Origin of the sequence: Peribacillus sp. Aquil_B1 (assembly GCF_022603275.1) — a bacterium.
Classification (GTDB): Bacteria; Bacillota; Bacilli; order Bacillales; family DSM-1321; genus Peribacillus.
This window is the reverse complement of record NZ_JAKXEE010000001.1, coordinates 739,213-796,883: the sequence shown is the minus strand read 5'-3', so window position 1 is coordinate 796,883 and position 57,671 is coordinate 739,213. Positions and strand designations below refer to the sequence as shown.

54 protein-coding genes, 1 pseudogene and 2 other annotated features (2 of these 57 only partly in view) are annotated in these 57,671 nt (G+C 44.0%); of the genes and pseudogenes, 10 read left to right on the top strand and 45 right to left on the bottom strand.

The features are described 5' to 3' along the window. Positions 1-256 carry the 3' portion of an SH3 domain-containing protein gene (locus MPH60_RS03925; RefSeq protein WP_241593329.1) on the top strand. It extends 1,514 nt beyond the left edge of the window, so only the last 256 of its 1,770 coding nucleotides appear in the window; its start codon lies beyond the left edge, outside the window; it ends in the stop codon at positions 254-256. 66 nt (positions 257-322) lie between these two features. Here the strand turns inward: MPH60_RS03925 and dtd are convergent, their stop codons facing one another. The 6 genes from dtd to MPH60_RS03895 all read right to left on the bottom strand — a co-directional run bounded on the left by dtd (position 323) and on the right by MPH60_RS03895 (position 9,084). Continuing rightward, entirely contained in the window at positions 323-766 is a 444-nt protein-coding gene (gene dtd, locus MPH60_RS03920; protein WP_241593340.1) for a D-aminoacyl-tRNA deacylase, read from the bottom strand. A gap of 15 nt (positions 767-781) precedes the next feature. Then, positions 782-2,980, bottom strand: a complete 2,199-nt coding sequence (locus MPH60_RS03915; protein ID WP_241593342.1) for a RelA/SpoT family protein — start codon at positions 2,978-2,980, stop codon at positions 782-784. A gap of 318 nt (positions 2,981-3,298) precedes the next feature. Then, the gene (locus MPH60_RS03910) at positions 3,299-3,811 is read right to left on the bottom strand and encodes an adenine phosphoribosyltransferase (protein ID WP_034308789.1); all 513 of its coding nucleotides are present in this window, start codon (positions 3,809-3,811) and stop codon (positions 3,299-3,301) included. Further along, a complete protein-coding gene (gene recJ / locus MPH60_RS03905; protein ID WP_241593344.1) occupies positions 3,802-6,177 on the bottom strand; it encodes a single-stranded-DNA-specific exonuclease RecJ in 2,376 nt (791 codons plus the stop codon). The genes MPH60_RS03910 and recJ overlap by 10 nt, the downstream gene beginning before the upstream one ends. Positions 6,178-6,321: 144 nt before the next feature. Beyond that, positions 6,322-8,583, bottom strand: coding sequence for a protein translocase subunit SecDF (gene secDF / locus MPH60_RS03900; RefSeq protein WP_241593347.1), 2,262 nt, complete (start codon positions 8,581-8,583; stop codon positions 6,322-6,324). Between the two features lie 195 nt (positions 8,584-8,778). After that, positions 8,779-9,084, bottom strand: a complete 306-nt coding sequence (locus MPH60_RS03895) for a post-transcriptional regulator (protein ID WP_137020410.1) — start codon at positions 9,082-9,084, stop codon at positions 8,779-8,781. A 170-nt stretch (positions 9,085-9,254) separates the two neighbouring features. Here MPH60_RS03895 and spoVB point away from each other — a divergent pair, with 170 nt between their 5' ends. After that, the gene (gene spoVB / locus MPH60_RS03890) at positions 9,255-10,817 is read left to right on the top strand and encodes a stage V sporulation protein B (protein ID WP_241593354.1); all 1,563 of its coding nucleotides are present in this window, start codon (positions 9,255-9,257) and stop codon (positions 10,815-10,817) included. Between the two features lie 28 nt (positions 10,818-10,845). Here spoVB and MPH60_RS03885 read toward each other — a convergent pair whose 3' ends face one another. Continuing rightward, entirely contained in the window at positions 10,846-11,502 is a 657-nt protein-coding gene (locus tag MPH60_RS03885) for a DUF421 domain-containing protein (protein WP_241593355.1), read from the bottom strand. 193 nt (positions 11,503-11,695) lie between these two features. Here MPH60_RS03885 and MPH60_RS03880 point away from each other — a divergent pair, with 193 nt between their 5' ends. Further along, on the top strand, positions 11,696-12,067 hold the full coding sequence (locus MPH60_RS03880; RefSeq protein WP_170971607.1) for a TIGR04086 family membrane protein: 372 nt from the start codon (positions 11,696-11,698) through the stop codon (positions 12,065-12,067). 46 nt (positions 12,068-12,113) lie between these two features. Here MPH60_RS03880 and yajC read toward each other — a convergent pair whose 3' ends face one another. From yajC to safA, 10 genes and pseudogenes are all read right to left on the bottom strand, one after another. Then, entirely contained in the window at positions 12,114-12,398 is a 285-nt protein-coding gene (yajC, locus tag MPH60_RS03875) for a preprotein translocase subunit YajC (protein ID WP_214773395.1), read from the bottom strand. A 43-nt stretch (positions 12,399-12,441) separates the two neighbouring features. Next, the gene (gene tgt / locus MPH60_RS03870; RefSeq protein WP_241593360.1) at positions 12,442-13,581 is read right to left on the bottom strand and encodes a tRNA guanosine(34) transglycosylase Tgt; all 1,140 of its coding nucleotides are present in this window, start codon (positions 13,579-13,581) and stop codon (positions 12,442-12,444) included. A 36-nt stretch (positions 13,582-13,617) separates the two neighbouring features. Further along, positions 13,618-14,646 (bottom strand): tRNA preQ1(34) S-adenosylmethionine ribosyltransferase-isomerase QueA, encoded by a 1,029-nt coding sequence (gene queA, locus MPH60_RS03865; RefSeq protein WP_241593362.1) that lies wholly within the window; start codon positions 14,644-14,646, stop codon positions 13,618-13,620. A gap of 38 nt (positions 14,647-14,684) precedes the next feature. Next, positions 14,685-14,891, bottom strand: coding sequence for a DUF2905 domain-containing protein (locus tag MPH60_RS03860; protein WP_241593364.1), 207 nt, complete (start codon positions 14,889-14,891; stop codon positions 14,685-14,687). Continuing rightward, positions 14,888-15,886: a Holliday junction branch migration DNA helicase RuvB gene (gene ruvB, locus MPH60_RS03855; RefSeq protein WP_241593365.1), complete on the bottom strand. Its 999-nt coding sequence runs from the start codon at positions 15,884-15,886 to the stop codon at positions 14,888-14,890. The genes MPH60_RS03860 and ruvB overlap by 4 nt, the downstream gene beginning before the upstream one ends. Before the next feature lie 11 nt (positions 15,887-15,897). Then, complete coding sequence (gene ruvA / locus MPH60_RS03850) at positions 15,898-16,512, bottom strand: Holliday junction branch migration protein RuvA (RefSeq protein WP_241593367.1); 615 nt, start codon at positions 16,510-16,512, stop codon at positions 15,898-15,900. Between the two features lie 323 nt (positions 16,513-16,835). Then, complete coding sequence (locus tag MPH60_RS03845) at positions 16,836-17,345, bottom strand: BofC C-terminal domain-containing protein (RefSeq protein WP_405389311.1); 510 nt, start codon at positions 17,343-17,345, stop codon at positions 16,836-16,838. A gap of 100 nt (positions 17,346-17,445) precedes the next feature. Beyond that, positions 17,446-18,045 carry a YhcN/YlaJ family sporulation lipoprotein gene (locus MPH60_RS03840; RefSeq protein WP_157831014.1) on the bottom strand — a complete coding sequence of 200 codons (600 nt, stop codon included), beginning with the start codon at positions 18,043-18,045 and terminating at the stop codon, positions 17,446-17,448. Positions 18,046-18,147: 102 nt separating this feature from the next. Next, entirely contained in the window at positions 18,148-19,095 is a 948-nt protein-coding gene (locus tag MPH60_RS03835; RefSeq protein WP_241593369.1) for a phosphotransferase, read from the bottom strand. A gap of 2,715 nt (positions 19,096-21,810) precedes the next feature. After that, positions 21,811-21,955: pseudogene (gene safA, locus MPH60_RS03830) on the bottom strand (SafA/ExsA family spore coat assembly protein); the annotation flags it as partial. Positions 21,956-22,341: 386 nt separating this feature from the next. Between safA and ypfJ the strand changes: the two are divergent. Beyond that, positions 22,342-23,187: a KPN_02809 family neutral zinc metallopeptidase gene (gene ypfJ / locus MPH60_RS03825; protein ID WP_241593378.1), complete on the top strand. Its 846-nt coding sequence runs from the start codon at positions 22,342-22,344 to the stop codon at positions 23,185-23,187. A 538-nt stretch (positions 23,188-23,725) separates the two neighbouring features. Here ypfJ and nadA read toward each other — a convergent pair. The 3 genes from nadA to nadB are packed head-to-tail and all read right to left on the bottom strand — an operon-like array spanning position 23,726 to position 27,244. Then, positions 23,726-24,832 carry a quinolinate synthase NadA gene (nadA, locus tag MPH60_RS03820; RefSeq protein WP_241593380.1) on the bottom strand — a complete coding sequence of 369 codons (1,107 nt, stop codon included), beginning with the start codon at positions 24,830-24,832 and terminating at the stop codon, positions 23,726-23,728. After that, positions 24,829-25,680 carry a carboxylating nicotinate-nucleotide diphosphorylase gene (nadC, locus tag MPH60_RS03815; RefSeq protein WP_241593382.1) on the bottom strand — a complete coding sequence of 284 codons (852 nt, stop codon included), beginning with the start codon at positions 25,678-25,680 and terminating at the stop codon, positions 24,829-24,831. The genes nadA and nadC overlap by 4 nt, the downstream gene beginning before the upstream one ends. Continuing rightward, on the bottom strand, positions 25,661-27,244 hold the full coding sequence (gene nadB / locus MPH60_RS03810) for an L-aspartate oxidase (protein WP_241593384.1): 1,584 nt from the start codon (positions 27,242-27,244) through the stop codon (positions 25,661-25,663). Before nadB ends, nadC begins: the two co-directional genes overlap by 20 nt. 82 nt (positions 27,245-27,326) lie before the next feature. Here nadB and MPH60_RS03805 point away from each other — a divergent pair, with 82 nt between their 5' ends. Both MPH60_RS03805 and MPH60_RS03800 read left to right on the top strand, forming a co-directional pair. Then, entirely contained in the window at positions 27,327-28,475 is a 1,149-nt protein-coding gene (locus MPH60_RS03805; protein WP_241593385.1) for an IscS subfamily cysteine desulfurase, read from the top strand. Between the two features lie 49 nt (positions 28,476-28,524). Next, positions 28,525-29,055 (top strand): transcription repressor NadR, encoded by a 531-nt coding sequence (locus MPH60_RS03800; RefSeq protein ID WP_241593388.1) that lies wholly within the window; start codon positions 28,525-28,527, stop codon positions 29,053-29,055. 59 nt (positions 29,056-29,114) lie between these two features. Here MPH60_RS03800 and MPH60_RS03795 read toward each other — a convergent pair whose 3' ends face one another. The 11 genes from MPH60_RS03795 to MPH60_RS03745 form a co-directional block, all read right to left on the bottom strand. After that, positions 29,115-29,903 carry a DUF6944 family repetitive protein gene (locus MPH60_RS03795; RefSeq protein WP_405389307.1) on the bottom strand — a complete coding sequence of 263 codons (789 nt, stop codon included), beginning with the start codon at positions 29,901-29,903 and terminating at the stop codon, positions 29,115-29,117. Positions 29,904-30,164: 261 nt separating this feature from the next. Next, entirely contained in the window at positions 30,165-31,040 is an 876-nt protein-coding gene (gene pheA / locus MPH60_RS03790) for a prephenate dehydratase (RefSeq protein ID WP_241593390.1), read from the bottom strand. Positions 31,041-31,455: 415 nt separating this feature from the next. Continuing rightward, complete coding sequence (locus MPH60_RS03785) at positions 31,456-31,905, bottom strand: ACT domain-containing protein (protein WP_034308837.1); 450 nt, start codon at positions 31,903-31,905, stop codon at positions 31,456-31,458. 40 nt (positions 31,906-31,945) lie between these two features. After that, on the bottom strand, positions 31,946-33,235 hold the full coding sequence (obgE, locus tag MPH60_RS03780) for a GTPase ObgE (protein WP_241593392.1): 1,290 nt from the start codon (positions 33,233-33,235) through the stop codon (positions 31,946-31,948). Positions 33,236-33,283: 48 nt separating this feature from the next. Continuing rightward, positions 33,284-33,823, bottom strand: coding sequence for a Spo0B domain-containing protein (locus MPH60_RS03775; RefSeq protein WP_241593394.1), 540 nt, complete (start codon positions 33,821-33,823; stop codon positions 33,284-33,286). 541 nt (positions 33,824-34,364) lie between these two features. Further along, the gene (gene rpmA, locus MPH60_RS03770; protein WP_048688955.1) at positions 34,365-34,655 is read right to left on the bottom strand and encodes a 50S ribosomal protein L27; all 291 of its coding nucleotides are present in this window, start codon (positions 34,653-34,655) and stop codon (positions 34,365-34,367) included. 12 nt (positions 34,656-34,667) lie between these two features. Next, positions 34,668-35,000: a ribosomal-processing cysteine protease Prp gene (locus MPH60_RS03765; RefSeq protein WP_101222784.1), complete on the bottom strand. Its 333-nt coding sequence runs from the start codon at positions 34,998-35,000 to the stop codon at positions 34,668-34,670. Between the two features lie 13 nt (positions 35,001-35,013). Further along, complete coding sequence (gene rplU / locus MPH60_RS03760; protein WP_034308849.1) at positions 35,014-35,322, bottom strand: 50S ribosomal protein L21; 309 nt, start codon at positions 35,320-35,322, stop codon at positions 35,014-35,016. Positions 35,323-35,335: 13 nt separating this feature from the next. Further along, positions 35,336-35,419: a sequence feature (ribosomal protein L21 leader region), on the bottom strand. Positions 35,420-35,494: 75 nt separating this feature from the next. Beyond that, positions 35,495-36,967, bottom strand: coding sequence for an Rne/Rng family ribonuclease (locus MPH60_RS03755; RefSeq protein WP_241593399.1), 1,473 nt, complete (start codon positions 36,965-36,967; stop codon positions 35,495-35,497). 42 nt (positions 36,968-37,009) lie between these two features. Further along, positions 37,010-37,876 carry a M50 family metallopeptidase gene (locus MPH60_RS03750; RefSeq protein ID WP_101222786.1) on the bottom strand — a complete coding sequence of 289 codons (867 nt, stop codon included), beginning with the start codon at positions 37,874-37,876 and terminating at the stop codon, positions 37,010-37,012. Next, on the bottom strand, positions 37,869-38,618 hold the full coding sequence (locus MPH60_RS03745; protein WP_241593395.1) for a M23 family metallopeptidase: 750 nt from the start codon (positions 38,616-38,618) through the stop codon (positions 37,869-37,871). Before MPH60_RS03745 ends, MPH60_RS03750 begins: the two co-directional genes overlap by 8 nt. A gap of 238 nt (positions 38,619-38,856) precedes the next feature. Between MPH60_RS03745 and MPH60_RS03740 the strand changes: the two genes are divergently transcribed. Further along, positions 38,857-39,300 (top strand): S1 domain-containing RNA-binding protein, encoded by a 444-nt coding sequence (locus MPH60_RS03740; protein ID WP_034308861.1) that lies wholly within the window; start codon positions 38,857-38,859, stop codon positions 39,298-39,300. 124 nt (positions 39,301-39,424) lie between these two features. Here the strand turns inward: MPH60_RS03740 and minD are convergent, their stop codons facing one another. From minD to MPH60_RS03690, 10 genes are all read right to left on the bottom strand, one after another. Further along, entirely contained in the window at positions 39,425-40,228 is an 804-nt protein-coding gene (gene minD, locus MPH60_RS03735; RefSeq protein ID WP_034308862.1) for a septum site-determining protein MinD, read from the bottom strand. A gap of 2 nt (positions 40,229-40,230) precedes the next feature. Continuing rightward, the gene (gene minC / locus MPH60_RS03730) at positions 40,231-40,914 is read right to left on the bottom strand and encodes a septum site-determining protein MinC (protein ID WP_241593794.1); all 684 of its coding nucleotides are present in this window, start codon (positions 40,912-40,914) and stop codon (positions 40,231-40,233) included. A gap of 116 nt (positions 40,915-41,030) precedes the next feature. Then, the gene (gene mreD / locus MPH60_RS03725; RefSeq protein ID WP_241593795.1) at positions 41,031-41,549 is read right to left on the bottom strand and encodes a rod shape-determining protein MreD; all 519 of its coding nucleotides are present in this window, start codon (positions 41,547-41,549) and stop codon (positions 41,031-41,033) included. After that, positions 41,546-42,418 carry a rod shape-determining protein MreC gene (gene mreC / locus MPH60_RS03720; protein ID WP_241593796.1) on the bottom strand — a complete coding sequence of 291 codons (873 nt, stop codon included), beginning with the start codon at positions 42,416-42,418 and terminating at the stop codon, positions 41,546-41,548. Before mreC ends, mreD begins: the two co-directional genes overlap by 4 nt. A 134-nt stretch (positions 42,419-42,552) precedes the next feature. After that, positions 42,553-43,572, bottom strand: coding sequence for a rod shape-determining protein (locus tag MPH60_RS03715; protein ID WP_034308871.1), 1,020 nt, complete (start codon positions 43,570-43,572; stop codon positions 42,553-42,555). A 148-nt stretch (positions 43,573-43,720) separates the two neighbouring features. Further along, positions 43,721-44,395, bottom strand: coding sequence for a RadC family protein (gene radC, locus MPH60_RS03710; protein WP_241593841.1), 675 nt, complete (start codon positions 44,393-44,395; stop codon positions 43,721-43,723). 58 nt (positions 44,396-44,453) lie between these two features. Then, positions 44,454-45,023: a Maf family protein gene (locus MPH60_RS03705; RefSeq protein WP_241593797.1), complete on the bottom strand. Its 570-nt coding sequence runs from the start codon at positions 45,021-45,023 to the stop codon at positions 44,454-44,456. Between the two features lie 190 nt (positions 45,024-45,213). Beyond that, on the bottom strand, positions 45,214-46,188 hold the full coding sequence (locus MPH60_RS03700) for a hypothetical protein (protein WP_241593798.1): 975 nt from the start codon (positions 46,186-46,188) through the stop codon (positions 45,214-45,216). Between the two features lie 301 nt (positions 46,189-46,489). Continuing rightward, entirely contained in the window at positions 46,490-47,242 is a 753-nt protein-coding gene (locus tag MPH60_RS03695; protein ID WP_241593799.1) for a prepilin peptidase, read from the bottom strand. A 381-nt stretch (positions 47,243-47,623) separates the two neighbouring features. Continuing rightward, entirely contained in the window at positions 47,624-48,913 is a 1,290-nt protein-coding gene (locus tag MPH60_RS03690) for a bifunctional folylpolyglutamate synthase/dihydrofolate synthase (protein WP_241593800.1), read from the bottom strand. Between the two features lie 98 nt (positions 48,914-49,011). Here MPH60_RS03690 and MPH60_RS03685 point away from each other — a divergent pair, with 98 nt between their 5' ends. Together MPH60_RS03685 and MPH60_RS03680 are read left to right on the top strand one after the other, a co-directional pair. After that, a complete protein-coding gene (locus MPH60_RS03685) occupies positions 49,012-49,953 on the top strand; it encodes an ATP-grasp domain-containing protein (protein WP_241593801.1) in 942 nt (313 codons plus the stop codon). Continuing rightward, a complete protein-coding gene (locus MPH60_RS03680) occupies positions 49,922-50,764 on the top strand; it encodes an ATP-grasp domain-containing protein (RefSeq protein ID WP_241593802.1) in 843 nt (280 codons plus the stop codon). Before MPH60_RS03685 ends, MPH60_RS03680 begins: the two co-directional genes overlap by 32 nt. 56 nt (positions 50,765-50,820) lie before the next feature. Here the strand turns inward: MPH60_RS03680 and MPH60_RS03675 are convergent, their stop codons facing one another. After that, the gene (locus MPH60_RS03675) at positions 50,821-53,472 is read right to left on the bottom strand and encodes a valine--tRNA ligase (RefSeq protein WP_241593803.1); all 2,652 of its coding nucleotides are present in this window, start codon (positions 53,470-53,472) and stop codon (positions 50,821-50,823) included. Positions 53,473-53,514: 42 nt separating this feature from the next. Beyond that, positions 53,515-53,744: a binding site (T-box leader), on the bottom strand. Positions 53,745-53,970: 226 nt separating this feature from the next. Here MPH60_RS03675 and MPH60_RS03670 point away from each other — a divergent pair. Then, complete coding sequence (locus tag MPH60_RS03670) at positions 53,971-54,162, top strand: hypothetical protein (RefSeq protein ID WP_101222799.1); 192 nt, start codon at positions 53,971-53,973, stop codon at positions 54,160-54,162. A 56-nt stretch (positions 54,163-54,218) separates the two neighbouring features. On the opposite strand, the gene ysxE is transcribed toward MPH60_RS03670, so the two are convergent. From ysxE to hemL, 3 genes are all read right to left on the bottom strand, one after another. Then, complete coding sequence (gene ysxE, locus MPH60_RS03665) at positions 54,219-55,289, bottom strand: spore coat protein YsxE (protein ID WP_241593804.1); 1,071 nt, start codon at positions 55,287-55,289, stop codon at positions 54,219-54,221. Between the two features lie 87 nt (positions 55,290-55,376). Further along, on the bottom strand, positions 55,377-56,807 hold the full coding sequence (gene spoVID, locus MPH60_RS03660) for a stage VI sporulation protein D (protein WP_241593805.1): 1,431 nt from the start codon (positions 56,805-56,807) through the stop codon (positions 55,377-55,379). A gap of 433 nt (positions 56,808-57,240) precedes the next feature. Continuing rightward, positions 57,241-57,671, bottom strand: the final stretch of a protein-coding gene (hemL, locus tag MPH60_RS03655; RefSeq protein ID WP_241593806.1) for a glutamate-1-semialdehyde 2,1-aminomutase. The gene runs 859 nt beyond the window's last position; the window shows 431 of its 1,290 coding nt (coding positions 860-1,290); its start codon lies off the right edge, out of view; the stop codon is at positions 57,241-57,243.

Below are 57,671 nucleotides of genomic sequence, written 5' to 3'. Positions count from 1 at the left end.
CACATACTACTATCATGATTACCAGCGTGCATTGGCGGCTACTCTGGCCAATTCACTCGGTTCAACCATGCAGGTGCCCAATCGTGGATCACGTTACGGGAATTTTCATGTTACCCGCGAAAATAAACGGGTAGCCACACTTATTGAACTAGGTTATTTAAGCAATCCAGTGGAAGAATTGACGTTAACATCGAATGAGTATCAAGAAAAAATCACATCTGCCATCTATAATGGATTGGCGCGGTATTTTAAATAAGAAGTAGAAAAGCCAGCTTCGCATCGAAGCTGGCTTTTCTACAAAAAAATAACCTGCCGCAGCAGGTTATTTTTTGCTTTCAAGTATAAGTGTAACGGGACCGTCATTAGTAAGCTGAACATCCATCATGGCACCAAATTGACCGGTTTCCGTATGGACGCCTTTCTTGCGGAGTTCCTCGTTAAATGCTTCATATATTTCATTCGCCTCTTCAGGACGGGCGGCGTCCATGAAGTTCGGTCGACGGCCTTTGCGGCTATCGCCGTATAAGGTGAATTGTGAAACTGATAAAATCGAACCTCCCACATCCAATAGTGAATGGTTCATCTTTTCATTTTCATCTTCAAATATTCTGAGATTTACAATCTTATCGGCCAAATAGGCGGCATCATCGATGGTATCCCCATGGGTGACGCCAACCAACAGGACGAGCCCGCTGTCGATTTGCCCGATGATTTGGTCTGCGACAACGACTTTTGCCGCTTTGGAACGTTGTAAAACAACACGCATGGCAATAAAAACTCCTTAGTTCATGATCCTTCTAACGGAATAAACATCTGAAATTTGTTTGATACGGTCGACGACCTTTTGTAAATGGGCAATGTTATGGATATAGATGGACATGTGAATGGTCGCCACCTTGTTCCTGTCGGATTTACCCGAGACTGCCGAAATGTTGGTCTTGGTTTCATTGACGGCCTGCAGTACTTCATTTAATAAGCCTCGACGGTCATAGCCGCTGATTTCAATTTCAACGATGTATTCCTTGCGTTCATTAATCGTACTTTCCCATTCAACCGGTACAAGGCGATGATCGGAATCCCCGCTATCCAGGTTCGGACAATCTTGTCTATGAACGGAAACTCCACGGCCTTTGGTTATATAACCAACGATTTCGTCTCCTGGCACTGGGTTGCAACAGCGTGATAAACGGATAAGCAGGTTATCAATCCCCGGTACCTGTACACCTGAGTCACGTTTTTTAGATGTATTGGAGAAGGTTTTCAGGTCGGCTACCGCTTCAGAAATATCCGCTTCTTGCTCGACCATTTTCTGTTTGCGCCATTTTTCGGTAAGGCGGTTAGCTACCTGAAGGGCAGTGATTCCATTATATCCGACTGCTGCATACATATCTTCTTCATTTAGGAAGTTGAATTTATCTGCAACACGCCTGATATTCTCGGCCGTCAGGATTTCCTTCAGGTCGAACTCCATATCCTTGATTTCCTTTTCAACAAGCTCTTTGCCTTTTTCGATATTTTCTTCCCGGCGCTGCTTCTTGAAAAATTGGCGGATCTTGTTTTTCGCCTGAGATGTTTGCGTTAGTTTAAGCCAATCCTGACTTGGACCATATGAATGCTTAGAAGTTAAGATTTCTATGATGTCGCCAGTTTTCAGTTTATAATCCAGCGGTACCATTTTCCCATTCACCTTGGCACCAATCGTTTTATTTCCGATTTCCGAGTGAATCCGGTAAGCGAAATCAATCGGGTTGGATCCTGATGGCAGTTCGATGACATCGCCTTTTGGTGTGAAAATGAATACCATATCAGAAAAAAGATCTATTTTAAGGGATTCCATGAATTCCTCTGCATTAGTAGCATCATCCTGGAATTCAAGAATTTCCCGGAACCATGTCAATTTTTCTTCCAGTGAAGGCTGTTCACCGACATCTTTTCCTTCTTTATAAGCCCAGTGCGCGGCAACCCCGAACTCGGCAATGCGATGCATATCGGAAGTACGGATCTGCACTTCCAGCGGGTCGCCTTTCGGACCGATCACCGTCGTATGGAGCGATTGATACATATTCGGCTTCGGCATCGCAATATAATCTTTGAATCGGCCAGGCATCGGCTTCCAGCATGTATGGATGATCCCTAAGACGGCATAGCAATCCTTAATGCTATTGACGACGATCCGAACCGCAAGCAAATCGTAAATTTCGCTGAACTGCTTATTCTGCAAAGCCATTTTACGATAAATGCTGTAAATATGTTTCGGTCTGCCGGAAAGGTCAGCCTTAATATTGACTTCCTCAACGTTTTTACGCACTTCATCTATGACTTCTTCCAGATACTTTTCACGTTCTGCACGCTTTTTCTTCATCAGGTTGACGATTCGGTAATACTGCTGGGGATTCAAATACCTTAGTGCAGTATCTTCAAGTTCCCATTTAATTGTACTGATACCAAGACGATGAGCAAGCGGTGCGAAAATTTCCAACGTCTCGTTCGAGATCCTTCTCTGCTTTTCCTGCGGCAGATGCTTCAATGTCCGCATATTATGAAGTCTGTCCGCAAGCTTGATCAAGATGACCCGTATATCCTGGGCCATCGCCACGAACATTTTCCGATGGTTTTCCGCCTGTTGCTCCTGCTGTGATTTATACTTGATTTTCCCTAACTTTGTCACGCCATCCACAAGCATGGCGACTTCAGGACTGAAATTTTCTTCAATATCCTTCAGAGTGATCTCCGTGTCTTCAACAACATCATGTAAAAAACCTGCCGCAATGGTTGCAGGGTCCATTTCAAGTTCAGCCAGAATGCCCGCCACTTGAATCGGATGAATAATATACGGCTCTCCCGATTTACGGAATTGTTCTCGGTGAGCATACTCTGCATACTTAAACGCTCTATGAATAAATTCAGCTTCTTCCGGCTGAAGATATAAGCTGGCCCGTTCTACAACCTGCTCGGCAGTCAATATTTGATCATTAGCCATTTAATCACCTTAACCCCACTTTAACTGCCACCGGATATGATCCGGATTGAGTATGATTGGTAGCACTTCCCTTTATTCTGCAAAACGTGACAATTTTTGCGAAAAAAAATAAATCCGCTTAAACGGATAAAAGTGCAAATAAACTTATTAGCAGAAAAACTCTTTATTATTACTATTATCGAAAAAAAAGGCAAGGATGTAAAGAGTTAAACGTGTATTTTATAAAGAATACTGCATTTTTTCACTGGAAATTCGACAAAATTCAGAAAAAAACGGGTAAAAACAGAAAGAGCACCCTGGTCAGAGTGCTCTTCTTTATTAAAAGCTCATTAATGTCAAGACATCATAGCCGTCTAATTTATCTTTTCCATCCAAGTCAGTCAATTCAATAAGGAATGCAATCCCGGCTACAATTCCGCCAAGCTGTTCAACCAATTTGATCGTCGCTTCGATTGTTCCCCCGGTAGCAAGTAAATCGTCCGTAATCAGTACACGCTGTCCCGGTTTGATGGCATCTTTATGGATTGTCAATACATCCTTGCCATATTCTAATCCATATTCGACTTTTATCGTTTCACGTGGAAGTTTTCCTTCTTTTCTCACTGGCGCAAAGCCCACTTCCAATGAGTATGCGACTGGACATCCGATAATGAATCCGCGCGCTTCCGGCCCGACCACCAAGTCGATATTCTTATCGCGAGCGTACTCGACGATTTGGTCTGTTGCGTATTTATAAGCTGCACCGTTATCCATTAATGTTGTAATATCTTTGAAGACAATACCCGGTTTTGGCCAGTCTTGCACAATTGTTACATATTGCTTTAAATCCATTGCTTTGTTTCCTCCTCAAGGTCTGTTGCCTCATGAACTAAATAATGATTGAACCAATCGAATAATTGCTGATAGGAAGAATAAACAAGCTCTTGTTCAAGCTCAAATTGCTCTTTCTTTCTTGTATACGATTCAGATTCACTGAGATCGCGTTTTTTCGCATTGGTTGTGAGCATAATTAACCCATTCTCTATTGTAACAAAATCAAGCTCAAAAAACACCTTAGAAATGAAATCCACCGTATCTCTTGACCAGCCGCGATATTTGGCTAGGTCATCACCATATCTTTTCACATCGAGCGGCCCCTTTTTGGCAAGGAAGGCATAAAACCATTTAAAATGATCTCTTGTTGGCATCGTACTTAGGAAATGGTCCTGTTCATGGGAAAAGTGAGCGTAGATACGTGAAGGCTGCTTATCGGCAATCACCCGTTTCAAATAATCCCTTGACGTCGGCATGTCCATGAATACCAAATGACCTTCGAAGCAGTCGAGCTGCTCTGCATCCAGTTCATTGTTGATAATAACGAGATCCGGATGGTTTTGTAAAAATGGATATCTGCTATAAATATCTTCCGAGAAAATGACGATCTTCCGGTTATGTGCAGGAATGTCGGCAAGCCACTTCTCTGCCTGTCCCTTGCCGCGGTAATCGAATAACTGCCAATGGTTTACCGAGACATCCTGGACAAAGATCTGGGGCTTTTTCATATTATTCCACTCATTGATGGAAAGCTCACCAATAACCGAGACCTCAGCGTGCGGAGCTATTTCATCGACAAAATGACCAAGACCGAAGCCCACACCGTCAAGTTTGTGATTTTCACCATCTTCCAGCTGGACCTTCAAGTGATTTTGGTTTGCACCTATTTTGCGGACACTTGAAAGCTGTACGGAATCTATCAATATCTTCGGCTTGGGATTCGTTACCCCAAATGGCGACAGCAAGCTCATTTCCTGAATCGTTTGAATGGAAACGTCAGCTAAAGTCGTAGCCCCGTCCAAGTTTGTAATCGGTGTAAAGTCCTCTTCATTCAGTTGTTCCTTCGCAATCAAATTCATGCGGTCCCTGAGCTCCTGGACATCTTCAATTTTCAATGTCATTCCAGCAGCCATCGGATGTCCGCCGAAATGAGGCAGCAGTTCACGGCAGGAGGAAAGACTTTGAAAAAGATCGAAACCGGCGATGCTCCGAGCAGAACCTTTTGCATATCCCTTTTCCCGGTCATAGCTCAATACAATCGTGGGCCGGTAAAAGCGTTCAACTAGTTTTGAGGCCACAATCCCCACGACTCCTGCGTTCCAGCCTTCCCTTCCGATGATGAGCACGCCATTGGACTCCGGCGGGAAGTTTTCCTCGACCTCAGCAATCGCTTCCGCCGCCATGGCTGCAACCATCTCCTGCCGCTCTTTATTGATATCATTGATTTCATTCGCAAGTTCCACTGCTTCTTCCAGGCTTTGTGACATCAATAAATCGACAGCGGGATCGGCATCTCCAAGGCGCCCGACAGCATTGATCCTCGGTGCCATCGCAAAGCCGATCGATTCTTCATTCAATGCTTCCTGCTGAACATTCGCCACTTTCATTAACGCAACGAGTCCCGGGCGGCGAGTCAAACGTAACTGCTCGATGCCTTTCGCAGCAATGAGGCGGTTTTCCCCTTGCAAAGGCACTAAATCCGCTATCGTGCCGATTGCCGCTATTTCAAGCAGATCCTCAGGCAATTCCCCAAGCAAGGCGTGTGCAAGCTTAAATGCAACCCCTACTCCGGCAAGGTCTTTAAATGGATAGGAACTGTTCTCAAGTTTAGGATGGATGATTGCCAATGCCTCAGGCAGTTCCGGCCCCGGTTCGTGGTGGTCGGTCAATATATAATCCATGCCAAGCTCGCCGGCAAGTTTTGCTTCATCGATTGCAGAAATTCCGGTATCGACGGTTATTAATACCTTCACCCCTTGCTCAGCTGCAAGGCGGAACGCCATCGGATTCGGACCATATCCCTCTGTAAATCGATTCGGGATATAAAAATCAACATTGGCCCCCAATTTCATCAGCACCGTCATCATCACTGTTGTCGATGTCACGCCATCCGCATCATAATCACCGAATATACGTATTTTTTCCCCATTTTGAATGGCTTCTCTTATTCTATATACTGCTTTATCCATATCCTTCAATAAAAATGGATCATGAAAAGTTTGATTTTTTACAAATAAAAACGATCGGGCACTTTCAATTGTATCCAGGCCTCGATTCACAAGCAGGGCTGCAACCAAAGGTGTGATATGAAGCTCTTCAGCTAGTACAGCAACTTTGTTTTCATCGGCAGATTGCAAGTTCCACCGTGTTTTTGGCTTTAACATTTATTCACCCCTCAACCTACTCATTATACAAAACGAATATACCAGTTTCAATTTTATTTTAAACTCATAAATGGCTGTAATTCCCTATCCAATAAACTTAGTTCAACAAAAAGAAGGCTGGCATCATGCCAGCCCCCCCACTTATTAAACTTGACCTTCAAGGCTTTGTTTCTTTTCTTTTGCGGTATTCAGCGGACCTTTCTTCTTCAATTCCCTGATTTTCAAATCAAGCCAGAATTGGGAAGCGATCAATAGTGATGAATACACGCCGCATATCAAACCGATAAACAGGGCAATGGAGAAGTTACGGATAGCTTCACTGCCAAAGATCATCAATGCGATGACCGTAATGAGAACGGTCAGAACCGTGTTAATGGATCTCGTCAAAGTTTGCCTGATACTGATGTTCACAATGTTCTCAAGCTCTTCGGCGGTTTTGATTTTACGGCTGAAGCGTAGGTTTTCACGAATACGGTCAAAGGTTACGATCGTATCATTGATCGAATAACCGACAATCGTCAGAACCGCTGCAATGAAGGTGATATCCACTTCGAGCCGGAGTAAGCTAAAAATCGTGATGATGAAGAATGCATCATGGATAAGGGCGACAACGGCAGGTACAGCCATTCGCCATTCAAATCGTATCGATACATACAATATGATTCCGATTGATGCGATCGCTAAGGCATACATGGCATTTTTCGCAAGCTCTTTTCCTACAGTCGGTGATACGGTGCTGACATTCGGTTCCGCTCCGTAATCCTTCTTGAAATGGTCCTTCAATTCAGCGATTTCCTGTTTATCGAGGACACCGACTGTCCGAACGACAGCATTTTTATTGTCTTGTCCAGCGAGCCTGACATCCTTGATATCATCCGCGTCAATACCGACCTTTTCCATTTCGGTTTTGACTTGCTGAGTCGTCAAGACGTCTTTGGACGCAACCTCAATTCGGGTACCGCTCGTGAAATCAATCCCAAGATTCAATCTGAAGACGAGCAGGAAGATGATCCCGATAATGGTGACACCGATTGAAATGCCATAAAAAACTTTCCGATGTTTGACGAAATCGATTTTATCAAAGCGTGTTGGCAATGACATCAAATCCATTTTCTCGGATAAATCGTGAATGTATTTCTTCTTCACGCCAAACCACGATGCACGTTTGTCCAGGAACCCGCTATTCACCCACAGGCTCATGAAGAGACGTGTACCATAGACGGCTGTAATGAAACTCATTAAAATCGAAATGATCAAAGTGGTGGCAAACCCTTTAACCGAGCTTGTTCCATAATAGAATAGAACAGCCGCAGCCAGCAGGGTCGTTAAGTTGGCATCCGTGATTGTAGCAAGTGAATTCTTGGTACCTTCTTTATAAGCCGCTTTAACGGATCTGCCAAGTTTCAATTCATCCCTGATTCGCTCATAGGTTATGATATTGGCATCGACAGCCATCCCGACCCCGAGTACCAATGCCGCAATACCAGGCAGCGTAAGGACTGCATTCATCCAATCAAACACTAATAGCGTCAAGAAAAGGTATATGCTTAATGTGACGACCGCAATGAATCCCGGGAAGCGGTAATACACCAGCATGAAGATAAAAACAAGTGCAATTCCGATGATTCCTGCAAAAATAGTATCATTCAGTGCACCTGCACCGAATTGTGCACCCACTGAAGTGGAATACTTTTCTTTCAAATCAACAGGCAGGGCACCGGCATTCAGAAGGGCTGCAAGCTCTTTCGCTTCTTCCACCGTGAATTGACCGGTAATATACACCTTCTTCGTATTGAAAACTTCACTGACAGCCGGAGCGGATATCATATTGTCCTGTGAAGCTGTATCTTTGATGGAATCTTTTCCTTCCTCGAAATCCAGCCAGATTGCAAGTACATTAGTAGGTCTTTCCATCGTGGATATTTTTTGAGTGATGTCCTTAAATTTATCCACATCTTTCAATGTGACTTCAACAACCGGTTGATTATCTTGGAATGTTTGTTTCGCGCCGCCTTCTTTAAGGTCGGCCCCGGTCATCATTTCCTTATCGTTGTAGTCACGGAAGGATAATTTAGCTTGTGTCGAGAGGATTTCCCGAGCGTTGTTTTGGTCTTTGACCCCAGCCAATTGAACGCGGATCCGGTCTTTCCCTTCGATTTGAATGTTAGGCTCGCTAACCCCCAAAACATTGACACGCCGCTCAAGCGAGCTTACTGTAGCCCGTAAAACATCCGGGGTGATCTTCTCCCCAGACAGCGGTTTTACTTCATATAACACTTCAAAACCGCCTTGAAGATCAAGACCCAGCTTGATATCCTTTAGGATTCCTTTTGAAGTCGTCCCCATCGCTGCGAAAATCAAAAGTGCGATTAGAAAAAACGCAACGATCCTGCTTCTTTTTACCATTATGTAGTAGGCCCCTTTCTATAATACGCCTGTTCCTGAAGTTAAAAAACCTGTCATTTATTGTTTAAATGATAACTGCAATCCCTTTGCTTCTTGAGAAAAAAGACACAGCTTTCCATGCTTTTCCAAAAAAAGCATAACCATATCTATTATGAGACAAATACAAACAGCTGTCAATTTAAGTATATCTTTGTGTCATTCTTTCAAAAGTTCCTTCAGTTCCTCTTCTGAAAGCGGCTCAAATAGGTTTGGTGATTTATAAGCTTCGACCATTTGGAAGGTCATGAACTGGTTGCTCGAAAATGTCACGATATCTGCAACAAGTTCATGTATGTGAATGTTTTCCTGCGGACGCTTCCATTTATTTTTGGTTAAGGTTCCCCATATGTCTTCCTCTGTTACGGCATTCAAACCGACCATTTGGAATTCCTCACGCTTGCTCTTCAAGAATGGACGCACCTTTAGATAATACCTTTGATAGGGATGATTCTTTTTTGCCATCACTTTGCCTCCAGTAAAATGATTCTCAAATGAATGCGCATTTTCTTAGAAGGGTTTCTTATCATTTGTTAGAACGCAAACAAACACTTTTGTCATGCTTTGTCCAAGTACAAGCATATAGATAATTGTATAGCATAACCGCTTTTTTGAGAAGGCAGGGAGGGAGTTCAATGTCCAAATTTTTAAAAGGGACGCTGATTTTATTAATCGCAAGCCTGATAACAAGAGTTCTTGGTTTCATTAACCGCATTGTCATCGCCCGCTTCATCGGCGAAGAAGGCGTTGGTTTATATATGATGGCTTTACCGACCCTCTTTCTCGTCGTGAACATAACCCAGTTAGGCCTGCCAATCGCCATTTCGAAATACGTGGCTGAGGCCAATGCCAGAGGTGATGAACGGAAAATCAAGAAAATCCTTGTCGTCTCTTTGGCCTGCACCTTTACTCTATCGATGATTTTCACTCCTGCGATGCTGCTTTTCGCGCCAGCTCTCTCAGAAAATCTATTCACTGACAAACGGACGGTATGGCCGCTTATGGCGATTGCCCCTATCGTACCGATCATCGCCATATCTTCCGTACTGCGCGGATATTTCCAAGGCAAGCAAAATATGAAGCCATTCGCTTTTTCTCAAGTTATCGAACAGGTGGCCCGAATCACTTTCATAGCCGTCCTGACGAAGGCCTTTTTGCCATATGGAATCGAATATGCTGCAGCCGGGGCGATGTTCGCATCGATTATCGGTGAACTTGTATCTCTCATCTACTTATTGACCAGCTTTAAATTAAAGAAACATTTCAAGTTCAGAAAGGGCTTTTTCAAGAATGTCAAATCCGGAAAAGGAACATTCACCGAATTGATGGGGATTGCCCTTCCTTCCACCGGGAGCAGGATGATCGGATCGGTTTCGTGGTTTTTCGAACCGATAGTGGTCGCCCAGAGTTTGGCACTTGCCGGAGTCACCGCCGCCGCAGCCACAAGTCAATACGGGGAGCTGACAGGGTACGCCCTGCCTTTACTCATGCTTCCTTCCTTCGTTACATCATCATTGGCGACGGCACTTGTCCCGGCAGTGAGCGAAGCCCGTACGACCGGAAACTTTTTACTCGTTGAACACAGGCTTCAGCAGGCACTGAAAATCACCTTTATCACCGGCTGTTTAGCTATAGTCATTCTGTTCATCTTTGCCGAACCGATTTTACAAGTCATGTACGGCTCTTCACATGCTGCCGTTTTCATTAAATTCCTGGCACCCTTTTTCATCCTTTATTACTTTCAATATCCGCTGCAATCCATGCTGCAAGCATTGGACCTTGCAAAGGCCGCGATGTTCAACAGCCTGGCTGGTAACATCCTTAAAATCGGTGTGATCTGGCTGCTGGCATCAAAGGAAAGTTTCGGAATCATGGGTGCCGCAATCGGGATAGCGGTCGGTACGATGCTCGTTACCTTCCTGCATTTTTCAACCGTACTGAAGGTCGTCCCTTTCACGCTTCATTTCCGCAGCTATATATCAGCTTTGGTCCTTGCTTTAATTTCCGGATGGGGCGGTTATTACCTTTATCAATTCCCGCTCTCCTCACAGCCACTTGGCATACGGCTTTTGCTTTCCGTGACGGTCGTCATCCTGCTGTTTACATTTTTCCTGCTCATGACCGGCAGCATAAAAAAGGCAGATCTGATCAGGATTCCTGTAGTGGGCGGCTTTTTATCAAAATTCGCTTGGAAATAAAATGAACCGAAGCATTAAAAGGCTTCGGTCATTTCTTCGTTTCATTTTTATCGATGTAAAATTGGCCATCTATGTACCCGCAAATCGAAATCTCTTTTATCTTCGTTTCTCCCAGTTTTTTCAACTGGTGCCGGAGCCAAAAATGATTTTTGCCAATTCTATCGAGATTCCTCTCCTGTATCTCCCCATCGATTATAAGGGGATAAGGGGTTTCCTTGGTTTTAGACCTTTTGCCTTTGGTATTCTTGATGATCGAAAGCTTCCCGGTAGATTCGAGGATTGCGAATTGTACTTCATTTAAATCACTAATCCCCTGTTCACGCAGCTGGGTCAATAAATCATCGAAGGTATATCGTTGCTTACGCATCGCTTTTTCATCTATTTTCCCTTGATTGATGATGATCTGCGGCGTACCATCCACGATGTTTCGAAATCTAATGCTTTTCAATGAAATGAAAGCCAATATTATTTGGATGAAAGCAAGAACGAACATCGGAATGATTTGCCTGAAAAATGGTCTATCCAAGTCTTCAAATGATAGAACGGCAATGTCCCCAATCATGATGGATACCACTAAATCAAGAATGCTCAATTCCCCAACTTCCCGCTTCCCCATCATTCGAAATAGGATTAAGATGACTAAATAGATCACTGTTGTCCTAAAAATAATAGCCAGGATATCCATTTCAATACCACATCCTTCATCCATAGCATGGCTTGGGGATTGAAAAATTACTCTATAATCTTTTCTAATTTTACGGGAAGCTTCTTAAACCTGGTCTAAAGGGTCGATATGGGGAATATGCTTGTACAAACACATAAACAGGCTATACGTATCAGCCTTTTAAAAAGGAGGAATACCCATCGAAACTAAAAAAATGAGTGTCGCCGTAATTTATGGCGTAGGCTCCATCTTTGCCATAGCGATGATTGCAAGTTTAATCGTATCCATCCTTCTTCGTTTCACTTCACTGACGGAATCATCCCTGACATACGTGATCATGATCGTTTCCTTTTTATCGCTGTTCATTGGTGGATTCATTTCAGGAGGCAAAGGGAAAAAGCAAGGTCTATTCTTGGGCGGAAGCACTGGGCTGCTTTATCTGTTGGTCGTGTTCCTTTTTCAATATTTAGGCCACGATGCACTCTTCACGATCAAGCAATGGATATACTATGGCTGTTTCGTGATTACGGCCATGATGGGTGGCGTACTTGGGGTCAACATGAGTTCCGACTCCCGCTCCGATTAAAAAACACAGCAAAAAACCGGGCACAAGGGCCCGGTTTTCGTTTGTCTTATAGGGATGTTTCTTTATTCGGTGCGCTTTCCGTAATTTCACGGATTGCTGCACGGTCAAACGTCAGTTTTGTACCGTCTGGTGATTTAATGACGATTTGCAGTTCATCGATTGCATCGATTGTTCCGTGCATGCCGCCGATAGTAGCAACTTTATCACCTTTTTTCAAACTGCTTTGCATGTTTTGCGTAGCCTTTTGGCGTTTTTGCTGCGGGCGGATCAATAAGAAATAGAACAATACGAACATTAAAATCAACGGAAGTATTTGTGCTAAAGAACCCATTTAAGTATATTCACTCCTTTCGTTCATTAAAATATTTATGGAATTAGAAGTTTCTCGCATTTGGTTCATTGAAACCATACTGCTCAAAAAACTCTTCCCTAAAGTCTCCAAGACGATCTTCTCGAATAGCTTGTCTGACCTGTTCCATCAAGTTTAACAGAAAATGAAGATTATGGTAAGTCGTAAGGCGAATCCCAAAGGTTTCTTCACACTTAATCAAATGGCGGATATATGCCCGGCTATAATTCTTGCAAACATGGCAATCGCAATTTTCATCGATTGGACCGAAATCGCGTGCATACTTCGCATTTTTCACAACCAGCCGCCCATTGCTCGTCATGAGCGTACCATTACGCGCAATTCGCGTCGGAAGTACACAGTCAAACATATCGATACCGCGTAGTGCACCATCGATCAATGAGTCCGGCGAACCGACTCCCATCAGGTAACGAGGTTTGTCACTTGGCAGCAGCGGACTTGTAAACTCAAGGACGCGGTTCATGATATCCTTCGGTTCCCCAACGGATAACCCTCCAATAGCATAACCCGGGAAGTCAAGGGAGACAAGGTCTTTTGCACTTTGTTTGCGAAGGTTTTCAAACTCCCCGCCTTGAACGATCCCAAACAGCCCTTGGTCATTCGGACGCTCATGTGCATTCAAACAGCGTTCCGCCCAGCGCGATGTCCGTTCAACCGACTTCTTCATATACTCTTCAGTCGCCGGAAATGGCGGACATTCATCAAATGCCATCATAATATCGGAGCCAAGCGCATTTTGTATTTCCATCGCTTTTTCCGGGGATAAGAATAATTTATCGCCATTCAGATGGTTCCTGAAATGCACGCCCTCTTCTTCAATTTTGCGGAACTCGCTCAAACTGAAGACTTGAAAGCCGCCTGAGTCGGTCAAAATCGCCCGATCCCAGTTCATGAACTTATGCAATCCGCCAGCTTCCTTGATGATTTCATGCCCCGGACGCAGCCATAGGTGGTACGTATTGCTCAGGATGATGCCTGCACCCATTTGTTTCAAATCCTCTGGGGACATCGTTTTGACAGTAGCCATCGTTCCAACCGGCATAAATGCCGGCGTTTCAAAAGAACCATGCGGCGTATGGACCCGGCCTAACCGTGCCCCTGTCTGTTTACATGTTTTGATTAACTCATATCGTATTGCAGTCAACGCAATAACTCCCTTCAAGAGCTTCTCACTCTTATATTACTTAATTAACATTGCATCTCCAAAACTAAAGAACCTGTATTTTTCTTCCACAGCCGTTTCATAGGCATGAAGGACATGCTCCCTGCCCGCAAGTGCGGAAATTAGCATGATTAAAGTCGATTTGGGCAAATGGAAGTTCGTTATCATCGCATCGATCCCTTTGAACTCATAACCAGGATAAATGAAGATGCTCGTCCAGCCATTCTCTTCCTTGAAAACCCCATCATTGCGGGACGCAATCGTTTCCAGTGTCCTTGTGGACGTAGTGCCGACCGTAATGATTTTCCCGCCCTTCTCTTTCACATCATTCAGTAATCTGGCAGTGCCTTCCGTCATTTGATAAAATTCGGAATGCATTTCGTGGCTATCAATATCGTCGACACTTACTGGACGGAATGTACCAAGCCCGACATGCAGAGTGATGAATGCGATGTGTACACCCATCTCTTTAAGTTTCCCAAGCAAATCCTCCGTAAAATGCAGGCCGGCGGTAGGTGCGGCTGCAGATCCCCGTTCACGCGCATAAACCGTTTGATAGCGGTCCTGGTCGTCGAGTTGTTCCTTGATGTATGGAGGTAACGGCATTTCGCCAAGCTTCTCCAGTATTTCATAGAATATGCCTTCATATTTAAATTCAAGGATTCGGCCGCCATGCTCAAGTACACCTGTACACACGGCACTCAGCTTACCATCGCCAAAAACGATTGTCGTGCCTTCTTTAATCCGTTTGGCCGGCTTCACAAGCGTTTCCCATACATCATCATGCTCTTGTTTAAGCAGCAAGACTTCGACTTTTGCACCCGTTCCTTCTTTACTGCCGTATAGCCGGGCCGGAAGAACCTTCGTATCATTCAACACCAGGCAATCTCCCGGTTTGATATATTCCGTGATATGGCTGAATACATCATGCTGAAGCTTGCCGGTTTCTTTGTCCAGCACCATCAATCTACTTGCTTCCCTATCCTCCAAAGGAACTTGGGCAATCAGTTCCTCCGGTAAATGAAAATCAAACATATCCAATTTCATCTGTTCCACTTCCTTACGTGTCTATCAAGCTGTAATCATTATTTAAAACGGCCAATCAAATAAAAAATCGCGGACAATATAACGCTGACGATTATTGATGTAACGATGGGAAAATAAAACGTCGTATTCCCCTTTTTCAGAAAAATATCTCCCGGCAGCCTGCCGAGACTGATATATTTCATCGCAAAACCAATCACGAATATAATCACACCAAGAATCATAACCATCTTCGGTATATTCATCATTCAGGCATCTCCATTCCGAAATGCTCATAAACAAGCTGTGTTGCCACCCGGCCTCTTGGGGTACGCTGAAGAAAACCGACTTGTAACAGATATGGTTCATACACATCTTCAATCGTATGTGCCTCTTCGCCGATCGTTGCAGCAATCGTTTCCAGACCCACGGGCCCGCCGCGGAATTTTTCAATGATCCCTTTAAGTAATTTATGGTCAATATGATCGAGTCCTAAACGGTCGACCTGCATTAATTCAAGCGCATAATCGGCAAGCTCGGCCGTTATCGTACCATCACCGCGTACCTGGGCGAAATCCCTGACCCTCCGTAAAAGCCGATTCGCAATTCTCGGTGTGCCCCTTGATCTTCTTGCAAGCTCTGCCGCTGCTTGATCAACCATTTCCGTATCCATGATTCTTGCCGTACGGATGATGATATCAGTCAAATGGTTTTCCGTATAATATTCAAGACGGCTCAAAACCCCAAAACGGTCCCTGAGCGGTGCAGACAGTGAGCCTGCACGTGTCGTGGCCCCTACGAGGGTAAACGGCGGCAAGTCGATCCTGATCGAACGGGCTTCCGGTCCCTTACCGACTACAATATCCAGACAGAAGTCCTCCATAGCCGGGTATAGCACTTCTTCGACGACACGGGGAAGACGGTGAATCTCATCAATGAACAATACATCACCCGGTTCAAGTGCACTCAAAATGGCCGCCAGATCTCCCGGCCGCTCAATGGCAGGACCGGAAGTCGTGCGGATATTCACACCCATTTCATTGGCGATGATGACGGCAAGCGTCGTCTTTCCAAGGCCAGGCGGTCCATATAAAAGTACATGATCGAGCGTTTCTTCACGCATCCTTGCCGCTTCGATGTATACACTTAAATTCGCTTTCACTTTATCCTGTCCGATATATTGCTTTAAGTTTTGCGGCCGCAAGCTTTGTTCAAAGGACAGTTCGTTCAAATCGGCTTCCTGATTGAATATTCTCTCCTCCATTGCGCCACTCCTTATCTTAACATCATTTGCAATGCTTTCTTAATATATTGCTCGGTCGTCATATCTTCAGCCTGCAATTTTTTGGCAACCTTTTGGACTTCCTTTTCAGAATAACCAAGAGCCTTCAATGCAAGAACGGCTTCATCCAATTCCTCCGTATACCCATTTGGACTGAGTGCAGCCGTGACGCCTTCGTTAAACAAGCTTGGAAACGCATCCGGAATAATGTTCTCCAGTTTCCCTTTTAAATCGAGGATCATTTGCCGTGCCGTTTTCTTTCCGACTCCCGGGAATTTCACCAAAAACGATTCATCTTCATTTTCGATCGCCTGCACCACCTGATCAACCTGACCAGAAGCCAATATGGCTAGAGCTCCCTTCGGCCCGATTCCGGTTACATTCAATAATTTTGTGAATAACGCCTTTTCTTGGCGAGTCTGGAATCCGTATAATGCGGCCATATCCTCACGAACATAATGATACAAGAAAACTTGAATTTCTTTATGGTATTGAGCGGAAAAAATAAAAGGATTCGGCGTCATCACTTGATATCCGATCCCCCCATTTTCCACAACTATGTATTCAGGCCCAATGTAATCGACCTTGCCTTTTATATAATCATACAAATTAATTCTCTCCCTGATTTTGCTGTACCTCTCATTTTATCATAAAAAGGGGGTGTTGTTCATTAAAAGTTATTTCATTGCGGCACATTGACTCCGGTGTCACTATCACGAAGTTGATTGGAACGGGTGTGCAAGACTCCTGCAGCAAATACGCGTCGGAGCGAGACCTAACATGCGCAAAAGCGCCGAGGGCGGACCGCCCGCAGCAAGCGAGTGCCTGCAATGGAATGCAACGATCAAATTGTAAATACAAAAAAAACTGTAGACAAACTCCATTTTTATCGAGTTTGTCTACAGTCTGAAGGATGGGATGTCACTCCACCCTAGTTTACCGAATATGGCTCATATTCTTTAATGAGCTGTTTATATTGGTCTTTATTCATGATCGGAATCCCTTTTTGCAGTTCCTCCTGCTTGTATGCTTCTAGTTTACCAATGTCTATTTGGTAGAAAGTATGAATGATCTTGGCGTGCTCAGGCCTTCCGATAAAAATGGATAGCGTACCATCTTCCCTCATCCCAAGGTAACCATTCGCTTTTAAAAGCGGAGATATGTCATTTTCAATTTTCTTCATGACAATCTGCTCTTCATTTTGATCGACTACTTTCCATCCTTCATATTTTGACCAAAAGTCCTCCATCGACCAAATGGTCTCTGTCAATTTCTCTTCACTTAACTCGCCATCCAGATACATACGCTGAAGAATGACCTTCCTCTCAATTGGATCATTTATCTTTTGAACAGTTTCTTCGGCAAAAACGGTTAAGCAAAATGGCAATATGAAAAGTGTCATGAAAAATTGGATTCTGAGTTGATTAATCAATTTACTCACCTCTTAAGGCGTTTACTTTTTATGTAGTTTGACCCAAAAAAGGATTATTAACCAGAAAAAAATCAAAAAGAGCTGACTCCATGTCGGGTCAGCCCACTAATTATTTCAAGTGATTTTCGTGAATGTTAAGGTTATCGAACATGTCATTGGCATCCAAAATGATCATTTCCCTCGTATCGCCATCCCGAAGATTGTTATCGAGTGTCATCGTCCTGAAATAGACACCTTCATCGGTGGTGACATATAGGGTACGGCCATTGGTAAGCGGTCCGATTTCCTTCTTGATTCTTTCTTTAACATCTTTTGCTTGGCTGTAGTCATCAAGCAGCAAGGCTACCAGCATTTCGTCTTTCATGATGATTGTCCTGGTATCTATGACCGGCTCCACTTTATTGGCGACACCATTGACTTTGTCGGCTAAAGCGCCTTCATAGGAATTATAATAAGATGATCGCGCCTTAAGCGGTTTACTCTCATGTCCATGGTAGTTACGGTCACTTTTACTGTACGCATCATCTTTATTGTATAAACCTTGCACCATATTCTCATAATTGATGTTGCGTACCAATGCATCTTTTTCATGGTATCCTGTATCATTTGTGATATTTTCATTTTCCGCTGTATCATTATTAGCACATCCAACCAAACTGACGGCGGCCAATACCGTACAAAGCGGCTGTGCCCATTTTATTTTCTGCACCAATAACCCTCCCATTGCAATTGAATGAGCTAAATTCCGCTCATAATTAGCATGGGTGTCGAACGGGAAATGTACTCTGTAAGATACGGCCAAAAACCCGTATTAATTCCTATTAAGGGAAGAAATCCTTTTTGCCAATTTTTCATTCATCGCCATCCGCTCCGAAAAACCTTCCACGGACATTTTCCAGACCGAATGAAGCTGGGAAGAACTTTTATTAAGACGATTCCATTCACGGAAAATATCGGTAGGGTAAGTTAAAGCATATAAAAAGGCCGGGTCTGACTGATACCTTTGCAATTGCGGCACTTCCCACAGCTCGGTGGCCGCATCTTCCAAATGATGCGATATTCGATTTGCATACTGTAAATAATCAATGCACCTCGGGGCATTTGCCATTAGGTCAAAATCGATTAAAGTCAAAGTGCCATCCGCTCTGCGCAAGAAATTATGGTGGGCACAATCACCATGAATGATTACTTTCTTTTCCTTATTCCATAAAGACTGATTTTTATCAAACCCCTCTAGCGCCCACTCACCCCATCTAATCCATTCCTTGATAATATCTTCGGAAACATATTGGCGAACATAAGAAAAGTTCTTTTTAAAAAGTGATAAACGTTCTTTCCACTTTTTTGATTGATTGAACACAGGGGCGTTAATGGAGAGATGTTCCGACACATCATGGAAGCTTTCCAGTAATTTAATTCCCTCTAAACGGTCCTTATGATTGGAATATTTGAATTTTTTCTTACTCGGCGGAAAATAGTCCATACTCCCATACCATTTCCCTTTAAATTCAAAGGGCATTAAATTCTGATGAATATAATACGTTTGATGAAAACCCTTTTGTTTTAACAAAGAAGTCAATTCCCTTTGCCGATCCCACTTTTCAAAGCTGTCGAATCCTTTAAGGATCATTGAATGACCCTTTTCAAAAGTTATTAAATAGACACTGCTTTGAATATGGTGGACATTCCTTGGCTTACGATTTAAATAAGAGAGGAGACGAGTGTTAAAAACACTGTCTCCTTGATAATTAGTAGTCATCGCTTTCATCTACATATGTCGGTATCCCAAATGTTTCAGGTGCACGAACTCCCCCGAATTGGCCTGGCTGGCCACCCATTTGTCCAGGTAACATAGCTTCAGGTTGCCCCCCTAGCTGACCGCGCATCATGTCCGGCTGACCACCGAATTGTCTAGGCATCATTCCCGGCTGGCCTCCATTTTGATCGCCCATCATCCACGGCTGACTTCCATTTTGACGGCCCATCCACGGCGGACCTCCGGTTTGACCGCCCATCATCATACCTGGCTGGCCTCCGTTTTGACCGCCCATCATGAATGGAGGACCTCCGGTTTGACCGCCCATCATACCTGGCTGGCTTCCATTTTGGCCGCCCATCATCATGCCTGGCTGGCCTCCGTTTTGGCCGCCCATCAGCATACCTGGCTGACCTCCGTTTTGGCCGCCCATCAGCATACCTAGCTGGCCTCCGTTTTGGCCGCCCATCAGCATACCTGGCTGACCTCCGTTTTGGCCGCCCATCATACCTGGCTGGCTTCCATTTTGGCCGCCCATCAGCATACCTGGCTGACCTCCGTTTTGGCCGCCCATCAGCATACCTGGCTGACCTCCGTTTTGGCTGCCCATCATCATCCCTGGCTGACCTCCGTTTTGACCGCCCATCATCATCCCTGGCTGACCTCCGTTTTGGCCGTCCATCATCATCCCTGGCTGACCTCCGTTTTGGCTGCCCATCATCATCCCTGGCTGACCTCCGTTTTGGCCGCCCATCATCATCCCTGGCTGACCTCCGTTTTGGCCGCCCATCATCATCCCTGGCTGACCTCCGTTTTGACCGCCCATCATGAATGGAGGACCTCCTAATTGAAGCTCTTTTATTCCTGGTAGACCTGCGTTTTGACCGCCCATCATCATACCTGGCTGGCTTCCGTTTTGGCCGCCCATCATCATGTCCGGCTGACCTCCATTTTGGCTGCCCATCAGCATGCCTGGCTGGCTTCCGTTTTGGCCGCCCATCATCATGTCCGGCTGACCTCCGTTTTGACCGCCCATCAGCATGCCTGGCTGGCTTCCGTTTTGGCCGCCCATCATCATGTCCGGCTGACCTCCGTTTTGGCCGCCCATCATCATGTCCGGCTGACCTCCATTTTGGCCGCCCATCAGCATGCCTGGCTGGCTTCCGTTTTGGCCGCCCATCATCATGTCCGGCTGACCTCCATTTTGGCCGCCCATAAGCATGTCTGGCTGACCTCCGTTTTGGCCGCCCATCATCATGTCCGGTTGATCTCCGTTTTGGCTGCCCATCAGCATGTCTGGCTGACCTCCGTTTTGGCCGCCCATCATGTTCGGCTGACCACCGTTTTGGCCGCCCATCAGCATGAATCCTTCATATTGAGCCGATTCTACTGACTCTTCTTCATATTGTTGCATCTCTTTCTCCATTTGAGACTCATTAAGTGACATCCCTTGATATGGGGCCTGTTGCTGTTGCTGCTGTGGTTGAACGGATTGATATTGGTGATAATCTGGATGGTGATGTGCATCGGCATCCATTTTTTGGTTTCCTTGATACTGTCCTTTCACTTCCGGCCCATAAGTTCCAAGTAGCCCCTTATTACAGCCGCAATCTTCCTCTTCCTCACCGGCAGCCTGGTTATACTGCTGAGGGAAGTTATAGTTATTGTTGTATGAAGATGGCGATTCGTCTGGTGACTCATAATCTTGCTGCATATATGAACCTGCTACTTGAGGATTCATCCCTCCATAATAATGGTGCGGAACCGGTGCAGAAGCTTGATATGGATATTGTTGCTGGTTTGGTATATTCATACTCGCCCCTTGGACGAATCCTTGATCCATCATGTACATGTCAGGAGATTCTCCCCAAAAATCAGAGCTCTCTTCCATCATTTGATAACCATGTATTTCCGGAGCCCCCTGATACCCTGGAACTCCTTGATATGGTGCTTGCATATGCATATGCGCCCACGGTGGCGGCTGAATGCAATAACCGCTTCCGGGCAAAATCGGCGTTACTGGAGTACAATCTTCCACCGGCTCATTATATTCCTGTGCTGGCTGTACAGCTGGCTTCTTCTTCTTTTTAGCGACTGCCGGCTCTTCTTTTTTCTTTGGTAACGGGGGTGGTGCAGGAGGCTTTTGCACACTCATATTGGTCATGTTGACCATATAATAATTATTGATATCGATTTCCGGAATCACCGGCATAGGCACCGGAACTTCTTTTGGAACGATTTTTTGCTTTTCTTTAATGATTGGCTTTGGCTGAATGATTTGCTGCTCTTTCTTGACTGGTTGTTCCTTCATTGGTTTTTGAATGATTGGTTGCTCTTTTATCGGCTGCTGAAATTTCGGCTGTTCTTTTATCGGCTGCTGAAATTTCGGCTGTTCTTTTACCGGCTGCTGAAATTTCGGCTGTTCTTTTACCGGCTGCTGAAATTTCGGCTGTTCTTTTACCGGCTGCTGAAATTTCGGCTGTTCTTTTACCGGCTGTTGATATATCGGCTGTTCTTTTACCGGCTGTTGATATATCGGCTGTTCTTTTACCGGCTGTTGATATATCGGCTGTTCTTTAACTGCCGGTTTTTGCATAAGTTGCTGCTCTTTTATAGGCGCTGGCTGGGCCTGGTACGGTTGAATTTGGGATTCTTTAATTCCCGGTTGAATATTCACGTTTGGTTTAGCCGTTTCTTTTATTACAGCTCCAGATGTCCCTGGTATTTTAATTTTCATTCCAGGCATCATCATGTCCGGGTTGCTCAATTGTGCGTTAACTTTTTTAAGTTCTTCAAAACTGACGCCGTATTTTTTGGCGAGTTTCCAAAGTGTATCGCCTTTTTGGACTATATGAATTTTCACGCTGTTAACCCCTCCTGTGCATATGTCCATATATTCTATGAAGCAGTGGGTGAATTGCTATTATTTTTATCATGAAAACTTATGCGTGAAAAATGACATTTATGATTGGATCAATGATTTAGGAAAATGGAAGGTACTCTTTTGGAGAGGAAATAATGATATGGCATCTTCAAAAAGAAAATCCATTCTTAGAAAAGGATAGTTAATTGGGACCATTGCCTTCATTCTAAAAAAAGGAGGCAATGGTTTTTAGGTTTGAAGCCATCATGTTATGAAACGCTTCTTTCAAGCTTCTGTCTAAACTTTGGGAAATCCGGGTATAAGAAAGTAAATGACCTAAGGCTTTGTCTTCAGGTACTTATCTTACATTCCTGGGGGGAATAAAAATGAAATGGAAAGGTAGACAGGGCAGCTCGAACGTCGAAGACAGAAGAGGCATGAGCGGAAAAGGCATGGCCGGAATCGGCGGAGGGGTCGGATTGGTCATTGTCTTGATCATGACGCTCCTTGGCGGTAATCCTAGCGAATTGCTAGGCAGTTTGAATTCTACTGAATCGAACAATGGCAGCACTTATGTCGAGACTGATGAAGAGAAGGAACTTGCGCAGTTCGTATCTGTCGTCCTTGCAGAAACGGAGCAGGTCTGGACAGAAGAATTCCGAAAAAATGGACTGGAATATAAGGAACCGAACCTTGTCCTGTATTCAGGCAGTGTCCAATCGGCGTGCGGAATGGCAGCTTCTTCGGTAGGGCCATTTTATTGTCCGGGTGACATGAAACTATATATTGATCTCAGCTTTTATCAAGAGTTGAAGCAAGAGTTCCAGGCACCCGGTGATTTCGCCATGGCCTATGTTATTGCCCACGAAGTCGGACATCATGTTCAGACACTTTTAGGGACAACGGAAAAGGAAATGCCCGATCGTTCACAGGTCAGCGAAACTGAATATAATAGGTATTCTGTCCGTCTTGAACTACAGGCCGATTATTTGGCTGGAGTTTGGGCACATCATGTCCAAGGAGAGAATTTGCTTGAAAAAGGCGATCTTGAGGAGGCCTTGAATGCAGCAAGTGGTGTGGGGGATGACCGTATCCAAGAAAAGGCACAGGGTTACGTGGTTCCGGACAGCTTCACGCACGGTACATCCGAACAGAGAAAACGGTGGTTCAATAAAGGTTTTAAATCCGGTGATATGAATGAAGGCAATACTTTTAAAGCAAGTAACCTTTAAAAGTTCTTAATGTTTTGATTACAAATAAGAAAAAAGGGGGTCTTGTCCCCCTTTCAGACTGTAAATAAATTCGAAGAAAATCGAGTTTACTTACAGTTTTTTTTATGTTAAAAATGGCAGTTGATTTCAGCTAAAAACAGTAAAAATACATGAGGATAACTCGGTCTTGTTTAAAATCATGGCAATAATCCCTTGATAAAGTCGTAATTGGGATTCGGGATAAGACCATCCCAATCCCCATTAGGTAGACAAACTCAAAGGATTATTGCCCCTCTTTTTCGTAGGCTCTTTTCGTAAAGATTGTTGTTTTTAAAACGAAACGATTTAAGGTTGATTGGAGCGGAAGTGCGAGACTCCTGCGGGAGCAGCGGGACAGGTGAGACCCCAAAGGCGTTTACGCCGAGGAGGCTCACCGCCCGCCCCGCGGAAAGCGAGCATCTGGAGGGGAAATCAACCAAACCGCACTACTTGGTAAATAGCAACAAAGTATGCTAAAACAGCCTTTTCGTATGACCAAAGTCTTTTTATAAGCACTAACTCAAACGCGTTCCAGCATTCTGTTTAAAGCTAGGATGGCATTATCCGCAATGTTCTTTTCCACTTTGATCGGATTGATGATTATACCTTCTTCTATGGATTCAAGCGCCCACAGCAGGTGAGGCAGATCAATTCGGTTCATCGTAAGACATGGACACATATTCGGATTTAACGAGATGATGTTCTTGTCAGGATTATTGGCGATAAGTCGCTTGACAAGGTTCATTTCCGTTCCGATTGCCCAGGAACTACCCGGTTCGGCTTTTTCGATCATATTGATGATATACGATGTCGAACCCGCATAATCTGACAGGGCGACTACCTCACGGCGACATTCGGGATGAACGATGATATTCATTTCAGGCTGCTCCGCTCGAAGTGTTTCAATATTCGCTGTGGTGAAATTTTCATGGACTGAGCAATGTCCTTTCCAAAGAAGTACCTTCAGATCTTCGAGTTCCCCTTCATAAATCAATTCATCCTTATGCGGATCCCAGACAGCCATTTCATTCAATGAGATGCCAAGGTCAAAGGCTGTATTCCTCCCAAGATGCTGATCGGGAAGAAAAAGGATCCTTTCTTTTTGCGAAAGGGCCCACGAGACCATCCCTTGTGCATTGGAAGAAGTCACCGTCGCCCCGCCATTTTTTCCTACAAATGCTTTGATGGCTGCAGTGGAATTCACATAAGTTAGCGGAAGGATCGTATCGCCAAATAATTCCTGAAGCTTTGTCCATGCCCGTTCCGTTTGTTCAATATCCGCCATATCGGCCATGGAGCAGCCTGCACGCATGTCAGGAAGGATAACCGCCTGCCTTTCTTCCGTCAAAATATCGGCTGTTTCAGCCATGAAGTGCACACCGCAAAACACGATATAATCCGCTTCGCGATTTTGCGCGGAAAGCTGAGCCAATTGAAGTGAATCTCCCGTTGAATCCGAAAATTGAATGACTTCCTCCCGTTGATAATGATGACCTGGGATATAAAGACGGTTCCCCAGTCGTTCCTTAATGTCCCGGACCCGGTTCTCCATCTCTTCCTTTGTCATCGTTTTATACTTTTCAGGCAATGCATTTCCTGCTGTTTTAGCCATTTCCAATATGTTCATTTCAATATCCCCTCACGTTCTTTGACCTTTGCGCTAATATCAAGTGCCCTGACACTGTGCGTCAAGCTGCCCAACGAAATATAATCTACCCCTGTTTCCCGATATGAGGCTAGGTTGTCTAAATGGATCCCTCCAGAGGCTTCAGTTATGATGTGGGCGGGAACCAATTTAATCAGTTGCTTGATTTCTTCTGGGCTTCGGTTATCGAACATGATGATATCTGCACCAGCTTCCACTGCTTCAAGCACCTGTTGTGGTGATTCCGTTTCCACTTCCACTTTAGTCGTATGCCCCAGTTTGGATTTTACCGCTTGAACCGCTTTCGTTATGGACCCAGCGAACGAAATATGGTTGTCCTTTATCATGACTGCATCATACAGACCATACCGGTGATTGAATGCCCCGCCGGAACGGACCGCATACTTTTCAAGCATCCGCAGACCAGGTGTAGTTTTCCTCGTATCACAAGCTCTCGTCTTCGTCCCCGCTAAAATCTTGGCAGCTCTATTAGCCTGCGTGGCAATGCCGGACATACGCTGCACTAAATTCAAAACGACCCGTTCCCCCTTTAAAAGAGAGGCCATATCGCCGGTCATTCTTGCAAGCTGCTGTCCTTCTTCAAAGACTTCGCCATCTTGAACAAAAAGGAAAACCTCGATGTGCTCATCCAATAATGCAAATCCCGTCTTGATGACGTCTCCTCCACTAAAGACCCCGCCTTCTTTTGCGATGAATGTCAAAGTTCCTTGTTCACCTTGATCGAAAATCGTATCACTCGTTACGTCGCATTCCCCTATATCTTCCAATAAAAATTGCTGCAGCATCTGCTTAAGCTTCAATATATTCATATAGTCGTCTCCCTTTCACTCGGTTCTTCACATCCGTGCAAGCAAGGATAACCGAATTTTCAAGCCATTGGGCGTCATTTTCACTTGGATAGTCACTGCGGAAATGTCCGCCCCTGCTTTCCGTTCTGGTCAATGCAGATTCGGCAATCAGCCACGCCACTATCATGGCATTGATTTTCGTTATTTCTTCTATCGATAATTCCGTTACTTCCAAATGCAGCAATTTTTCGATAGTAAATGACTCAAGATAATCCTTCAGTCGAGTTAATCCCGCTTCATTTCGAACGATTCCCGCTTCGTTCATTAATTTTTCCTGCAATGTCTTGAGACTAGGTAAAAAGGAAACGGGACTGGAACTCTTGGACTGCTCTTTTTCTTCCGGTATCGCCCTTGCCGGCACTTTAGCAAGGAAACGGCCAAGTGTATTTCCAAATACCAGCCCTTCGAGAAGTGAGTTGCTTGCCAATCGGTTTGCACCATGTACACCCGTACACGCTACTTCACCTACAGCAAACAAAGAAGGAACTGAGGTCTGCCCGAATTCATCCACTTCAATTCCTCCCATTAAAAAATGGTTTCCAGGTGCAACGGGGATTTTCCCCGATTGAAGGTCCAGCCCGCTTTTTTCACATAATGAGCTCACTGTCGGAAAACGATTCTTAAAATCCTTAATCATCGAAATATCCAAAAATACCTTTTCACCGCGCTGCAAATAAGAAAAAATCGTCTGTGCAACAATATGCCTTGGAGCTAGATCCTTCAAGCTATGGACATCCTCCATGATCGGCCTTCCCATTTCCGTCACTAATCTCGCACCATCCCCGCGAACCGCTTCTGAAACGAGCCCTTTCGCTTTGCCATTCACAAAAAGCAGGGTCGGATGGAATTGTATGAATTCCATGTCACGAACTTTTGCACCGGCCTTGAATGCAAGTGCGATTCCATCACCTGAAACCGTTTGTGAATTTGAAGTGAAATGGTATAGGGAACCACAGCCGCCTGTTGCCAAAACCGTCTGTTCTGCATGATAGGCAACAAGATCCCCTGCCTTATCAAGTGTTTTGACGCCTATGCAAGAATCATCTTGCCCGATGATCAACTCCACTGCAGCAACATTCTCCATCACAGTAATCGATGATTTTTTCAGGCGCCCTATAAGATGTTCCATCATGTACTTTCCGGTAGCATCCCCGTGACTATGGAGGATTCTTCGTTCACTGTGGGCGCCCTCCATGCCAAGCAATAGAGTTCCGTCCTCATCATGGTCAAATCGCATACCCGATTCAATAAGTTCAGCTATAACCGAAGGTGCCTCTTCGACGAGTTTTTCCACTGCCTTCACCTTGTTATATCGCTGACCAGCCGCCAGCGTATCTTTTTTATGAAAGGATACTCGGTCACGATCAGATATGGCAGCAGCAATCCCGCCCTGAGCTAAATATGAATTGCCATGACGGATATTTGATTTTGTGATGAGTATCACATGCTTATGTTCACTTGCTTCCAATGCGGTTTTCAAGGCAGCAATACCGCTGCCTATCACGATGATTTCCGTTTTTACCATTATTTCATTCCTCCTGTTTATGACAGGTGTCTTGACAACTATATTTACATATTATTAAACTATTATCAAGAGTTTTTTAAGATTGAAGGATGGAAGTGATTTTTTGATTTATTTGGATTATGCCGCTACAACTCCGATTGATGAGGAGGCTCTCGACGTATTCAGCCAAGCCTCCCGGAAGTTTTTCGGGAATGCGAGCAGTTTGCATGATATTGGCTCTGAGGCGGCACGTTTATTGGATATGTCACGGCAGCAACTCGCGGAAATGCTGAACATAAAAAAGGAAGGAATCATCTTTACGAGCGGCGGATCAGAAAGCAACATGCTTGCCATCGATACATTCATCGCTTCGAAACCATCCTGGCAGAACCACTTGATTGTTAGCAGAACTGAACATGCATCTCTTGCCAATTTCGTTACAAAACTTGAACAAGAAGGATTCGAGGTTACTTATTTACGGCATTTGGAAGATGGCCGGGTTGATATTGAACATCTGCAGGAATGTATATCGGAGAAAACATGCTTGGTCATTGTCCAGCATGTGAATTCGGAAATCGGGGTCATTCAACCCATTGAGCAAATAAGTGAAATCGTTCGAAAACACCAGGCTTTTTTTCATGTGGATTGCGTCCAATCATTTGCTAAATTACCGCTTGGCAAGATAGCTGCCTCATGTGATGGACTATCCGTTTCCAGTCATAAAGTTTATGGTCCAAAAGGGACAGGTGCCGTCATTTTCCCTGACATCCATCGGTTGAAGGCTTCGGTACCGAATATCACTCATGAATATGGTTTCCGACCAGGAACAGTGGACGTTCCCGGAATTGCTTCCTTCGTAACCGCCGCCAAGAAATTGGCGGATATCATGGAAGATGAGCAAAAACGGATTTCCACACTTAGGATGCTATTGATCCAACGGCTAACGGAAAGGAAAATCGATTTTCAAATCATCGAAGCAAAAAGCGAGCAATTGCCTCACATTCTGGCGCTGACCTTCGCTGGATTGCAAGGACAATACATCATGCTGGAATTAAACCAGAAAGGATTCGCCGTTTCGACGGGAAGCGCCTGTCAAATCGGTAAACAGGATCCTTCAAAAACGATGATGGCCATTGGGAAAAGCGAAGATGAAGCCCATCAGTTCGTCCGCCTTTCCTTTGGCAAAAACACGACGGCCGACGACATGCACAAGTTGGCGGACTGCATCGAAGGAATAGCTGCCATTCGATAAAACCCTCCAAACTATGTTAGAATGTTTGTAATTAAAGAGGTGAATGTTTATGGAAAGAAAGAAATTACTCGGGGAAGAAAGACGGACGAAACTCTTACATTTATTGCAAACAAGCGCGGAGCCTGTAACAGGCAGCGAGCTTTCGCAGATAACGAATGTAAGCCGGCAGGTTATCGTTGGTGACATAACCCTCCTGAAAGCGCGGAATGAACCTATCATTGCCACGAGCCAAGGCTATCTGTACTTACAAACGGGGAGCACGCAAAAGCCGGAAAGGGTCATTGCTTGCCAACACGATCCGTCGCGGACCCAAGAAGAGCTATATTTACTCGTGGATATCGGCATCACGGTTAAAGATGTCAAAATCGAGCACCCCGTATACGGCGACCTAACCGCTTCCATCATGGTCAGCAGCCGGAAGGAAGTCCAGCAATTCCTTTCAAGGGTGACGGCAACGAACGCATCTTTTTTATCGGAACTGACGAGCGGCATCCATCTCCATACACTGAGCGCAGCATCTGAAGAACTGCTCGACGAAGCGGAGTGTGCTTTAAGGGATGCCGGTATTTTAGTCGATTGAATAAACAAAAAATCCTCAAAAGATATGGCTTTTGAGGATTTTTTGTTTGGCCATTATGCTCACTCACCACCGGAATTGCTTTCATTTGAGCTGTCTTCCCCGGAGTTTTCTTCCTGGTTACTTCTCAACTGCCCGATAAGACTAATGACGGAACCGACCGCCTGAACCCAGCCTCCCGTCGCTTGAATTAATTCAGCATCAGATGGCTTCTCTTCCATAGAAGGATATTGATATTTTTGTAGTTCCTGCTCCTTATCCTGCTCTTCTTCCTTTTGATCCTTTTCTTTATCTTTTTCTAAAACACTATTTCTAAGTTCCTCAATTCCGCCTATCGCTTGCATCGAATTCCCAATTGCCTGCAACAAATTTCCCGTAGCATTGAAGGCCTGCTCCGGTTCATCCGGATTTTCGTATGCCCCCGCCAAAGCTGTGCCTCCGCCCACCGCTTGGATCAAATTACCTTTGATGATCAATTCCTGTTTCGTTACTTCATCGAAATCAATGACTAATCCTAAGATAACCGTCGAATTCCCGATCGCCTGTATTATATTACCGAATTTATCTAGAGACCAGGTTTCTTCTGCGTCCGCCAATAAGGCATTTCCTGTTGCTTGAAGTTCATTTCCAATCAAATCCAAGTTCGTACGAAATTCTTCTTCCAAGACATCGGATGGTGTACCCGCTATAGCAGAAAGGACAGTTCCTATCGCTTGAATCCAAGAACCGAACGTTTCTTTGAATTGGTTATCCATCTCTGCTGACCACCACCCTCTCTCTGCATTTTTTGATAAAAAAGGTGCTTCCACTGATTTAGTCATCAACGTATGTATTACTGTTCCTATTTCCACATGTGGCCTACCGGGATTTACTTATTGTATTTGCTTTCATCACATTCTGTGTTTGTTTTTCATCCAGAATCATGCTGCCTACTTTTTTATATTTCATAAAATGACAGCCAACCATTTTATGAACTTGTACGCAAAGGGAATACAAACCTTCACAAAAAAAGGCCCCGGGAAAACTCCCGGGGCCTTTTCATATTCATTGGAAAAAACTCTGCTAAGGCTGTACCATTTAACATTTCAGAAAAAAATTTCACAAAAGAAAAATCAGCGCTGCGGTACACCAGTTTGCACTTTAAAGCATGAATAGCTTCCCATGATCGAAACCGTACATCCTAAGGCCTCAAGCTCGGAAATCGCTCCTGGGATAAGGACATCGTCAAGGGGCATTTCGATGTCGATGATGAAAAAGTAATTGCCCAATCCTGTTTTCATGGGTCTTGATTCAATCTTGGAAAGGTTAAGTTTCCTCCAGGAAAAAGCGGAAAGGACTTGGTGCAGCTGCCCTGAATGGTCGGCAGGCAACTGAATCATCAAGGTCGTTTTCTTATCCCCTTCAACGGTCAAATGCCCTTCAAAGTCGACTTCACTGTTGGATACGACGATAAACTTGGTGTGATTATGTTCGTAATCGTGAATATTTTGTTTTGCAATCGTCAAACCGTACTCCTCTGCAGCCATATCATTTGCAATCGCAGCAATATTTATATCAGGATTCTCCATTACCATCTTAGCAGCCGCTGCTGTGGATGTGACATACTCATACGGAATGCCCCTTAGCTCATTATGTAGAAATTTGCGGCATTGAGCGATGGCATGGGAATGCGAATATACCATGTCAGGTTTGAACCCAGGATATGCATGATCCGGATGAACCATATAATGCTGTTGGATTGGAATCGTCACTTCGCCTTTCATCGGCAATGTGACTTCATGGACTAAGTAATCCATCGTTATATTTACCGAACCCTCCAAAGCATTCTCGATCGGCACGAGCGCGTGATTCACTTCCCCGTCCCGAACAGCATCAAGGCAGTCCGGAATCGTGTTCATCGGTATTTTTATATCATTAGGAAATAGTCGCGATACAGCTAAATCCGTGAACGTTGCTTTTGGTCCAAGAAATGCAATTTTTGATGTCATATTATAAACTCCTTTTCACGGAAAATCTATTGTTTATGTTATGCCATTTTCTGATTTTTTACAATAGTTAATCGTTAATTTCCTCTTACAAATGAAAACAGCCTGTAGACAAACTCAATAATAATTGAGGATGCCTACAGGCTGTTTGGATTTTTAAAATGATGATAAGGATGCTTACTAAACCTTATTCTATTCAAAGAGATCAACTTGAAATGATTGATAAAACCTCCGGACGGGCGTTCTATCATCCCCCACACTACTGCCTTTGGTCTACTGCCGCATGAAACGAATAGGCAAACTTCGTTCATCTCTTTATAACATAGTAGCAGCCCTCTCAGAATCAGTTGGAAAAGGTTTCCGAAACCTTTTTGTCTACAAATAGACAGCCTGTACATGTGAAATGTACAGGCTGTTTTCATGCGCCGTTACCAATGATTTCGACTTTTTCGACAAACTCCATTTTACGCAGTTTAGTAAGCAGTTCATTAATATCCATCGTCATCCCACCCGTATTCAGGGATAGGGTGACATTTGCACGTCCCTGCAAAGGAATCGTTTGGTGGATGGTCATGATGTTGCAACCGGATGAGGCGACGAGCCGTAAAAGCTCCGATAGAGTACCAGAACGATCTTCGAGATAGAAGAACAGTGTAATCAGCTTTTCCTTAACAACTGTATGAAACGGAAAAACCGTGTCACGGTATTTGTAAAAAGCACTCCTGCTTAGGTCCACTCGCTGTACCGCTTCCCAAACTGATTCCGCTTTTCCCCGTTCAATCATTTCTTTTGCATCCAGCGTTTTTTTCATCGCTTCGGGAAGGACATCCTCTCGAACGAGGAAAAATTTCTGATCGGACTTATTCAAACTCCGCACGCCTCCTTTTGCCTGCCATCATGGTTTACAATCAATCAACAAATTCAAATTCATATTCAAGGATACGGACGATATCGCCATTCGTCGCACCTTTTTGGCGAAGGCCTTCGTCGACTCCGAATGAACGAAGCTGTCTGGCGAAACGACGTATGGACTCTTCACGGGTGAAGTCAGTCATTTTGAATAGACGCTCGATTTTGAATCCTGATACAGCAAAGCTGCCATCGGATTCGCGTTCAATGTTAAATTCATCAGTCTGTGATGTATGTTTATATAGAACCCGGTGGATTCCAGTATTCTCTTCTTCATGTTCAAGAGGGAACTCAGGCGTCTCTTCGATTTTATCGGCAATTGCATAAAGAAGCTCACGGATCCCTTCACGCGTCACGGCAGAAATCGGGAATACAGGATAGTCTTCTTCCAGCTTTTCTTTGAAAGCCGCTAAGTTATCTTCTGAGTCCGGCATATCCATTTTACTTGCTACAATGATTTGCGGACGTTCAGTCAAGCGCAGGTTATACTCTTCCAACTCTTTATTGATTGTTTGGTAGTCTTCATATGGATCCCGGCCTTCAAGACCCGACATATCGATTACATGAACGATTACCCTCGTTCTTTCAATATGGCGCAGGAATTGATGCCCAAGGCCCACACCTTCTGAAGCGCCTTCGATCAGACCAGGTAAATCGGCCATGACGAAGCTGCGGTGATCTTCCGTTTCCACCATTCCGAGGTTCGGTACGATCGTCGTAAAATGGTATTCGGCAATTTTGGGCCTTGCTGCGGATACAACAGAAAGCAAAGTGGATTTACCTACACTTGGAAAACCAACCAAGCCGACATCAGCCAACAGTTTCAATTCCATGATGATATCGCGTTCTTGGCCCGGTTCGCCGTTCTCAGCGATTTCAGGTGCAGGATTGGCTGGTGTGGCAAAACGGGAATTCCCCCGGCCTCCGCGGCCACCTTTGGCGATAACCGCGCGTTGTCCGTGCTCAACTAAATCAGCAATGACTTCCTTGGTCTTATCATCAATGACAACGGTGCCAGGTGGAACCTTGATGACCATATCCTTTGCAGCCGCACCATGCATGTTTTTGGACATGCCATGTTCTCCGCGAGGTGCCTTAAAGTGACGTTGATAACGGAAATCCATTAATGTACGCAAGCCCTCTTCCACTTCAAAAACGACATTGGCTCCATTACCGCCATCTCCGCCGGCAGGTCCGCCTTTAGGTATGAATTTCTCACGACGATAAGCAACTATCCCGTTACCACCGTCTCCGCCTTTTACATAGACTTTCGTTTGATCGACAAACATGCTATCACTTCCTTGTTTTCTGCAAGTCATTTCTTGCTGTATACTTCTCTAAAAATTAATATCCATCTTAAAAAAGATTTCATCCTCATTACATTCAAGAATTTCAATTGATTGCTCGGCCGTTAATGAACCTGCCAAAAACTCGATCACTGGAGATTGATCAATGAACCTGCCTTGCATATGAAATGAACAGTGCATATCACTCATTTCTTTTTTACACATGGAAACAGCCAGTATATTTTCAAAAAACGGATCGAGATTTTTATCGAGAATTTTAAAGAAATCGTTTGTCCAGCGATACATCAGCCCGTCCATCTCAGTTGAACCTTCAAAAACATCAATGATTTCATATTCGCAATAAAATGATCCATTATTCCAATTCGACGTCAACAACATCTCGGTGAACTTAGGTAAATTCAAACTTGAGAGGCGTGCTTCATTCTGGGTTTCAACAATGATTTCATCAATGATGCCCTTGACACGATCAATTCTGTTCAACTCCAGATTCCCTTTGATGATTTGAATTTTATTCAGCCAGTCATGCCTGGTTTGACGCAGAGTTTCAATAGTCGTCCAATTTTTATCCATTATTAACACCTTCAATTATGATAAAGAAACTTTTTTTTCAGCTCTATCATGTTGAATACTTCCATTTGTACAGTATATCAAAAAAATAACAAACAGGAAATGAAGCTCGATTCACATGCCTTCACATGAAAGCCCCCGTCCAAAAAATACAGCCGCACACCCTGAGTTCTTTGGACGATGGTAGAGCCATTTGAACTAAAAAAGAGAATGGGCCTTATATGCACCAATTGGAGATATTATAGTTGAATTGGAGTGTCTATTTGGTTTTAAACCAAATCGGATGGATGAGTAATCTTGGATTTCCCCCCTGAAAGTTTAAGAAAGCCCGCCGATTGGCGAGCCTTTTTTAAGTCAGAGGTTGTTTTCCTTATACTAATGACTAAAGTCTCCTGCAAAATGCTGGTTCATTTCCTATAGTATAAATAAAGGGCCGGACCCCTTCATCACTATATAGCATACCATTATTAAAAATGACGCGGTATATAGTGTCTTGTAGAAGGAATCAGACCCTTTTGAGTCAGCCTCTGTTCAAAGATGCCAATTATGCTTCTTGTGCAACTGGATATACGCTTACTTTTTTACGGTCACGTCCGAAACGTTCGAATTTAACAACACCGTCTACTTTAGCGTATAGAGTATCGTCTCCACCACGGCCTACGTTCTCACCAGGATAGATTTTTGTTCCGCGTTGACGGTAAAGGATAGAACCACCAGATACGAATTGACCATCTGCACGTTTAGCGCCAAGACGCTTGGAGATTGAGTCACGTCCGTTCTTTGTAGAACCTACTCCTTTTTTCGAAGCGAAGAACTGAAGATCTAATCTTAACATTTGTTCCACCTCCTATTGGTTGAGGATAATTTTCATGTATTTACCATAATCACGTTCGATGGTTTGCAGCGATATGAGCATGCCGTTCAAAAGCAGCTGAACCTTCTCTTCCGATTCCGGCGAAAGATTCCCCGGAATGACGCAGCGAAGATAGCCGCCTTCTCTCCCTTGCTCAATCTCAGGCTCTACGTCCGTTAAGGACATGATTGCATTGACTGCCCCGAAGGAAACAGCCGATACACCTGCACAAACGATATCAGAACCTTTTTTAGCAAAATTAGCATGTCCGCTTAAGGTGAACGAAGCAATCCGTTCCTGCGGAGCATCAAATACAACTTTGATCATCTAGAATCAGCCCTTACGCGTTGATTGCTTCGATAACAACTTTAGTGTATGGTTGACGATGACCTTGTTTTTTACGATTGTTTTTCTTCGCTTTGTATTTGAAAACAGTGATTTTCTTTTGCTTACCTTGTTTTTCGACAGTACCTGTTACAGTAGCGCCTTCAACTAGTGGAGCACCGACTTTCACGTCTTCGCCACCTACGAATAAAACTTTGTCAAATGTAACAGTTTCGCCTGCTTCTGCGTTTAATTTTTCAATGTAAACCGCTTCGCCAGCTGCTACTTTAATTTGTTTACCGCCAGTTTCGATAATTGCGTACATACTTGCACCTCCTTAAATGTCTCAGACTCGCCAATCACAGGCGTTTTACCAGAAAGGCAAAAGCTTAAAACCTGATGTTGAGCGGTTGTAGCACGGGTGCTACAAACATAACATTAAAATCCTAACATGAAACAGGAAAGGCTGTCAATATATTTATAACAATTCCCGCCCTTCACTCAAAAGCCCGCCCGATTTCCTGAATGCTCCCGAAGCGCTTTATGGAGTAAGCATTCCTCGAACCTGGGATAAATGACAGGAATATCTTTTTACCGATCAATTCCTCCAACGTCGGCCGATATGATTCCTTTTCACCAAGCAGCACGTCCGCCACCGCTTTACTGACCTCCATCCAGACCGCTTCATCATCTGTCTTCCTGTGTTCCAGCAGTTCACGTTCCAAGCGGAAGGCCACCGTTTCAGGGCTCTCGATTTTACCGCTTCCACTGCAAACAGGGCAAGGCACCGTCGTCATTTCAATGAAAGACGGGGAGGTTCGCTTTCTCGTCATTTGTAAAATGCCCAGTTCCGTAAAACCGATGACCTGGATTCGCTTCTCATCCCTCACCGCTTCCTTTTTAACGATTTCGATGATTTCCTGCTCATGCCGGGACTGGTCCATATTGATGAAATCAATCAGTATGATTCCGCTGATATTCCTCAATCTCAGTTGACGGGCGACCTCTTTCGCCGCTGCCTGATTAACCGCAAACAATGTTGCTTCCTTCGCCACCTTGCCGGTGAACTTCCCTGAATTGACATCGATTACGGTGAAAGCTTCCGTTTCTTCAAAAATTAAATATCCGCCATTCTCAAGCCAAACGATTTTCTTGGCCATTTTCTCAACTTGCGCTTCCACATTCCATTCGGAAAAAATATTCTTTGTACCCGATGCATGGGATATTTCCCACTCCTTACGGTTTTCCTGTATCCACTTTTTCAACTCGCGATAGGCCTCGAAGTCATCAATAACAAGTTCCCCGGTCACCGTTCCCGACATTTCGGAAATGATCATATCAAGGTATTCATCCCTCTCATAGAGAAGGGACGGGGCCTTGAGGGACGCAGCCTTAAGTTCAAGCCCTTTAAAGAGCTCCCGCAATCCATTTAACCTATCAAGGAAGACCGATTCACTTTCGTTCTCCATCGAGGTGCGGACAATCAACCCCTCATCAGGATTTTTATGCTGCAAGGCAGTTTCCCGCCATTGCTTCTGAAAATCATTGTTTTTGAATTTCTTTGATACACCAACATAATCTATTCCATGTATGTATACGAGGGAATCTGTCGAAAACTCGATCAGCCCAGTCAATTTAGCTCCTTTGGTGCCCGTTTCATCCCGCGTCACCTGAACTAGCAGCTTTTCTCCCTGATGGACAAATTGACCGATCGATGCTTTCCCATCACTTTTTTTTGTCAGCTGGAAAGAGGGAATGTCGTCACGGTGTAAAAAACCATTTTTCTCTGCACCATAATCAATGAAGACGGCATCCATTCCCGGTAACACCTTCGTTACCTTCCCAAGGTAAATGTTACCGACCGTACTGCGCTTTTGAGGCGGCATGATTTCAAGTTTACGTAAAACACCATTCTCAAGTACAGCCACTCTTTTTTCGCGTGAAGCTAGGTTCGCGATCATTTTTTTCATCAAAAAAAATCCTCTCCTCAATTTGAAGAAAGGATAACATATTTAATAAGAATATAATAGGTCGCCGATTTTCCCGTTTGTCATTTTCTCGGAAAAATAGGCATGAAGGATTTCCGTTTCATCCAACGAGCCGCTCTCTTTCCCGTTTTTCATGATGATCACGGGGTGTTTACAACCGCGTTGAAACATTTCCAGCACTTTATAAATCGGTTCTTGTGAATCCACCGAGATCGGCTTCAGTTTCGCCAAATCATTCGTATGCCCGTAATGGCGCTGCAGAAGAAAGCGGATGAATGCATAATACCTTTGCCGCCATTCCATGACGAGTGAGAGACTTATGAAAAAAATGATGAGCCAGATGTTCAAATTGAGCGGATCCAGAATGAGCCAGGTCAAAAAAGCAAGGAAAGCGAATACTGCAGAAAAGTGAAGTGTATGTTTCTGCGCTTCCAGAAAGGTGCAGTATAGGGAAACACCGATGAATAGCAGCCGTCCCCCGTCCAGGGGCCAAATTGGCAGCAGATTAAAAATCAGGAGCATAAGATTCATATACAAAAAGGGCTGGTACAGCTCATATGGGATAATGGTAAAGAAATAGAGCAAAAAAGCTGCGCCAATGAGCCAAACATGTTGAAGCGGACCGGCAAGCACCACCGCCAAATCCTCCTTCAAACTCTTGTTTCCATATTCCTCAGTCTCAACAGCCCCGCCAAAAGGAAGCAGCTGGATTGACTTTATCCGCCATTTGAAGTGCTGGGCACAGACGGCATGCCCCATTTCATGTATGAAGACGATAAGCAACAGCATCATCACTTCAACGAAATGGGCTGTGAGGATGGCGATGCCAATGACAAACCATAATGTCGGATGCACCCTGATTTTAAACAGTAATTTCCCATATTCACTCAAAGGAAATCACCTTTTTAGGATCGACGAAAGTATCATTTTCTTTTATCGCTAAATAAAACCTGCCCATGGATCCATCTTCACTTAGTGTAACCTGTCCGACTTCATTGCCCTTTTTAACGAACTCATACAATTTCACATCAATTCCTTCCAGCTGCCCATACCAAGATTCACTTTTATTGGCATGCTGAATGACGACCGTCTTTCCGATCCCCTCCTTTTCACCGGCAAAAATGACTACCCCTTCATTAACGGCCTCGACCTTTGAGCCTTTGCTCGTTTCCAATATGATTCCCTCACCGTTCGTCTCGAAGTTTTGGGTAATCTTCGCAGAAGCTGGCATTGCATATTCTTCATTCGAATCAACAGTTTCCGTATCGGCTTCATTCGGTAAAAAAGCGATTGGTTTACCAAACGCACTTTCGTACCAATTGGAGATTGAAGCGAACTGAAATTCCTTGTTCATGTTCTCCGTGACAAAACTCCTGGCAGGGTCAAGCCGCACAGAAGGGTGTTTGAACATCACCGCGACAACCAGGAACAGGCATACACTGGCAAGGATTTTAAAGAAAAAATATTCTTTCTTGAAGAGCGGATGATCTTTTTCGGAATACCCGTTATATGAATCAATCCCGTATGGTTCCTCATTGTGGATCTCCGTCCAACTACTGCTTCCTGACGGTTTATCATTAAACTTGCGTCTCTTGGCGATACGATTGCGGATATCTTTCCTGCGATCATCCATTCCAGACTTCCCCCCCTGCTCATGTCAAAGCGCTATATTACAACGTATGAGCAACTTGTCCAGACTATTCTGCACTTCCCTGAAAAAATTTTTTCCGATGAAAAATTCACCGAAACTTATGAATTTCCAAGGTGGTTCGGGCATCGATTCAGAAAATCGAATAATTGAGATTGATATTGTTCCCCGGAATTTGTTATAATAAAGTGGTTTTAACATTATTGAGGGGGAACATTTTTTTATGTCAATCGAAATAGGCAGCAAAGTACAAGGTAAAGTAACAGGTATCACTAATTTTGGAGCATTCGTAGAATTACCAGGAGGCTCAACAGGTCTTGTGCATATCAGTGAGGTAGCAGATAGCTATGTAAAAGACGTAAATGACCATCTTAAAGTAGGCGACCAAATTGAAGTAAAAGTGATTAGTGAGAAAGACGGAAAAACTGCCTTGTCCATCAAAAAGGCTATAGATAGACCCGAAGGGCAAACCTCTTCTTATACCAAACGCCCACCACGCCAAGGGGATAGCCGTTCTAAAGATTTTCGTTCAAAAGGTAATTTCCAACCAAAGGAAAATTTCGAAGATAAAATGGTGCGCTTTTTAAAGACTAGTGAAGAAAATTTATCGACTCTTAAACGCAGCACCGAATCAAAACGCGGCGGCAGAGGCGGAAGACGCGGATAACCCGCTGCATTTTTAGCATATAGATAAGGCAAGCCATTATATGGCTTGCCTTTTTTATTTCACAAAAAGCATAAAAAAAGCGAGGGCATCAAATGCTCCCGCTTCTTGACAAAAGAATATAGATTTACCGCACACTGAAGAATTTTTTCAATTTGGACATGAAGCCCTTTGGTTCGCTGCCAATTGGAGTCAAGGGCACAGATTCACCAAGGATCCTTCTGGCGATGTTCCGATAGGCAAGCGAAACTCTATTGTCTGGATTATAGGCAATGGGTTCCTTTTTATTCGCTGCCACAATGACCTGGTCATCATCAGGAATGACGCCGATCAAATCAATCTTAAGAAAATCGGCAACTCCATCGATATCCATTTCCTCATCCTCATGAAGCAAATGGCCGCGGATCCGGTTGATGATCAATTGAGGCGGTTCAATATGCTCCTCTTTTTCAAGCAGGCCAATAATACGGTCAGCATCCCTGACAGCCGGTCTCTCTGCAGTCGTAACGATGATCGCCTTGTCTGCCCCAGCTATGGCATTCCTGAAGCCCTGTTCAATGCCTGCAGGGCAATCAATGATGACATAATCATAGTCAGGCTTCATATCGCTGATGAGTTTCCTCATCTGCTCTTCATTCACCACTGTTTTGTCACTATTTTGCGGAGCGGGAAGCAGATAAAGCAAATCCTCGAAATGTTTATCTTTTATAAGCGCTTGGTGTATCTTACAGCGCCCTTCGACCACATCGACCAAATCATAGATAATGCGATTCTCCAATCCCATGATTACATCCAAATTCCGAAGACCAATATCCGTATCAATCAAGCAAACCTTTTTGCCTAGAAGAGCTAAAGATGTTCCTAAATTGGCGGAGGTGGTCGTTTTCCCGACACCACCCTTACCGGATGTTATAACTATTGCCTCTCCCACGATTAGAGACCCCCTTCTAATCTATTTAAATTAGGTCTATATTTCTTTAAGACTTGCAATTTTTCTATTATGATATTTTGTTCTTCATCCATGAAGGCACATTCCAAATCATGTCCCCATTTCGTATATTGGTCAGGAGATAAATTCACTTGTCCGGCAATGCGCAGCTGGGCAGGCTTCATGACAGAGGCAGCTATAATGGCCTCGTTATTCCCTTTATATCCGGCATGGGCTATTCCCTTTAGCTGTCCCATGATATATATGTTGCCACCCGCACGAACCGTTCCGTCGGGATTGACATCCCCTATCAGCAGTAAGTCTCCGGGAACTTCAAAAACCTGTCCCGACCTTATCACCTTGGTCACGGTCGTCACTTGGTTTTCATCTTTCCATCGTTTTGCTTCATCCTTCGTAAGGACATTCGAAATCATCTCATCTACGAAAAGCTTCTTCTTTTTATGGATGACCTCTTTAATCTTTTCTTCTTGTTGTTCATCAAGATAGCGGTTCCCTGTATGTACTTTTACGGAAATGGACGGGTCATTTTCTTGAAACTGATAGTTTGCCGAAAGCTTCACTTCTAACTCTTTCAATAATTCGGAAAATGAGCAAGAATCATCGAGATGAAGCATAAACCCGTCTTTTGTTCCCTTAATCATGACATTTTGCTGAATTCTTTTATTCATGACGTTTGTTTCACCTCAATGAAATATAATTCGACATAGGAAAACAAATTTCCTTTTTCTACGTACACGGAAAAGAGAAAATACATTTCCCACCTGCTTCTTAAGACACAGGAACGTTATTCCGTTTCTCCTTGCAAATCAAGCTTTTCAATCATTCTCTTTAAAGGATAGCAGCTGATAATAATGAATGCGAGATTCAATAATAATGTCGGAATCAATCTCCGTTCCGCAAATTCACCAAATCCCATATCTGCAAAAGATAGTATGATATTCATCTGAAAGATGACAACCTCTAAAACTGCCGTGAATATAAGCGCAGTAAGACAGGCAATCAATATATTATTTTGCAGGATTTTCATGGATTTCGATATCAGATAGGCAAGAAATGGCAGCAGGAACATGTAGGTCCCAAGAATTTCCGTATATACGACATCATAAGTCAACCCAAGAATCGCCCCATAAAGCATCCCCATTTTCCTTGAACCGAACATGGTCAGGAAAAAAACGAAAACCATCATGAAATGGGGCACGAGGATTTTATCGGACCCGAATGCATCTCCAGCGAACATCTGGGCGAAGATGCTTTCAAAAACAAAAAAAACCAAGGCTATAAAAGAAAGGATGAAATATCTCACTCAGCTTCATCCTCCCCTTCACTTTCTTTCGGTAAACCGTCCACCTCGCGCTGAACGACCATGACATTATTAATATCATAAAAATCCGTCGAAGGTTCAATATATGCGGTCTGGTTCAATCCATATTGATCCACTTTGACATCGACAACTTTCCCGATCAGCAGACCTTTCGGAAAGATCCCTCCATAACCGGATGTGATGACCAATGAATTTTTCTTGATCTTTTTATCATATGGGATCCGTTTCATCAGCAAAAGGTTCTTCTTATCATCGAATCCTTCAATCAAGCCATATGCTTTATCATCACCTTGGACGATCGCTGAGACACGATTGGCTTTATCGATGGAGCTTAAAAGTTGAACCGAGGCCGTGAAATCCGTCGCTGATTTCACCTTACCGACTAACCCATTGGAGGTGATGACAGCCATATTTTTTTCTACCCCATTACGCTTCCCTTTATTAATCGTCAGCATTTCATGCCAGCGGTCGGGATTTCGTCCAATGACCGTCGCCTGAGTGGGCGAGTACTTCCGAAGGTCATCTTCTTTTTTGAGGTTATCGCGAAGTTCTTCATTTTCTTCCTTTAAATCTTGGACTTGGGTTTTCAATAATACATATTCATCCAAGCGGGCTTTCAATTTTTTGTTTTCATCGTATGTATGTTGAAGGTCTTTTAAGCCCCCTACAAAACCTGTTATACCCGATACTGGCTTATTAAACACATTTCCGACCCAGCCTGTCGTATCTTTCAGGAATTGCTCCGGCCAAGTCAACTCTTCTCTCTCCCTTAATGAAAAACCGATCAATGCCACGAGAACGATAATACTAACGAGCAAGAGAAGGAGTTTTTTATTAAAAAACTGTGGCATGGTATTACACCTCTATCTAAAATTTACTCTATGGTCTTAAAATTACACTTTGATTTAATTAAATTGCAAAACATAAGAAAAACCGGCTCAAAATTGCACCTTTTGTTGAGCCGGCCCTATTTGAGAAGTAATGCTTATCGCGAATCTCTTGATTTAGTCTTGAATAAATGAATGTGGTCAAGCGCTTTTCCCGTTCCGATTGCAACACAATCCAGCGGATTTTCAGCGATGATCACCGGCATTTGCGTTTCTTCACTGATGACTTTATCCAAATTGCGCAGCAAAGCACCCCCGCCTGTCAATACAATGCCTCTGTCCATGATGTCAGCGGCTAATTCAGGTGGTGTTTTCTCTAAAGTGTTTTTCACGGAATCCACAATTGCAGAAACTGTGTCGCTTAAAGCTTTGGATATTTCCTCAGCTGTGATTTCGATCGTTTTCGGTAATCCAGTCAATAGGTCACGTCCGCGAATTTCCATGTTTTCTACGCCTTCCGTGTCTCCAGCAGAACCAATTTCCATTTTGATCGCTTCAGCAGTCCGCTCACCGATCATCAAATTGTAGTTCTTACGGATGTAAACGATAATGGCATCATCCATTTCGTCACCGGCAATACGGATCGATTGGCTTGTAACGATACCGCCAAGGGAAATGATTGCCACTTCCGTCGTTCCTCCGCCGATATCAACGACCATGCTTCCTGTAGGCTCCCAAACCGGAAGGTCCGCACCGATCGCCGCTGCAAACGGTTCTTCGATAGGATATGCGTCACGGGCTCCAGCTTGTCTAGCTGCATCGATGACTGCACGCTGCTCAACTGCCGTAATACCAGAAGGCACACAAATCATGACATATGGCTTGTTGCCGAATACGCCCTTCTTTTGAGCTTCCTTCATATAGTACTTCATCATGGTAGCCGTCGTTTCATAATCGGCAATTACTCCATCCTTCATCGGGCGGAGGGCAACCACGTTACCAGGTGTACGTCCAATCATGTTTTTCGCATCGTTTCCGACTGCAACGATTTGCTTTGTATCTGTTTGCACAGCTACAACCGATGGTTCACGTACTGCGATACCTTTTCCTTTCACATAGACAAGCGTATTCGCCGTTCCTAAATCAATCCCTATATCTCTAGCGCCAATTCCAAACATTATGGTATCTCCCTTTCGTAAACAAAAATGCCTTTTTATAAGTTCAAATAATAATTTGTCGTTTTTTGACAATAAGAGTTTTGAAAAAGTTTCCTCTTTTAAAAATCATAAACAATATTATATCGTATCGTCAAAAATTTTGATAGTGTCATAAATAACCTTTTTCCTTCAAACTAACATATTTATGCTCCCCGATGATGATATGGTCCAATACTTCAATCCCGATTATTTTACCACATTCGACCAACCGTTTCGTCACTTCAATATCTTCTCTGCTGGGAGAGGGGTCTCCGGAGGGGTGGTTATGAAGACAAATGATAGAGGCAGCGGACCTTTTGAAAGCCTCTTTGAAGACCTCGCGCGGATGCACGATCGAGGCATTGAGGCTACCGATGAATACCGTAGTTTTTTGCAGCACTTGATTTTTCGTATTTAAATAAAGACAGACGAAATGTTCCTGTGATAAAAACCGCATTTCTTCCATGCAATAATTGGCTCCATCTTCAGGAGACCTAATCACATAACGGTCTTGATCATTCAATTTGTTAATTCTCCTGCCAAGTTCGACAGAGGCCAGGATTTGAATCGCTTTTGCTTCACCAATCCCTTTAATCACGGTCAGTTCTTCCACTGAGGCTTCTTTTAGCAGGCGAAGGCCCTTGAAGGAATTGATGAGCCTGCCGGATAGTTGCAGGACGGATTCTTCCTTTGATCCCGTCCTCAGTAGCAGGGCGAGCAATTCCTGATTGGAGAGACTCTGCGGTCCGTCCTGCAGAAACCTTTCGCGCGGCCTCTCCTCTTTCGGGTAATCCCGTATTAACATTTTTTCGCTCAAAAGATCAACCCTTCCTAAGAAAAGGGAAAATGCCAGAGGAAATCGATCATTCTAACTCTTCCTGCATCGCTTTAAGTTCCCGGGCCAGTCTTGAGACCGGAAGCCCGACCACCGAGAAATAGTCCCCTTTGATTCGTTCGACAAAAAGAGATCCGTATCCTTGAATCCCATAGCCGCCAGCTTTGTCAAAAGGTTCCCCGCTATCCAGATAACGTTCGATTTCAGCTTCTGGCAGCTCCCAAAATGTCACTTCCGTTTTTTCTGCGAATACTCTGCGATGCTTGCCAGATATAATGGCGACACCTGTGTATACTTCATGTGTCCGTCCCGATAACATTTCCAGCATTCTTTTTCCATCCGCACGGCTTGTCGGCTTACCCAATATCTCACCGTCAAGGACAACAACGGTATCCGAGCCGATTACCCAGCTTTCCTGAAATTTTGCTGCGATGGCTTCGGCTTTACGGGATGCCAGTTCTTTCACCGCTGCATCAGGACACATGTTTTCATCAATACTTTCATCGACATTGGAATTCATGCTTTCAAAGGGGATTTGAAGAAATTGTAGAAGTTCTTTACGACGTGGTGATGAAGAAGCTAAAATCAATGGTTGCATAATATAAAAGTCACCTTTCTTTACATAGGGAGATACATAACTATCCTATCAAATTATGGTGCAATCCACAATTATTGTTTACTATGAATCGACAAATGCCTGTAAGTATTTCCCGGAAAATAAAAAAGGTGTCACTGATGCTTTCATATTGGGAGCTTGCCCCATTGGGCAGCCCCCCTTTTTTCTTTACTTAACTCGATTTGTTTTGGAAATTCAATAAAAAATCAAGAAGACTTTCTTGAGCCTGGAATAGCTTTTCTTCGTTTTTGGAAGTCTCATATTCATCAATCGACTTTGCGGCAGCAGTCAGGTCATCGTTCATATTCGCAAACTCCGGGGATAATTTCCCCGCCTTCAGTTCATCCATGTTTTTTTCCAGTGTTTCTTTGTTTACCGTCCCTTCCTTTCCGCGAAGCTTGGTTGCGGATGTTTCTGCCAACGAAGCATATACTTCCTTCATCTTGTTGAGGGTTTTCTCATCTTCCTGGCTTGTCCCAGCCGCTTCAAAATTGATTTCCTTCCAATATACGTCCACATCATAGGACTTTAAGAATAAGGCCAGCTCCTTACTTGCAGCTAGACTCTCTGCCGATCCCAAGAATAGATAATAGCTGTCTTCCAATTTGAAAATTTCAGCAGGAACCTGCTTTTCAATGATTTTCTTTTGTATTTGCCTTGCCGCATCCTCGCTGCTGAATACTCCTCCCTGTACAAGGAATGTCTTCAGCTGGTTGCCTGGTTCAGTCACTGCCGCTTTTTTATCCTCAACAGTGGCTTCGGTTGGAACCGGGGTCTCGACCGAAGATACTTCGGCTTTTTCCTTGGTAATCGTTTTAACGGCGATCAAGCCAAGAATCGATCCAAAAAAAACAGCACAAATGACAGCGATCATGAATGTCTTGATCGGTCTTTTATCAGAACTTTTCAGCGAACTGGTACCAAAACCGATGAGCTTCGGCATTTTCTTCTTTGGAGGCGAGGGAACCAATACGATTTTGTTTTCGTTTGAATCCTCAGGGAGTATCCATTCGAAACTCTCATCTGTGTGTTCCTGTTCCTGCTCCTTACTCGCCGCCTCTTGACTTTCAACCTTTTTATCGGCAAATACTTTTTCTTCCCCATTTATTTTAATCGTTACACCCTTGCTTTGTTCCGGCTTGCCCAATTTTTTTCCTCCCCTCCAGATCATTTTTTTCATCCTAACATAGAGGCAAAAAAAAATAACAAGACTTTTGTCGTCTTGTCATTAATAGGTTTCGTCAAATTTCCCTATTCATATATGGGTAACGAAAATAGACTTACAGGTACTGGTACTTCTGGTTCACGAACCATTCAATATCGCCTCTCACCAGCTACCTACATCACACTTTCATGCCAGCTTCACTTGCAGCCAATTGGGGATCGTTCCCTACTGCGCTATCGTTCAGGTGATTTTTGACAAATTCCTCTTGGATGGTTCTTTACGCTCATCTTAAAAAAGTTACATACCAATGTAAAAGGGAATCGCCCCAAAAATAAGCAGTCAATGTCCCAAAAACGATATACGGCCCGAAAGGAATAAGTGTTTTCTTTTTTAGGATTCCGGTCAGTAATCCGATGAAGCCCAGGAATGCCCCATAAAAGCACGCAAAAAGAAACGATAACAGCACCATCTTCAGTCCCAGTACAAAGCCAATCACTGCAAATAGCTTGATATCACCGCCACCCATGCCCCCTTGGCTCACGACTGCAATTAATAACAGCAGGCTAAAGCCAACCACGGCCCCGACAATTGAATCCCACCAGGGCAACAGCGGAAAAGAAACTCTTAGAACGATAAAAATCACCGTAAAGAAAAGCAGTATTTTATCAGGTATGAGCATATAGGCGACATCACTCACGAAGATGATCATAAATAATGAAATCAATGTCCAGCCCACCAAGAGTTCGCTCGACCAGCCAAGGAATATGGGAGCAGAGGCAAACAAAACACCGGTCAGCATTTCCACTATCGGATAAAGGGGGGAAATCCTTGCTTTACAGCCCCGGCATTTTCCGTCTTGCAAGATATAGGAAATAACCGGCATCAACTCGATGAATGTCAATGTACGCCCGCAAGAAGGGCAGGCGGAGCGACGATTCGCAAATGCTTGACCAGCTGGAACACTTAAACCGACAACGTTAAAGAATGAGCCTAAAATTAAGCCGAAGACGAAGAGATAGATATGGATTACCATCATTTATACAAAGTGCATGAGGATTCGATTGCCCTTCTGTGAAACCCTAGTTTTTGCTCTATGTAATAATCACTTCGGTTCTTCATGATTATCATTCCTCCCGTCTTTTCATTAAGTAGATCCTACTATTCAACAGTCATGTAAAATCAATATATAAACATATTTTAACAAATATACTTGATGATTTGTTATCAATCACTCTATTAGAGTTTTTTCTTTTCAAGCGGCACTGTTAACAAGAGAAAAGGACCTTTGAAAAGGTCCTTTCAGACTGTAGACAAACTCCGGACCGCCCGCGGAAAGCGAGTGCCTCACGTTCCAATTGCACAAACCCCTAAAAAACTGTAGACAAACTCTATTTTCATCCGGTAAAGGCACATCCCTTTAGGCATCTTCTCTGATTAGGAACTCCCTTACAAGTGATAGGAAATGAAGCGACCCTGTGATGACAAGGATCTCTTTTTCCCCTGTTTTCCTCCTGCCCTCCGTTATTGCAGCCTGCCAATCCCTGTTTATCGTTTTATTTGGATGACTGCACTTTTCATAAAGCGTTTTCGCATCCGCCGCCCGTTCATGGTCGAATTCGGTAATGATGATTTCCATTGCTTCCGTCTCCAGTCCATGAAGCATCTCGGAATAATTTTTATCTTTAAATGAACTGAATACGAAACGATACTTATATTCGGGGTAATGCACTTTTAGCGTTTCCTTCAGTACGTCGATGCCGGCAGGATTATGTGCACCATCAATGATCACTAACGGCTCATCCGATATTTTTTCAAAGCGGCCATCCCATTTCGCTTCACCTATTCCTTTAAGGATGTTTTCTTCATCGATATTTTCCATTCCTAATGTAACAGCAGCTATGGCCAGTGCCGCATTCTCCATTTGATGACGGCCTAGCATTCGCATTTCCACATTTTCGATGGACCTGTCTGCAAGCGAAAAGGAGAAACTTTGCCCTCGTTCACTTTGCTTTATTTTGCCTATATGAAAGTCTTTGCCTAATTGGTAATAAGGTACGCCTAATGACGACGCTTTTTCTTCAATTACTTTTGCTGGTTCCCCGGCTGTGACTCCGCTGATGATCGGCGCCCCGCTTTTAATGATGCCCGCCTTCTCAAAAGCAATTTCCCCAAGTGTGTTACCCAGGATGCTCGTATGTTCCAAAGAAATTGAGGTAATGATCGAAAGAAACGGCTGGATGACATTCGTTGTATCGAGCCTGCCTCCCAAACCGGTTTCCATCAAAACCAAATCCGCTTCCTTTTTGCTAAAATAAGAGAATGCCATTGCAGTCAAAATTTCGAACTGAGTGGGACCATTCCCCTTACTGTCCATCTCTTGGATGATCGGCCAAAGCTCCCGGAAGACAGCGATAAAATCCTTATCACTAATTTCATCTTCATTTATCTTCAGTTGCTCATTCATCCGTATTAAATAAGGAGAAGTGAACGAAGCGACCCGAATGCCTTGGGCAAGCAGGATTTCTTTAATATATTGCAGTGTTGATCCTTTCCCGTTGGATCCTGCAATGTGAATATACTTTAGCGCCTTGTGCGGGTCACCTAATTCAGTTAACAATGCTTCCATCCGTGATAGACCAAAATTCATGCCCAATTGAACTTGGCGCCGTTCAAAAAAATGATTGATTTCTTCCATGGTTGTAACCATTATCGTTGAGCCTCCTCTTTCTTTATACCGCTCTTATGCGTTAAGATTATTTTATCAATATATGAACGATTAACCTAGATGAAAGGTAGTGTTTTACTATGAAACCTTCAGATTTCCACTGTTGGATTGTCGTTAATGGCTATTTACAGCATGATAAGTTTTCCAGTTTGGCTTTGTTCATTAAAGAGGCGGCTGAAAGGAAAGATATCATGGCAACCCTTATCCGCAATTCAGACCTCATTCCCGTAATCAAAAAAGGAGTGCCACTGCTTAAAGGGGCATTCGAAAAGCTGCCCGATTTTGTCCTGTTCATGGATAAAGACATTCATTTGGCCCGCCATTTGGAATTGCTCGGCATCCCCGTATATAACAGCAGTAAAGCGATCGATATTTGCGACAGCAAAGCAAAAACACATCAAGCATTGACCGGGCATGGCATACCGATGCCGAAAACAATATTTCCCCCTTTTACGTACGAAGGGATTGAAAGGGTCAATATGGATGCTTTCATACAAATCGGCAATGAAATTGGGTATCCACTTATCGTTAAGGAAGCATACGGTTCTTTTGGGGAACAAGTATATTTGATCGAAACAGAGGATGAGTTACTAAAGACGATCCGTAATCTTGGCCACAAACCTTTTATACTCCAGGAATTCATCGAGCACAGTAAAGGCCGGGATATTCGCGTGAATGTCGTGGGCAATCAAGTCATAGCAGCGATGCAACGCCATTCGGAGCAAGACTTCCGAGCTAATATGACTGCCGGGGGGCAGGCTGCACCATATTCACCCACCAGTGAAGAAGCACAACTTGCCATCCGATGTGCGCAAATTCTGGGTGCCGACTTCGCTGGTGTCGATTTGTTGTTCGGTGAAGAAGGTCCGCTTTTGTGCGAAGTGAATTCGAATTCGCATTTACCGAATATTTATGAATGTACAGGCATCAACATCGCTGATAGCATGTTCGATTATATCTTGAGAGAATTAGGAAAAGGAAGTGCATCTGATGAAAAAACAAGCAGGCTGGTTGATTTATAACCGTGAGGATGCCTTGAAAAATAAGGGATACATAGATTGGATGCTTGACGAAGCAAGTAAGCTTGATCTTGATTTACACTTTCACTTTCGGGAAGACCTTAGGATTGGTCATCGTTTCAATGAGTTGTACGTGGAACACGGGACACAGCCAATTTCATTGCCGGACTTTGCTATCGTCCGGACCATCGATCCTTTTTTCACAAGGCAACTTGAGCAACTGGGGATTGCTTGCTTTAACTCCTCCTTCGTATCGGAAATCGCGAATGACAAAGCAAAGACGCATCAATATTTGTCCTCGCTGGGGATTCCAATGGCCGATACCGTATATTGTAACGGGATGCCGAGTGCCGATGACATGGAGTTCCCTTTCATTGCTAAGGAAACGAGTGGCCGCGGCGGGAAACAAGTATATTTAATCGAGCATGCCGATGATCTTGCCGAACTGAATGATGGAAACTGGATAGTCCAAAAACCCGGGTTATTCGGTAAAGATATCCGCGTATTTGTAATTGGAAATGAAGTGAAGGCTGCTGTACTTAGGGAATCCGCATCCAGTTTCAAGGCAAATTATACACTGGGCGGATCGGCTTCTCTATATGAGCTGACTGCTTCTGAATTAGCCCTTGTTGAAAGAGTAATGAGGTCGTTTGATTTTGGCCTGGTCGGGATCGATTTCATATTTGCCGAAGATGGCAGCCTCATGCTGAACGAAATCGAGGATGTCGTCGGCAGCCGGACATTGAGTGCACTAAGTGATATGAATATCGTATCAGAGTATCTTAGATTCATAAAAGAAAGAATATCCTCCTAACGAAGCACAAAAAAGGATGAACCGCATAAAGCTGGTTCATCCTTTTGTTTTACTTTTTACAGTTGTTTCAGTTCGCTGATCCTGTGGATGACAGAGTCGCGTTTTTCGCTATAGTCTTTTTCCTTGGCACGTTCTTCTTCGATGACGCTTGCCGGCGCCTTTTTGACGAAGCCCTCGTTGCCTAATTTTTTCTGTACGCGCTCAACTTCTTTATTAAGTTTGTCGAGTTCTTTTTCAAGACGTTTCACTTCTTCGTCGATATTGATCAGTCCTGTAAGCGGCAGGATCAATTCTACACCAGTTACGACAGCTGTCATGGCTTGAGCAGGTTCTTCGACTTCGATTCCGATCGTCAATTGTTCAGGATTACAGAAACGCTCGATATAGCTGCTGTTTTTCTGTAACGTCTCTAAGATTGACTCATCTTTCGCTTTTAAAATCAAATTGATTTTTTTGCTTAGCGGTGTGTTCACCTCAGCACGAATATTACGGACGGAGCGGATGATTTCAACAAGCAGCTTCATTTCCTCGGCTGCAGCTGTATCTGTCAATCCTTCATTCACTTCCGGCCAAGCGGCAACAGTGATTGACTCACCTTGATGAGGAAGGTTCTGCCAGATTTCTTCGGTAATGAAAGGCATGAACGGGTGTAATAATCTCATCGTGTTATCCAGTACATAAGCCAAGATCGAGCGCGTCGTCTTCTTCGCTGCTTCGTCTTCGCCATATAGCGGAAGCTTCGCCATTTCAATATACCAGTCACAGAAGTCATCCCAAATGAAGTTGTATAATACACGGCCCACTTCACCAAACTCATAACGATCCGCAAGTCTGGTTACGTTGGAAATCGTTTCATTCAAGCGCGTCAAGATCCATTTATCGGCTACAGATTTCTCACCGCTTAAATCGATTTCGTCATAAGTCATGCCGTTCATGTTCATCAAAGCAAAACGGGATGCGTTCCAAATCTTATTGGAGAAGTTCCAGACCGCTTCCACTTTTTCCGTGCTGTAACGAAGATCCTGTCCTGGCGAGCTGCCAGTAGACAAGAAATAACGCAGGGAATCGGCACCGTATTGATCGATTACATCCATCGGATCGACACCATTGCCAAGCGATTTACTCATCTTGCGCCCCTGTTCGTCACGAACGAGTCCGTGGATCAGTACATCTTCAAATGGTCGTTCACCCGTGAACTCAAGAGCTTGGAAAATCATCCGCGATACCCAGAAGAAAATGATATCATAGCCTGTCACAAGTGCCCCGGTTGGATAGTAGCGTTGGAAATCGACACTGTCCTTGTCAGGCCAGCCCATAGTCGAGAACGGCCATAATGCCGAGCTGAACCATGTATCCAGAACATCCGTATCTTGTTCCCAGTTTTCAGCGTCCGCAGGCTCTTCGTGGCCTACATACACTTCACCTGTTTCTTTATGGTACCAGGCTGGAATGCGGTGACCCCACCAAAGCTGACGGGAAATGCACCAGTCGCGGATATTTTCCATCCAATGCAGGTACGTTTTTTCGAAACGATCAGGTACGAAATGAACTTTTTCCTCATCGGATCCCTTTTGAAGCTCAACGGATGCATCAGCCAGCGGCTGCATTTTAACGAACCATTGCGTCGAAAGATATGGTTCAACAACGGCACCGCTTCTCTCTGAATGGCCGACTGAGTGAAGGTGATCTTCGATTTTGAAGAGTACTCCTTCTTCCTGAAGGTCTTTGACGATTTGTTTACGGCATTCAAACCGGTCCATGCCTTCATATTTACCAGCCTTTTCATTCATCGAGCCATCTTCATGCATGACAAGGATGCGCTCCAAATCGTGACGGTTCCCGATTTCGAAATCATTCGGGTCATGAGCCGGAGTAATTTTGACCGCGCCTGAACCGAATTCCATATCGACATAATCATCACCGACAATCGGGATTTCCCGGCCTGTAATTGGCAAGCGGACCATCTTGCCGATCAAGTGTTTATAACGGTCATCTTCAGGGTGTACAGCAACAGCAGTATCACCAAGCATCGTTTCCGGACGGGTGGTGGCAATTTCAATTTCACCCGATCCGTCAACCAACGGATATTTCATATGGTAAAATGCGCCCTGCACATCTTTGTAAATAACCTCGATATCGGATAACGCCGTTTTCGTCGAAGGATCCCAGTTGATAATGTATTCGCCGCGATAAATTAAGCCCTTGTTATAAAGCGAAACGAACACTTCGCGCACAGCTTTTGAAAGCCCCTCATCAAGAGTGAAGCGTTCACGTGTATAATCAAGTCCAAGACCAAGCTTTGACCATTGTTCACGGATATGGCTCGCATATTCCTCTTTCCATTTCCATGTCTCTTCGACGAATTTTTCACGTCCAAGGTCATAACGGCTCACGCCTTCCGCACGAAGTTTCTGTTCTACTTTCGCTTGAGTCGCGATACCGGCATGGTCCATGCCCGGCAACCATAAAACGTCATAGCCTTGCATCCTCTTCATGCGTGTCAATATATCTTGAAGCGTCGTATCCCAAGCGTGGCCAAGATGAAGCTTACCTGTCACGTTAGGCGGCGGGATGACAATCGTATATGGTTCTTTTTTATCGTCACCCGTCGTTTCAAAAAACTTTCCATCAAGCCACCATTTGTAGCGGCCTTTCTCTATCGTCTGCGGATCATATTTAGTCGGCATAGAAATTTGGTTCTCTTCCATATCATTTCCTCCTTTTTAGGCATAAAAAAACTTCCATCATCACAAAAGGACGAAGGAAGTTGTTCGCGGTGCCACCTTTTTTCCGAAAAAGAAAAAAATCACTTTTCGGCTCTCAAATCGGATAACGGCTCTTCACCGGCCTTCGCTACTAAGAGGTTCACGAAGACTGCTCGCGGACGACTTCGGATGCTGCTGCCTGGAAACCTCGCACCAATTTGGTTTCCTCTCTGAAAAGTGCATATCATCTTACTATTTCCGGTCTTTGCATTGATTTATATTCATATGTAAATTGATTGAATGCATATAGTATATAGTACAAAAAATATGGGGCTCCAGTCAATCATCTTTTCGCTTACTTTCCCAGGAATCATCCCATTTGATACATTCAAGGTCGTTTTCTTTATTTTATCCTCCAAGAACAGTAAATGTGACGGCCTAATCACCTTTTCCACTGCCCACCCATAGAATATAAGAAGTCCTAAAAAGGAAGGTAATAATATGAAGCGAAGATATACTCCCTATACTTTACCGCCTTGGATGAAGAAATTCCGCGGTGTCTGCCAGCAGTTCATCGTCCCCTTTATCGTATTCCAAGGATTACGCACACTGATTTTTCCGACTTTCTTCGATATGCTCCTGCTAATCGCATTTATTTTCCTGGCCATGTCTTTATATTTCGAATGGATTTAATTATTCCCTTACAGCAAAAAAATATACATGACTGGAGATGATCCAATCATGTATATTTAGCTTGGAGGTGATTGTTCTTCTTTGGCAGCCTCGGCAGCAGCCTTTTTCTGCTGTTCGATTTCTTCGATTTTCATCACCATATATTCAATATTTTTCAGAAGCCAAAATTGCCGCTGCAGTTGAGTAACATTATCCAGCTCTGAACGATGTACCCTGCCATCGGAATAACTCTTCACTAATTCCAAAGCTGATCCAGGGAATGCCAGATAACTTTGCATGAGCAGCAATTCTTCTTCCTTCAACGGAAAATAACGAAAATAGTTATATAGCCAGTCAACGCAGTCATCGCATTGGACAGGATAGGTCCTGGCCGATTTAACGAGAAATGGCAGTAAATCGAAATGCGGCGGAGCTGTATTCGAATTCTCAAAATTGATGAAGTAGCCATACCCCCGCTCATCATAAACGAAATGCTTCAAAGAAACCTTTCCGTGCGTGACCACGGTTCGAACCTTTTCACTATCCTTCGTTTTTTCATACCAGGTTTCAAACTTCTTGATCGAGTACTTCAGCGCCTGTGAAATATCAGTGTAGAAAGAACAAACCGTCATTTCGAATGGAGACATATACCACTTCTTTTCACAGCTGACAATATACTCATCCATAAAGTCTTTTTCGTTATTCCATGTATCAAGCGTCCGCTCATAATGGGCTTCCCTTTCCTCCATATCCACTTGTATTTCCTTAACGGAAAGTGTATGCATCCGAGCAAGCTCCCTGAACATTTGCTTATGTTTTTCATCGCGCTCCCCGTCCCCCTCATTATTGAGCCAGGGCATCAGGTAATACAAACGGCCATTATGAAGAACGGCGTAACGCTGATCCATCGTTTGATAAATCGGAACGATCCGATTATAGCCGCGATGGTACAGTTTTTGAACATTTTTGATAAAATCAATGCCGTTCTGCGGTACCATCGATTTCAAGGCAAATGTACCGCGATCACTGTAAACTTTTTTCACACGCCCGAAGTCCTCGATATATTGTACATACATGGCATATTCCTTCAATACGGTTTCCGCGTCCCGATTCCGATTGGCAGTCTGCTGATTCTCGTTTTCCCTCACGAGACTCACTCACTTTCTCTAAAAAACTAAACATTCTCCAGCACCTAAAAAACAGGAGCAGACCATATGCTCTGCTCTCTGTCCCGATCAATTCTTATATGCAACCGCCTTCGGTATATAGATGACTTGCCCTTCATGAACGTTTTGATTAGACTCCAATTCATTGCTGAAAAGTATCGATTGAACCGTAACATCATATCGTTGAGCCAAGTCATCAAGCGTTTCCCCTTGCTGAACAATGCAAACTTTCATCCTTACCAGTTCTTCTTCCTGTTTCCGCCCGAATAAATCCATGATGGAAGGCTGCTTCTCACCATGATCGGCCGTTTCTTTATCATCACGTTCCGCGGCTTGTTTCCTGCCTTTGAAATTCTTAACCTCCTTAGCCGGAGGCGCAGGTCTTTCCCTCTTTTTGAATAGATCGCTTAAGGACGAATTGGATTCCTCTTCCTGCTCCACCTTTACATGTTCATTTAGAATAGGACCCGCTGCAACGCCATCTTCCTCCTGCCGTATGACATCCTCGGTTTCTCTGGAAACAGGGCTATTTTGTTGATTGATCGCTTGACTTAGCTCTTCTACTACTTCTTCTATTTCTTCTTCTTCTACTTCTTCTTTCAATGTCACTCTAGGAATCTCTATCGTCTCCACTGGGTCCTGCCTGCTTGGTTCTACCTCCAGTTTCGCATCTTCCATGGAAGGTACCTTTTCCGTTGGGTCAGACGGATCTCCAATAACTTCTTCCTCTACAGCTTCAGCTTCTTCCTGCCTATGCACTTCCGTTTCCCATTCCTCCTCTTCAGGATATGGTGAAACGGGCATTTCAAAAACTGGGGCACTATGCTGATTGCTTAAATAAATCGGTTCCTCTTCTTCTTCTTCATTTGCTTCAGAAACTCGTTTTGACTCTGCAGAAAAGGGCGCGTATAACTCTTCTTCCTCTTCATCACGGAAAACAGGCTGAAAGTCCGGGATCGGCGGCACTGCAGCCGCATAAGGAATATACGACTCATTTTCCCCATCCGTTTCTTCTTGTTCCTCTGTTTCCCCAACTTCCTGCTCCGTATCGAACCGTTCTTCCACATATGAATCATTATAGATTCCGGTTATCAAAAGATCCGCCTGCAATTTCAAACAGTTATGCTCTGGCAGGGCATAATCAAAGCTTTGAATCGAGACATCGACCTCATCCAATGAGGCAATCCGATTATTCGGAATCGTTATGTCAACCGGAAAACGGTGTGTGAACTCATTTAGTCCATTGAGATGCCGCTCGACCTTTTGAACCGCTTTTGGCAAAAAGGTCTGCGAAAACTCCTCTTCTTCACCATTTTGCGAGTCTTTATATTCACCGCTTAAATCCAACGAGCCTCGTATAAAAACATATTGATCACTTTCTTGAATCGTCACATTTGGATCAAGCGAAATGGAATATAGCTCAGCCACTTCCTGTCCCTTCTGGAACCAAACGGATTCCTCTAAAGAAAATCGTAAATACGATTCATTTTCTTGCGACAAAAACAACTCCTCCTTTCAGCTTCAGGAAACGGTACCTATACCAATATCAATCTATGAAAGAAGAAAGCTGATTATTCCTTAATTTCATATGCCACACTCGAGACCTTATATTTCCTGAACCTTTTAAAAAGAAGGGATTCAAATTTTTTATGCTAAAATTAATGCGTGATTGTAACTATCGGCATGAAAATCTTGAATGAAACCATTAATTCGACCTTCCGCCATTTTATTCGACCTAGCTCTACATTAATCCGGCATTCCTCCATTTTATTCGACCTAGCTCCATATTAATCCGGCCTTCACATTTAATTCGACCTTCCACATACTGATTGAATTCAAAAAAACTGGCTGCCTTTCTCCAAAAGTTTTTGGAAAATGGTTGCCAGTTCAAATTTATCATTATTCAATATATCGGTAGTTCATGAAGCCTGCATCATTTTTTTAATTTTGCAAAAGCCTGTTCTGCTGCTGTAATGGTCTTTTCGATATCTTCATCACTATGTGCAGTGGAAAGGAATAAACCTTCAAACTGTGACGGCGGCAAGTAGATGCCTTGATTCGCCATTTCCCTATAGTAAGAAGCAAAGAACTCTAAATCGGATGTTTTTGCTGTATCATAGTTTACGACTTCTTCATTCGTAAAGAAAAGTCCAATCATGGAACCCGCACGGTTGAACGTATGGGGAACTCCGTACTTTTCCGCTGCTTCCCCAATACCTTTTTCGAGCATATCCCCTTTTCTGGTGAACTCATCATAAGATTCGGGAGTCAATTGGCTCAGCGTTTCAAGGCCGGCCGTCATGGCAAGAGGGTTACCCGACAATGTTCCCGCTTGATAGATTGTCCCACTCGGGGCAATTTGTT

Excerpts from the sequence above, each read along its gene's own strand:
- secDF (WP_241593347.1), bottom strand. The coding sequence starts at position 8,583 with ATGGTAAAAAGAAGCAGGATCGTTGCGTTTTTTCTAATCGCACTTTTG.
- recJ (WP_241593344.1), bottom strand. The coding sequence starts at position 6,177 with ATGTTAAAGCCAAAAACACGGTGGAACTTGCAATCTGCCGATGAAAAC.
- spoVB (WP_241593354.1), top strand. The coding sequence starts at position 9,255 with ATGTCCAAATTTTTAAAAGGGACGCTGATTTTATTAATCGCAAGCCTG.
- yajC (WP_214773395.1), bottom strand. The coding sequence starts at position 12,398 with ATGGGTTCTTTAGCACAAATACTTCCGTTGATTTTAATGTTCGTATTG.
- MPH60_RS03755 (WP_241593399.1), bottom strand. The coding sequence starts at position 36,967 with ATGAAAAAAATGATCGCGAACCTAGCTTCACGCGAAAAAAGAGTGGCT.
- MPH60_RS03705 (WP_241593797.1), bottom strand. The coding sequence starts at position 45,023 with ATGCAACCATTGATTTTAGCTTCTTCATCACCACGTCGTAAAGAACTT.
- MPH60_RS03680 (WP_241593802.1), top strand. The coding sequence starts at position 49,922 with ATGAAAAAACAAGCAGGCTGGTTGATTTATAACCGTGAGGATGCCTTG.
- MPH60_RS03745 (WP_241593395.1), bottom strand. The coding sequence starts at position 38,618 with ATGGATGATCGCAGGAAAGATATCCGCAATCGTATCGCCAAGAGACGC.
- MPH60_RS03675 (WP_241593803.1), bottom strand. The coding sequence starts at position 53,472 with ATGGAAGAGAACCAAATTTCTATGCCGACTAAATATGATCCGCAGACG.
- MPH60_RS03915 (WP_241593342.1), bottom strand. The coding sequence starts at position 2,980 with ATGGCTAATGATCAAATATTGACTGCCGAGCAGGTTGTAGAACGGGCC.
- nadA (WP_241593380.1), bottom strand. The coding sequence starts at position 24,832 with ATGAACATATTGGAAATGGCTAAAACAGCAGGAAATGCATTGCCTGAA.
- MPH60_RS03860 (WP_241593364.1), bottom strand. The coding sequence starts at position 14,891 with ATGATGAATATACCGAAGATGGTTATGATTCTTGGTGTGATTATATTC.
- minC (WP_241593794.1), bottom strand. The coding sequence starts at position 40,914 with ATGAATAAAAGAATTCAGCAAAATGTCATGATTAAGGGAACAAAAGAC.
- MPH60_RS03895 (WP_137020410.1), bottom strand. The coding sequence starts at position 9,084 with ATGGCAAAAAAGAATCATCCCTATCAAAGGTATTATCTAAAGGTGCGT.
- MPH60_RS03690 (WP_241593800.1), bottom strand. The coding sequence starts at position 48,913 with ATGGTTACAACCATGGAAGAAATCAATCATTTTTTTGAACGGCGCCAA.
- MPH60_RS03715 (WP_034308871.1), bottom strand. The coding sequence starts at position 43,572 with ATGTTTGGAATTGGCGCTAGAGATATAGGGATTGATTTAGGAACGGCG.
- MPH60_RS03775 (WP_241593394.1), bottom strand. The coding sequence starts at position 33,823 with ATGGATAAAAATTGGACGACTATTGAAACTCTGCGTCAAACCAGGCAT.
- MPH60_RS03880 (WP_170971607.1), top strand. The coding sequence starts at position 11,696 with ATGAGTGTCGCCGTAATTTATGGCGTAGGCTCCATCTTTGCCATAGCG.
- MPH60_RS03670 (WP_101222799.1), top strand. The coding sequence starts at position 53,971 with ATGAAGCGAAGATATACTCCCTATACTTTACCGCCTTGGATGAAGAAA.
- dtd (WP_241593340.1), bottom strand. The coding sequence starts at position 766 with ATGCGTGTTGTTTTACAACGTTCCAAAGCGGCAAAAGTCGTTGTCGCA.
- radC (WP_241593841.1), bottom strand. The coding sequence starts at position 44,395 with ATGTTAATACGGGATTACCCGAAAGAGGAGAGGCCGCGCGAAAGGTTT.
- rpmA (WP_048688955.1), bottom strand. The coding sequence starts at position 34,655 with ATGTTAAGATTAGATCTTCAGTTCTTCGCTTCGAAAAAAGGAGTAGGT.
- MPH60_RS03885 (WP_241593355.1), bottom strand. The coding sequence starts at position 11,502 with ATGGATATCCTGGCTATTATTTTTAGGACAACAGTGATCTATTTAGTC.
- MPH60_RS03765 (WP_101222784.1), bottom strand. The coding sequence starts at position 35,000 with ATGATCAAAGTTGTATTTGATGCTCCGCAGGAACGGATTGCTTCGTTC.
- rplU (WP_034308849.1), bottom strand. The coding sequence starts at position 35,322 with ATGTACGCAATTATCGAAACTGGCGGTAAACAAATTAAAGTAGCAGCT.
- queA (WP_241593362.1), bottom strand. The coding sequence starts at position 14,646 with ATGAAATTGGATATGTTTGATTTTCATTTACCGGAGGAACTGATTGCC.
- obgE (WP_241593392.1), bottom strand. The coding sequence starts at position 33,235 with ATGTTTGTCGATCAAACGAAAGTCTATGTAAAAGGCGGAGACGGTGGT.
- ruvB (WP_241593365.1), bottom strand. The coding sequence starts at position 15,886 with ATGGAGGAGAGAATATTCAATCAGGAAGCCGATTTGAACGAACTGTCC.
- MPH60_RS03910 (WP_034308789.1), bottom strand. The coding sequence starts at position 3,811 with ATGGATTTAAAGCAATATGTAACAATTGTGCAAGACTGGCCAAAACCG.
- mreC (WP_241593796.1), bottom strand. The coding sequence starts at position 42,418 with ATGCCACAGTTTTTTAATAAAAAACTCCTTCTCTTGCTCGTTAGTATT.
- MPH60_RS03740 (WP_034308861.1), top strand. The coding sequence starts at position 38,857 with ATGTCAATCGAAATAGGCAGCAAAGTACAAGGTAAAGTAACAGGTATC.
- MPH60_RS03800 (WP_241593388.1), top strand. The coding sequence starts at position 28,525 with ATGGAAAGAAAGAAATTACTCGGGGAAGAAAGACGGACGAAACTCTTA.
- MPH60_RS03685 (WP_241593801.1), top strand. The coding sequence starts at position 49,012 with ATGAAACCTTCAGATTTCCACTGTTGGATTGTCGTTAATGGCTATTTA.
- ypfJ (WP_241593378.1), top strand. The coding sequence starts at position 22,342 with ATGAAATGGAAAGGTAGACAGGGCAGCTCGAACGTCGAAGACAGAAGA.
- MPH60_RS03835 (WP_241593369.1), bottom strand. The coding sequence starts at position 19,095 with ATGACTACTAATTATCAAGGAGACAGTGTTTTTAACACTCGTCTCCTC.
- nadC (WP_241593382.1), bottom strand. The coding sequence starts at position 25,680 with ATGAATATATTGAAGCTTAAGCAGATGCTGCAGCAATTTTTATTGGAA.
- pheA (WP_241593390.1), bottom strand. The coding sequence starts at position 31,040 with ATGACATCAAAAATTGCATTTCTTGGACCAAAAGCAACGTTCACGGAT.
- MPH60_RS03695 (WP_241593799.1), bottom strand. The coding sequence starts at position 47,242 with ATGATGGTAATCCATATCTATCTCTTCGTCTTCGGCTTAATTTTAGGC.
- nadB (WP_241593384.1), bottom strand. The coding sequence starts at position 27,244 with ATGGTAAAAACGGAAATCATCGTGATAGGCAGCGGTATTGCTGCCTTG.